The sequence below is a fragment of the Bradyrhizobium sp. AT1 genome (assembly GCF_001590795.1).
Classification (GTDB): Bacteria; Pseudomonadota; Alphaproteobacteria; order Rhizobiales; family Xanthobacteraceae; genus Bradyrhizobium.
In genome coordinates this window covers 1,157,505-1,199,547 of sequence record NZ_JXDL01000001.1, presented here as the reverse complement: position 1 = coordinate 1,199,547, position 42,043 = coordinate 1,157,505, and the positions used below count along the sequence as shown (strand labels likewise).

At 64.8% G+C, this 42,043-nt stretch carries 44 protein-coding genes and 1 tRNA gene; 27 read left to right on the top strand and 18 right to left on the bottom strand.

All coding sequences use genetic code 11. The features are described 5' to 3' along the window. From SE92_RS05635 to SE92_RS05605, 7 genes are all read left to right on the top strand, one after another. Positions 1–481: YceD family protein (locus SE92_RS05635; protein ID WP_063194844.1), on the top strand; the 481-nt coding region annotated here is incomplete at its 5' end. A gap of 299 nt (positions 482–780) precedes the next feature. After that, complete coding sequence (gene plsX / locus SE92_RS05630; protein ID WP_063194843.1) at positions 781–1,842, top strand: phosphate acyltransferase PlsX; 1,062 nt, start codon at positions 781–783, stop codon at positions 1,840–1,842. After that, on the top strand, positions 1,839–2,819 hold the full coding sequence (locus tag SE92_RS05625; RefSeq protein WP_063194842.1) for a beta-ketoacyl-ACP synthase III: 981 nt from the start codon (positions 1,839–1,841) through the stop codon (positions 2,817–2,819). Before plsX ends, SE92_RS05625 begins: the two co-directional genes overlap by 4 nt. A 134-nt stretch (positions 2,820–2,953) precedes the next feature. Beyond that, complete coding sequence (locus SE92_RS05620) at positions 2,954–3,295, top strand: integration host factor subunit alpha (RefSeq protein WP_018456841.1); 342 nt, start codon at positions 2,954–2,956, stop codon at positions 3,293–3,295. Positions 3,296–3,319: 24 nt separating this feature from the next. Continuing rightward, the gene (locus SE92_RS05615; protein ID WP_063194841.1) at positions 3,320–3,898 is read left to right on the top strand and encodes a MerR family transcriptional regulator; all 579 of its coding nucleotides are present in this window, start codon (positions 3,320–3,322) and stop codon (positions 3,896–3,898) included. Positions 3,899–4,004: 106 nt separating this feature from the next. Then, positions 4,005–4,082, top strand: a tRNA-Pro gene (locus SE92_RS05610). A gap of 277 nt (positions 4,083–4,359) precedes the next feature. Further along, a complete protein-coding gene (locus SE92_RS05605) occupies positions 4,360–5,436 on the top strand; it encodes a COG3904 family protein (protein WP_063194840.1) in 1,077 nt (358 codons plus the stop codon). A 108-nt stretch (positions 5,437–5,544) separates the two neighbouring features. Here the strand turns inward: SE92_RS05605 and SE92_RS05600 are convergent, their stop codons facing one another. Further along, positions 5,545–6,168 carry a TetR/AcrR family transcriptional regulator gene (locus SE92_RS05600; protein ID WP_063194839.1) on the bottom strand — a complete coding sequence of 208 codons (624 nt, stop codon included), beginning with the start codon at positions 6,166–6,168 and terminating at the stop codon, positions 5,545–5,547. A gap of 48 nt (positions 6,169–6,216) precedes the next feature. Continuing rightward, positions 6,217–6,645 carry a hypothetical protein gene (locus SE92_RS37045; RefSeq protein WP_245324463.1) on the bottom strand — a complete coding sequence of 143 codons (429 nt, stop codon included), beginning with the start codon at positions 6,643–6,645 and terminating at the stop codon, positions 6,217–6,219. A 46-nt stretch (positions 6,646–6,691) separates the two neighbouring features. Here SE92_RS37045 and SE92_RS37040 point away from each other — a divergent pair, with 46 nt between their 5' ends. After that, on the top strand, positions 6,692–7,255 hold the full coding sequence (locus SE92_RS37040) for an alpha/beta hydrolase fold domain-containing protein (RefSeq protein ID WP_245324461.1): 564 nt from the start codon (positions 6,692–6,694) through the stop codon (positions 7,253–7,255). Between the two features lie 129 nt (positions 7,256–7,384). Here SE92_RS37040 and SE92_RS05590 read toward each other — a convergent pair whose 3' ends face one another. Further along, positions 7,385–7,624 (bottom strand): hypothetical protein, encoded by a 240-nt coding sequence (locus SE92_RS05590; RefSeq protein ID WP_063194838.1) that lies wholly within the window; start codon positions 7,622–7,624, stop codon positions 7,385–7,387. Between the two features lie 384 nt (positions 7,625–8,008). Between SE92_RS05590 and SE92_RS05585 the strand changes: the two genes are divergently transcribed. Next, positions 8,009–8,980, top strand: a complete 972-nt coding sequence (locus SE92_RS05585; protein ID WP_063194837.1) for an SDR family NAD(P)-dependent oxidoreductase — start codon at positions 8,009–8,011, stop codon at positions 8,978–8,980. A 265-nt stretch (positions 8,981–9,245) separates the two neighbouring features. Next, positions 9,246–10,361, top strand: a complete 1,116-nt coding sequence (locus tag SE92_RS05580) for an alpha/beta hydrolase family protein (protein WP_063194836.1) — start codon at positions 9,246–9,248, stop codon at positions 10,359–10,361. A 16-nt stretch (positions 10,362–10,377) separates the two neighbouring features. Here the strand turns inward: SE92_RS05580 and SE92_RS05575 are convergent, their stop codons facing one another. Next, positions 10,378–10,884, bottom strand: a complete 507-nt coding sequence (locus SE92_RS05575) for a MarR family winged helix-turn-helix transcriptional regulator (protein WP_063194835.1) — start codon at positions 10,882–10,884, stop codon at positions 10,378–10,380. A 405-nt stretch (positions 10,885–11,289) separates the two neighbouring features. On the opposite strand from SE92_RS05575, the gene SE92_RS05570 reads away from it, so the two are divergent. Continuing rightward, positions 11,290–12,840, top strand: coding sequence for a porin (locus SE92_RS05570; RefSeq protein ID WP_063194834.1), 1,551 nt, complete (start codon positions 11,290–11,292; stop codon positions 12,838–12,840). Positions 12,841–13,123: 283 nt separating this feature from the next. Here SE92_RS05570 and SE92_RS05565 read toward each other — a convergent pair whose 3' ends face one another. The 3 genes from SE92_RS05565 to SE92_RS05555 all read right to left on the bottom strand — a co-directional run bounded on the left by SE92_RS05565 (position 13,124) and on the right by SE92_RS05555 (position 15,009). Continuing rightward, a complete protein-coding gene (locus SE92_RS05565) occupies positions 13,124–13,597 on the bottom strand; it encodes a GcrA family cell cycle regulator (RefSeq protein ID WP_063194833.1) in 474 nt (157 codons plus the stop codon). Between the two features lie 71 nt (positions 13,598–13,668). Then, entirely contained in the window at positions 13,669–13,866 is a 198-nt protein-coding gene (locus SE92_RS05560) for a hypothetical protein (protein ID WP_007603456.1), read from the bottom strand. Between the two features lie 201 nt (positions 13,867–14,067). Next, positions 14,068–15,009, bottom strand: coding sequence for an acetamidase/formamidase family protein (locus tag SE92_RS05555; RefSeq protein ID WP_063194832.1), 942 nt, complete (start codon positions 15,007–15,009; stop codon positions 14,068–14,070). Between the two features lie 166 nt (positions 15,010–15,175). Between SE92_RS05555 and SE92_RS05550 the strand changes: the two genes are divergently transcribed. Genes SE92_RS05550 through SE92_RS05535 form a run of 4 tightly spaced genes read left to right on the top strand, consistent with a single transcriptional unit; the run spans position 15,176 to position 19,150 of the window. Then, complete coding sequence (locus SE92_RS05550; RefSeq protein WP_063194831.1) at positions 15,176–15,943, top strand: YdcF family protein; 768 nt, start codon at positions 15,176–15,178, stop codon at positions 15,941–15,943. Positions 15,944–15,998: 55 nt separating this feature from the next. Continuing rightward, positions 15,999–16,781, top strand: a complete 783-nt coding sequence (locus SE92_RS05545) for a DUF169 domain-containing protein (RefSeq protein WP_063194830.1) — start codon at positions 15,999–16,001, stop codon at positions 16,779–16,781. Between the two features lie 9 nt (positions 16,782–16,790). Beyond that, positions 16,791–17,969: a saccharopine dehydrogenase family protein gene (locus tag SE92_RS05540; protein WP_063194829.1), complete on the top strand. Its 1,179-nt coding sequence runs from the start codon at positions 16,791–16,793 to the stop codon at positions 17,967–17,969. Positions 17,970–17,974: 5 nt separating this feature from the next. After that, positions 17,975–19,150, top strand: coding sequence for a saccharopine dehydrogenase family protein (locus SE92_RS05535; protein WP_063194828.1), 1,176 nt, complete (start codon positions 17,975–17,977; stop codon positions 19,148–19,150). Between the two features lie 134 nt (positions 19,151–19,284). Here SE92_RS05535 and SE92_RS05530 read toward each other — a convergent pair whose 3' ends face one another. After that, positions 19,285–20,481, bottom strand: coding sequence for an FAD-dependent monooxygenase (locus tag SE92_RS05530; RefSeq protein ID WP_063194827.1), 1,197 nt, complete (start codon positions 20,479–20,481; stop codon positions 19,285–19,287). A gap of 147 nt (positions 20,482–20,628) precedes the next feature. Here SE92_RS05530 and SE92_RS05525 point away from each other — a divergent pair, with 147 nt between their 5' ends. Then, positions 20,629–21,105, top strand: a complete 477-nt coding sequence (locus SE92_RS05525) for a MarR family transcriptional regulator (RefSeq protein WP_063203360.1) — start codon at positions 20,629–20,631, stop codon at positions 21,103–21,105. Here the strand turns inward: SE92_RS05525 and SE92_RS05520 are convergent. The 3 genes from SE92_RS05520 to SE92_RS05510 all read right to left on the bottom strand — a co-directional run bounded on the left by SE92_RS05520 (position 21,074) and on the right by SE92_RS05510 (position 25,283). Continuing rightward, on the bottom strand, positions 21,074–22,330 hold the full coding sequence (locus tag SE92_RS05520; RefSeq protein WP_063194826.1) for an O-antigen ligase family protein: 1,257 nt from the start codon (positions 22,328–22,330) through the stop codon (positions 21,074–21,076). The two genes, SE92_RS05525 and SE92_RS05520, sit on opposite strands and share 32 nt — an antisense overlap. A gap of 154 nt (positions 22,331–22,484) precedes the next feature. Beyond that, positions 22,485–24,032: an undecaprenyl-phosphate glucose phosphotransferase gene (locus tag SE92_RS05515; RefSeq protein WP_063203359.1), complete on the bottom strand. Its 1,548-nt coding sequence runs from the start codon at positions 24,030–24,032 to the stop codon at positions 22,485–22,487. Between the two features lie 117 nt (positions 24,033–24,149). Then, positions 24,150–25,283, bottom strand: coding sequence for a glycosyltransferase family 4 protein (locus SE92_RS05510; protein WP_063194825.1), 1,134 nt, complete (start codon positions 25,281–25,283; stop codon positions 24,150–24,152). Between the two features lie 203 nt (positions 25,284–25,486). On the opposite strand from SE92_RS05510, the gene SE92_RS05505 reads away from it, so the two are divergent. Further along, entirely contained in the window at positions 25,487–27,805 is a 2,319-nt protein-coding gene (locus SE92_RS05505) for a GumC family protein (protein ID WP_063194824.1), read from the top strand. Positions 27,806–27,990: 185 nt separating this feature from the next. On the opposite strand, the gene SE92_RS05500 is transcribed toward SE92_RS05505, so the two are convergent. Next, positions 27,991–29,172, bottom strand: a complete 1,182-nt coding sequence (locus SE92_RS05500) for a GNAT family N-acetyltransferase (protein ID WP_063194823.1) — start codon at positions 29,170–29,172, stop codon at positions 27,991–27,993. Between the two features lie 131 nt (positions 29,173–29,303). Here SE92_RS05500 and SE92_RS05495 point away from each other — a divergent pair, with 131 nt between their 5' ends. Continuing rightward, positions 29,304–30,353, top strand: coding sequence for a polysaccharide deacetylase family protein (locus tag SE92_RS05495; RefSeq protein WP_063194822.1), 1,050 nt, complete (start codon positions 29,304–29,306; stop codon positions 30,351–30,353). Here the strand turns inward: SE92_RS05495 and SE92_RS05490 are convergent. Continuing rightward, a complete protein-coding gene (locus SE92_RS05490) occupies positions 30,337–30,558 on the bottom strand; it encodes a DUF2842 domain-containing protein (RefSeq protein ID WP_063194821.1) in 222 nt (73 codons plus the stop codon). The two genes, SE92_RS05495 and SE92_RS05490, sit on opposite strands and share 17 nt — an antisense overlap. Before the next feature lie 98 nt (positions 30,559–30,656). Here SE92_RS05490 and SE92_RS05485 point away from each other — a divergent pair, with 98 nt between their 5' ends. Continuing rightward, a complete protein-coding gene (locus tag SE92_RS05485) occupies positions 30,657–31,739 on the top strand; it encodes a COX15/CtaA family protein (RefSeq protein ID WP_063194820.1) in 1,083 nt (360 codons plus the stop codon). 3 nt (positions 31,740–31,742) lie between these two features. Here the strand turns inward: SE92_RS05485 and SE92_RS05480 are convergent, their stop codons facing one another. The 4 genes from SE92_RS05480 to SE92_RS05465 all read right to left on the bottom strand — a co-directional run bounded on the left by SE92_RS05480 (position 31,743) and on the right by SE92_RS05465 (position 35,109). Continuing rightward, on the bottom strand, positions 31,743–32,084 hold the full coding sequence (locus SE92_RS05480; protein WP_063194819.1) for a hypothetical protein: 342 nt from the start codon (positions 32,082–32,084) through the stop codon (positions 31,743–31,745). Between the two features lie 166 nt (positions 32,085–32,250). Then, on the bottom strand, positions 32,251–33,531 hold the full coding sequence (locus SE92_RS05475) for an O-acetylhomoserine aminocarboxypropyltransferase (RefSeq protein WP_063194818.1): 1,281 nt from the start codon (positions 33,529–33,531) through the stop codon (positions 32,251–32,253). Positions 33,532–33,680: 149 nt separating this feature from the next. Next, positions 33,681–34,265 (bottom strand): CoA-binding protein, encoded by a 585-nt coding sequence (locus SE92_RS05470; protein ID WP_063194817.1) that lies wholly within the window; start codon positions 34,263–34,265, stop codon positions 33,681–33,683. 19 nt (positions 34,266–34,284) lie between these two features. Next, positions 34,285–35,109, bottom strand: coding sequence for an enoyl-CoA hydratase (locus SE92_RS05465; protein ID WP_063194816.1), 825 nt, complete (start codon positions 35,107–35,109; stop codon positions 34,285–34,287). An 85-nt stretch (positions 35,110–35,194) separates the two neighbouring features. On the opposite strand from SE92_RS05465, the gene SE92_RS05460 reads away from it, so the two are divergent. The 6 genes from SE92_RS05460 (at position 35,195) to SE92_RS05435 (ending at position 38,874) form a co-directional block, all read left to right on the top strand. Beyond that, the gene (locus SE92_RS05460) at positions 35,195–35,623 is read left to right on the top strand and encodes a PaaI family thioesterase (protein WP_063194815.1); all 429 of its coding nucleotides are present in this window, start codon (positions 35,195–35,197) and stop codon (positions 35,621–35,623) included. A 157-nt stretch (positions 35,624–35,780) separates the two neighbouring features. After that, a complete protein-coding gene (gene rplM / locus SE92_RS05455; protein WP_063194814.1) occupies positions 35,781–36,245 on the top strand; it encodes a 50S ribosomal protein L13 in 465 nt (154 codons plus the stop codon). A 1-nt stretch (position 36,246) separates the two neighbouring features. Continuing rightward, on the top strand, positions 36,247–36,726 hold the full coding sequence (gene rpsI, locus SE92_RS05450) for a 30S ribosomal protein S9 (protein ID WP_063194813.1): 480 nt from the start codon (positions 36,247–36,249) through the stop codon (positions 36,724–36,726). Positions 36,727–36,954: 228 nt separating this feature from the next. Continuing rightward, a complete protein-coding gene (locus SE92_RS05445; protein WP_063194812.1) occupies positions 36,955–38,175 on the top strand; it encodes a GGDEF domain-containing protein in 1,221 nt (406 codons plus the stop codon). A gap of 60 nt (positions 38,176–38,235) precedes the next feature. Continuing rightward, positions 38,236–38,475, top strand: a complete 240-nt coding sequence (locus tag SE92_RS05440) for a hypothetical protein (RefSeq protein ID WP_063194811.1) — start codon at positions 38,236–38,238, stop codon at positions 38,473–38,475. Positions 38,476–38,577: 102 nt separating this feature from the next. Then, positions 38,578–38,874: an antibiotic biosynthesis monooxygenase family protein gene (locus tag SE92_RS05435; protein ID WP_035673823.1), complete on the top strand. Its 297-nt coding sequence runs from the start codon at positions 38,578–38,580 to the stop codon at positions 38,872–38,874. 14 nt (positions 38,875–38,888) lie between these two features. Here SE92_RS05435 and SE92_RS05430 read toward each other — a convergent pair whose 3' ends face one another. Continuing rightward, a complete protein-coding gene (locus SE92_RS05430) occupies positions 38,889–40,040 on the bottom strand; it encodes an AI-2E family transporter (RefSeq protein WP_063194810.1) in 1,152 nt (383 codons plus the stop codon). 186 nt (positions 40,041–40,226) lie between these two features. Here SE92_RS05430 and SE92_RS05425 point away from each other — a divergent pair, with 186 nt between their 5' ends. Together SE92_RS05425 and SE92_RS05420 are read left to right on the top strand one after the other, a co-directional pair. Then, on the top strand, positions 40,227–40,886 hold the full coding sequence (locus SE92_RS05425) for a hypothetical protein (RefSeq protein WP_245324458.1): 660 nt from the start codon (positions 40,227–40,229) through the stop codon (positions 40,884–40,886). Positions 40,887–40,976: 90 nt separating this feature from the next. Beyond that, the gene (locus SE92_RS05420) at positions 40,977–41,750 is read left to right on the top strand and encodes a gamma-glutamyl-gamma-aminobutyrate hydrolase family protein (protein WP_063194808.1); all 774 of its coding nucleotides are present in this window, start codon (positions 40,977–40,979) and stop codon (positions 41,748–41,750) included. Positions 41,751–42,043: the final 293 nt, after the last annotated feature.

The window sequence follows — 42,043 nt, the reverse complement described above, 5'->3', positions numbered from 1 at the left end:
GCTCGAGGCCTCGGCCGCCGAGCGGCAGGCCATCGCTGAGGTGGGCGGCCTGCGGGAGGTGCTGTCCGTCCAGGCCGACCTCGACGTCGTGCCCAAGAGCGGCGGCCGGGTCCACGTCACGGGGCGCGTCCGCGCCCGGATTGGCCAGACCTGCGTGGTCACCCTCGATCCCATCGAGACCGAGATCGATGAGGCGGTGGAGCTGGTGTTTGCCCCCGAGGCCGAGGTTCGGAAGATGGCCGACCTGATCGAGGAGGGGCAGGACGACGAGGAGCCGGCGGAGGCGATCGATCCGCCGGAGCCGATCGTCAATGGCATCATCGACCTCGGACGGATCGCCACCGACGCCCTTTTCCTGGCGGTCGATCCCTACCCCCGCAAGGAGGGGGCCGTGTTCGAGGCGGAGGTCACCGCCCCCGATCCGGAGGACCATCCCTTTGCCGCGCTGAAGGCGCTCCAGGACAACAAGAAGGACCGCTAGCCGGCCCTTTCCGCGTCGATCGCCCTGCAAGGGTACGCGAGGCATTTGCCTCGATGGTTTCAAAGAGGTCTCTATCTAGCTGATTTCAGTGTATTTCCGGCAAATTTCCGGGTTCGCGGCCGGATCGCTCTGAAAGCAAAAGGCTGGGGGCAAGAGGTTGTTTCGGAGTAACAAAACGCTATTGTCGCGCCCCGGTCCGGGCGCGGCGTGGCGCCTGACCGGTCGCCATGTCCGTGGCGAACCCATTCTGCGGCCCCGCTCGTTCAAGACCGCACCAGATCAGGTTTTCCAGGACTTTTATGCCAAGCAAGGTTCGCATTGCGCTTGACGCCATGGGGGGCGACGCCGGCGCCGCCGTGGTCATTCCGGGCGCGGCCATCTCGCTTGGCAGGCATCGCGACACCGAATTCCTGCTGGTCGGCGATCGCGCCAAGATCGAGCCCGAGCTCGACCGGCACCCCCAGCTCAAGGCCGCCTCGAAGATCATCCATACCGACGTCGCCGTCAGCGGCTCGGACAAGCCGAGCCAAGCACTGCGGCGCGGCCGCAGGACCTCCTCGATGTGGCTGGCCATCGACGCGGTGAAGAAGGGCGATGCGGATGTCGCAGTTTCCGCCGGCAATACCGGCGCGCTGATGGCGATGTCGCGCTTCCATCTGCGCACGCTGAAGGGGATCGACCGCCCCGCGATCACGGGGATATGGCCGACCAAGCGTGGCGAATCCGTCGTGCTCGATCTCGGCGCCACCATCGGCGGCGATGCGCACCATCTGGTGTCGCTCGCGCTCATGGGGGCGGCCACGGCGAGCGTGCTGTTCGACAAGAAGCGGCCCACGGTCGGGCTCCTCAATATCGGCACCGAGGAGATCAAGGGGCACGAGGAGATTCGCGAGGCCGGCGAAATCCTGCGGGCGCGGAACCTGCCGGAGCTCGATTATATCGGCTTCGTCGAGGGCGACGGCATCGGCAAGGGCGTTGCCGACGTGATCGTGACCGAGGGTTATGCCGGTAACATCGCGCTCAAGGCCGCCGAGGGAACCGCCCGGCAGATGGCCGAATTGCTTCGCAACGAAATGAAACGGAGCTGGCTGTCCAAGCTCGGCTATCTCTTTGCCCGCGGCGCCTTCCAGGCCCTGCGCGACAAGATGGACCCGAACAAGTCCAATGGCGGCGTGTTCCTGGGATTGAACGGGATCGTGGTCAAGAGCCACGGCGGAACCAGCGCCGAAGGCTTTGCCTATGCGATCGATGTTGGCTATGAGATGGCTCACTACGATCTCCTGAACAAGATCAATCAGATGCTCAACCGCGAGGGCGGTGCACTCAATTCCGTGCAGGCCGCGCAGGAGGCTGTTTCGTGACTCAAATTCGTTCGGTCGTGCTCGGCTGCGGCTCCTATCTGCCGGAGCAGGTGGTGACCAACGCCCAATTGGCGGCGCGCATCGATACCTCCGACGAGTGGATCGTTCAGCGCACCGGCATTCGCGAGCGGCACATCGCGGCCGAGGGCGAGTTCACCTCGCATCTGGCGCTGAAGGCGGCGCAGGCCGCGCTCACCGACGCCGGCCTCGACGCGCAGTCGATCGACCTCATCGTGCTGGCGACCTCGACGCCGGACAACACCTTTCCCGCGACCGCCGTAGCCGTGCAGAACGGGCTCGGCATCAACCATGGCGCGGCCTTCGACCTGCAGGCGGTGTGCTCGGGCTTCGTGTTCGCGCTCGCCACCGCCGACAATTTCCTGCGCACCGGCGCCTTCAAGCGCGCGCTGGTGATCGGTGCGGAGACCTTCTCGCGCATCCTCGACTGGAACGACCGCGGCACTTGCGTGCTGTTCGGCGACGGTGCCGGCGCGGTCGTGCTGGAGGCGCAGGCGCAGCCGGGCAATGCCGCGACCGATCGCGGCGTCGTCACCACGCATCTGCGCTCCGACGGCCGCCACAAGGCAAAGCTGTTCGTCGACGGCGGGCCGTCCTCGACCCAGACCGTCGGTCATCTGCGCATGGAGGGCCGCGAGGTCTTCAAGCACGCAGTCGGCATGATCACCGACGTCATCGTCGATGCCTTCGAGGCGACCGGGCTCAATGCCGAGACCATCGACTGGTTCGTGCCGCACCAGGCCAACAAGCGAATCATCGACGCTTCCGCGCACAAGCTGCATATCGCGCCGGAGAAGGTGGTGCTGACGGTGGACCGTCACGGCAATACTTCGGCCGCTTCGATTCCGCTGGCGCTGGCGGTGGCGCGCAAGGACGGTCGCATCAAGCGCGGCGACATGGTTCTCATGGAGGCCATGGGCGGCGGCTTCACCTGGGGCTCGGCGATGGTGCGCTGGTAGAGCCACAGTCGATAAAATTTTGCCGGAATCAGCTGGGATTATCGATGCGCCTGCATTGATGAGCGCTGTTGACCGCCGTAACGTAAGCTCATAATTTCAGACAACAATTGTTCGCCGTGATGTGGGGCAGGGCGATGACCGATCAAAGTAAAACCGTAACGCGTGTCGATCTTTGCGAAGCCGTCTACCAGAAGGTGGGCCTGTCGCGCACGGAATCGTCCGCCTTCGTGGAACTCGTGCTGAAGGAGATCACCGACTGCCTGGAGAAGGGCGAGACGGTGAAATTGTCTTCGTTCGGGTCCTTCATGGTCCGCAAGAAGGGCCAGCGCATCGGTCGCAATCCGAAGACCGGCACCGAGGTGCCGATCTCGCCGCGCCGGGTCATGGTGTTCAAGCCGTCGGCGATCCTGAAGCAGCGGATCAACGCCCAGCACCGCACCAATGGCGATGCCAGCAAGGCTCAACCCGAGGCGTAACGCCTTTCGCGAAGGATTTGGCATTTGGACAAGGCGCCGGATGCGTTCCGAACCATCAGCGAAGTAGCGCAGGAACTCGACATTCCGCAGCACGTGCTGCGATTCTGGGAGACCCGGTTCTCCCAGATCAAGCCGATGAAGCGCAGCGGCGGCCGCCGCTATTACCGCCCCGACGACGTCGACCTGCTCAAGGGCATCCGCCGGCTGCTCTACGGCGAGGGCTACACCATCCGCGGCGTGCAGCGGATCCTCAAGGAGCACGGCGTCAAGTCGGTGCAGGGCCTCGCCGACAACGCGGCCGCGGTCTCCTTCGGCGCCATCGAGGACGCCATCGGTGCCAGCCTGATGGAGCCCGAGGACGAGGCGCCCATCAAGGGCGTCACGGATGCCGACGATGACGACTACCAGGGCGATGAGGAGGAAGGCATCGACTTCCGCTTCACCGAGGTCGACGACGAGGACATCCTCACCACCTTCCGCAAGAGCGGCACCCCCGCCGCACCCGCCCGGCCCAGCGCGCTGGACCGGGAACGCCTCGGGAAGGCGCTCGCCGACCTCGTCGCGTGCCGGGAGATGCTGGATCAGGCGCTGAACGAGGGGTAGGGCGGCTTCCACCGGTATTGCGGCCAGTTCCGGGTTTGGACGGCGCCACCAAAATGGTGTCGCTCGCCTTGCGCAAAGCGACGATCCTAGCTAATGGAACGACGTTCGGAGCGTGGCGCAGCCCGGTTAGCGCACTAGTCTGGGAGACTAGGGGTCGGAGGTTCAAATCCTCTCGCTCCGACCATTTTTTCTAAATCATTTGTCGGGCGGATTGACCGGGGCCGTAGGGCTCGCGCTGGCCAAAGGCCGCGTGCGCGACGGTCGGCAGTGGGTGGCTGCTGCGATGGTCGGCAAACCAAAATACCCGAAAACAACCCCATGCACAGTAGCGATGCCATTGATGGGATGTTGTTTTCCCGAAGCCATTTGCGGTGCGTCGGGACCGGCTTCTGCCAAAAGGTGTAGCGGCAGCATGTGGTCTCACGCTACGTTGAGCCATTCGATGCAGGAAATTGAATTCGATGGCGCAGCTTGCGAAAGCCATGGTGCGGCGAAAGATTTACGCGCTGGCTCTTTTATTGGCTTTTCAGTCAGGCTCGGCGGGTGCGCAATCGAACATGACTGTAAAGGGATTTCCGCCGGAGTTGCCCATTGAGATAGCGGGCAATCGTTGGTTCGTCTTTTTGGACGGAGACATCGATCCCGACGCACCCCAGCGGTTTGAGCGATATGTAACGCAGAATCGTATTCCCGACCGATCTATCGTCTACCTGAACTCACCCGGTGGAAGCTTGGCTGCGGGAATAGAACTTGGCCGCCTGTTCCGAAAATATGGTTTCTCCACCGACATCGGTCGGAAATCGCCATTCTCTCCAAAGCCCTTCGATATTGATGAGGGCGGCTGTTACAGCGCGTGCGCGTACGCCTATTTGGGCGGTCAGTTTAGGTATTTGAAGCAGGGGTCCCGATACGGCGTTCACCAATTCAAGTCGGTGCGAGCTGATGAGCGCATTGAAGGGACTGCTCAAGTCGTCTCCGCGCTGGCAGTAGAGTACATACGCTCCATGGATGTTGATCCAGATCTATTCACGTTTGGAGCCGCCGCGAGCCCTGACGGGATGCATGAAATCGACAAAGCGACTCTGGAACGGTTGAATGTCGTCAATAACGGGCGGACCCGACCTGTCTGGACGATCGAAAGTACGGATGGACAGCTCTATCTGAAAGGACAGCGAGAAACCGAGGAATCAGGAATAAACAAGTTCATCCTCTACTGCGAAAAACGCCGAGCAGTCTTGCTCGCAATCTTCGATGCTCTTCGCAGGGACAATGAGCTCATGAATATGGCAGCCCATTCTCTTCTGATCGATGGGCAAGTGTATCCACTGAGGCCCAATTCCAAGCGGATTCAAAACGGACTCTTCAACGTCGCATACACTCTATCACAAAAGGAGATTGTCGCCCTTCGAAAGGGAGAGAATGTCGGTGTGGCGATTCAGGCCGCGTCTGAGGCACCAATTTTCTTCGGGTTCGAGGGAATGAGCATGGGGAGCGGCAAGCCGAAGCTTATCGGCATACTCCATCAGTGCGCTCAGTAAGGTCTTCCCATTTTGCAGCCACCGCGGCGCTAGCTTCTCAGCGCGCTATGGAGCGCAGCCTATCCTTCCATTTTAGCAAGCTTGTCCAGGATTAGGGCATCGTTCCTCCTACCTCAAATACCCCACCACCAGCCTTGTCGTCTCGTCCACCAGCACCTTCACCACCTTCTCCGACAGCATCTCCGCCCCGTTCAGCACCGTGTTGTGCGCGACTGCCTCGATCGCGCTGACGCAGATGAAGGTCGCGACATCGAGGTCGACCTTGCGCATCTCCTTGCGGCGGCTTTCGAGATAGCTGCGCACTAAGGTGTGGACCTCACGGTTGAAGGCTTCGACGTCGGCGAGTTGGCCGGTGCGGGGGATCTGCTCGGCGAGCACGCGGTGCAGTTTCGGGTTGACGCGATGGGCTTCGATCGCGACGGTGACGAGTTTTCGCACCGCTTTGTCGATCGGGAGGTCGGCGACTTCCACGAGGGCGGCGCGGACGATGCCCATGATCTCCTCGTTGTGACGCTCGATCACGGCGGCGACGAGCGCCTCCTTGCTCGGGAAGTACTGGTAGAGCGAGCCGACGCTGACGCCGGCCACTTCCGCGATGCGGTTGGTGCTGGTCTTCTCGAAACCTTCGCGGACCAGAATGCGAGCGGTCGCCTCCAGCAGCGCGTCCACGGTGGCGCGCGATCGCGCCTGCAGGGCATTTTTCCGCGGCTTTGTCGGCGGCGTGCGCGCCATGGGCGTTACGATCCGAATGCGAGTAGGAAAAGCGAGCGAATGCTCGCATTATATCCGCCCATGGCGGCCTTTCGGCAAGCCTTCTGGTCGCCATATGATGCCGAGCCAGGTGGAGAACTGACCATGAGCGTCGCGAGGCTTGTGTCGGCCCTGCAGTTTTGTCCTGAGATGTGCGGATCGCGGAGCCGCGATCCCGCGCCGAGCCTGCAAAGCCGCGCCTTCAACCTGTTGCTGCGACAGCTTCCGTACAAGCAGCAGCTCGCCTCTGCCGAAGCCGTGCAGGCGCATGTGCAGAAGCTCGCCTTGCAGCCGGCCTCGTTCGAGCCGGCCGGGCTCGGTCGCGGCGTCGAGGCGATCCTGACCAGGATGGGCGGCTGGCCGGTCTATTACACCGCGCCGTCGTCGGGCCATGAAGGCTGCAACTACGTCATGTTCCTGCATGGCGGCGGTTTCATCAACGAGATCGTGCCGGCGCATTGGCGCTTCATCGGCGAGATGACGCGCAAGGCGCGCATCGTGCGTCGTGCCGATCTATCCGCTGGCGCCGCGCGCGACCGCTGGGGATGTCGTGCCGAGGACGGCCGAACTGCTGCGGATGCTGTTGGAAGACGCCGGCACCGCAAAGGTCACGGTGGTCGGCAATTCCGCCGGCGCCGGCCTCGCGCTCGCCGCGTGCCAATGGCTGCGCGATCGCGGCCATCGGCAGCCGGCCCGGCTGGTGCTGATCTCGCCGGCGGCCGATGCCTCTGTCAGCCGTCCGGAGCAAATGGAGATCGCCAAGCGCGATCCGATCCAGGACATTCCGGGCATCGTCGAGGCGGGACGGCTCTATGCCGGCGAGCTCGATGTCGGCCATCCCTTCGTCAGTCCGCTCAACGGCGCGTTCCGCTTCCTCGCGCCGATGACGATCTTCTCCGGCACGCGCGATCTGCTCTATCCCGACAGCGTCGATCTCGCGGCGCGGGCGAGGGCGGTGGGCGTGCCGGTGGAGCTGCATCTTCTGCGTGACCAGCCGCACAATTATGCGCTGATGCCGACGCCGGAGGGGCGGCAGGCGCGTGCGCTCATCATGCGCGCGGTGGCGTGATTGGAGAGGCGCGTGAGCATTGTCACAGAACGCGCCGTCATCATCGGACTGGCGCTACACGGCCCGTCGGAGGCGGCCTCCGGGGCGTTTCCTCGATCCGTAGTGTCGGATCAGTAGTTTTGCGGGGCCTTAGGCGTGGCCCTTGATCTCGTAATGGCCGGGCACGCATTTGTACCGATCCAGGCGCCAATTGGCGTGATAGATCGGATGCTCGCCCATCCATTTCGCAAGCGGTGCCTGTGCGCCGACCGCACATTGCATCATCGAAATCTCGGGCGTCATGTTGCTGTCGGTCACGATTTCCTCGACGCAACTGCCTGAGCTTGCTGCGCTAAGCCGGCAGAGCACGGCAACGACGGTCACGAACATTCCTGTCACCTCATCGGTAGTTTCAGACCACGACAAGGATGCAAGCGGAGTGCCAGAGCCTGTGACACGCAAACCACACGCTGGCCTGGCCGACTCGACCCAGCGTCCGGAGTCCATTTGACGATTCGGATTGTAAAAAATTTACCCATAAACCGAAGCCGGACAAATACGGGAACCGGAGGGCTATGTCCGATTGCGGGGTGTGGCTCGGAGGGGCAGCGGCGCGACGAAGCATCGGAATAGTCCATCCGCCGAAATAAGCGATGTCTGACACCGCGGCGTCCTGCTTTTACCTGCCGATGCAGCGCTGCTACATTTCGCGCGCGCGTCCCAAGCGGCGATGCGACGAAGAAACATACCGACAAGGGGAGGGACCGAAGTCCCATGAAGGATTTTGCTGGAAAGATCGCGGTCATCACCGGCGGCGGCACGGGAATGGGGCGCGAGCTCGCACGGCAGCTCGTGGCCGAGGGCTGCAATGTCGCGATGTGCGACGTCTCGGAGGCCGCGATGGCCGAGACCAAGCGGCTGTGCGAGGCCGAGAAGCTGCCGCAGGGCTTGCGCGTCACGACGCACGTCGCCGACGTCGCGATCGAGGATCATCTGAAGCGTTTTCGCGACGAGCTCGCCGAGCAGCAGAAGACGGACAAGATCCATCTGCTGTTCAACAATGCAGGCATCGGCGGCGGCGGCAGCTTGTTCACCAACACACGCGAGCAGTGGGAGCGCACCTTCAACATCTGCTGGGGCGGCGTCTATCTCGGCGTGCGCACCTTCCTGCCGATGCTGGTCGCCGCCGACGAGGCGCACATCGTCAACACCGCGAGCGTCAACGGCTTCTGGGCGTCGATCGGCATGGGCCAGGCTCACACCGCCTACAGCTCGGCCAAGTTCGCGGTGAAGGGATTCACCGAAGCGCTGATCAACGACCTCCGCCTGCACGCGCCGCACGTCAAATGCTCGGTGGTGATGCCCGGTCACATCGGCACCTCGATCGTCTCGAATTCGCGCAAGGTGCAGAGCGCCGATGGATCGGAGCGGCTGAGCCCCGACGAGGTCGCGCTGACGCGCAAACGCATGGTCGCGGCCGGCGTGCCGGGTGCTGACAAGATGTCGGACGAGGACATCCAGGCGGCATTCGCCGAGCGCGCCCGCAGCTTCCTCGAGGATGCGCCGACCACGGCGGCAGAGGCCGCGAAGATCATCCTCGACGGGGTCAAGGCGGAGCGCTGGCGCGTTCTGGTCGGCGAGGACGCCAAGCGGCTCGACGCTCGCGTGCGCGCGACGCCCGAGCAGGCCTATGACCGCGCCTTCTACGAAAGTTTTACGCAGGAGGTCGGCTGGCGACTCGGTTGAGACCGCCCGGCCGAGACCGGCGTCGAACCCGCGCGGATGTAGGTATGATGGTCATCATTTCAAGAGGTGAGCGTGTGATTTTCCGTGCCACCTCTTGCCAATCCCTCGGCTCCCCATGCCGGATTGGAATGCCATGCATGCGTCTCGGATCGTCGTTCAAGCGATGTTGATCTCGAACGCCTGTAACGCCGCGCGCGGCGTCTTGGTCGGGGGACTGAAATGGTTTAGTCAGTCAGGGGTAACGCGAGATAGAGCGTAGCACCCGATGATACCCGCATGCCTCTCCGACGACTGGATCCTTTGCCCGGAGCGAGAGGACATCTCCGCTGAATTCACGCGGCTGCTCACCGCGGCTCAGGAGGGCGGCGCCACGATCGCCGAATGCCTGATGATCGCGCGGCAGCTGAAGCGGGGCGACGACCGCTCCTGGCATCGCGAGTGGAAGCGGCTGGCGCAGGCCAACCGGCAGCGCGCCGAGGCCGCGTTCGCGGAAGGTCACATGGCGAGCGCACAGCGCAACTGGCTGCGCGCGATGAACTACTATGGTGCGGCGGCGATGCCGCTCGAGCCGGACGACGAGCGCCGCTGGGTTGCGGTGCTCGCGATGCAGGATTGCGCCCGCCGCTATCTTTCGGCGCGCAGCCCGGCAGGCGAGGTCGTGACGATCCCCTGGCTCGACGGGCACGCGTTGCAGGGCTACTTCCTCCCCGCGCCGTCGGGAAGTGGCCAGGCGCCGACCGTGATCTGCATCGGTGAGCCCGGCCACCGCAAGGAGGAGTTCCTGTTCAAGCTCGTGCCGCATGCGCGCGAGCGCGGGTTCTCGATGCTGGCGCTCGACCTGTTCGGCGACCAGCGCGACGACTTCATGGATGCGCTGGTGCGGCGGAGCGATCTCGAGAGCGCGATTCCCTGCGTGATGGACTATCTGGAAACGCGCGGCGACGTCGATTTCGCGCGAGTCGGAATCATCGCCGACGGTTGGGGCTCTTCGTTCGTGGCGCGTGCGGTGATGCAGGAGCCGCGGCTCGCCGCCGCCGTTTGCGACGGCGGCCTGTGGGACCTGCACGAGCGTGCCTTCTTTGCCAGCCGGTTCGCGATGAGCGACCTCAGTATCGTGCCGGTGCCGCATGCGCCGCTGATGGCCTCCAGCGCCGACTGTCCGGTGCTGATCACGCTCGGCGAGGACGGTTGGCTCAAGGCCGACCGGGCGCGTCAGATCGTCCAGAGCTCCCGGCTCGGCAGCTCGAATGTCATGTTGAAGGTGTTCACTGCGGCCGAGACCGGCGCGGCACAGTCCCATGCGGACAATCCGAGCCTTGCCAACGAATACATCTTCGACTGGCTCGAATCGCGGCTCGGCGCCGCCGCCCGGCGGATCTGAGCGCGGCGACCAAGCCCTAGAAGTCGAGCGAGATCCGGACGCAGGCCTTCTCGAGGCGATTCTTCAGCGTCGCGAGCTTGGCGGTGAATTCGGCCAACTCGTTCTCGTCGAACTCCTGGAACACGAATTCGCGGATCGTCTTGTACTGCTCGTTGAGGCTGGCGATGTGCTTCTGCGTCTTCTCGGCCAGCGACAACCGCACCACACGGGCGTCGGTCGGCGAGGGGCGGCGGCGCAACAGGCCCTTCTTCTCGAGCAGCTTGGACTGCGTGGTGATGAAGGACGGATCCACGTGAAGCAGCTTGGAGACGACGTTGACCGGGACGCCGTCGTCCTTGTCGAGGTCCGAGATCGCCATCAGAATCAGCCATTGCGGGCCGCTGATGCCGAGCGTCTTCGCCCAGAACTGACGCAATTCCTCCAGATGCATGTTGATCGACGATATCTCCCAGGTGAAGCGCCTGATGATATCCAGGTTGCCGATCGAGCGCATTCGCGCTCCTTCTTTCCTCGTCGCGGACACAGCGTCACTCCCGTGAACGATAGTTCAGGCCGGTGTTCGTGGAGGGCCATAGTCCACGCAAGCCTGCTCTGACGCAAGTGCAGAGCAGGGTAATTTCGTCATTAAAATTACAAAGATGATTTGCTCAGCGATTGTCCCGTGGACCTACGGTGTGGCGCGCGGAGCACACGTCGGGTGAAACCATAAAGCTGATCTAATAAACTATTTTGATTAGCGAACGGCGCACTGCATATTGTTCCCCGACGGTGGGGGGTACTCGATCGTCCCGTTGCAGGTGGTTCGCTCACGTTCCTCGCGTCGACAAGCGGGGGTGTCCGAAAGCGGCCGAGCGGATTGATAGAGACGGGGATCTTGGGGGGCCTCACGGTCCGATCTCCGTAAAATGAGCAACTTGGAGGTTTTAAGATGAAAGTGGTGAAGAGCCTTTTGCTCGGCACTGCGGCGGGTCTGATCGCCGTCGGTGGAGCCCAGGCGGCCGATCTTCCGGTCAAGGCCAAGGCGGTCGAGTACGTCAAGATCTGTTCGCTGTACGGCGCGGGCTTCTACTACATCCCGGGCAGCGACACCTGCATCAAGCTCGGCGGCTATGTGCGTGCCGAAGTGGCGCTCAACGCCGGCGGCAATTACAGCGCCCAGTACAACGGCGTGTTCGCGGCCAACAACCGCCTGACCAACTACTACTCGATGCGCGCTCGTGAAGACCTCAACATCGACACGCGCACCGCGACCGAGTACGGCGTGGTCCGCACCTATTTCGATGCGGTCTTCACCTGGACCACGGGCAACTACGGCGGAACCGGTTCGGGCACCGGTGCGACCCAGTACAGCGGCACGGTCGGCATCAACGCGGCCGGCACCGGCCTCACCGGCTCGACCAACATCAACGGCACCGACGGCAACCTCTCCGGCGGTGCGCTCGGCGTCTACTACGCCTTCATCCAGTTCGCCGGCTTCACCATGGGTAAGGCCGTGTCGCAGTTCGACGCGCCCTGGATCAACTATCCCGGCAACAATTTCGACCAACTCGTCGGCGGCAGCGGCACCACCAACGGCGTGACGCAGTTCACCTACACCGCCGATTTCGGCCAGGGCATCACGGCTGCATTCTCGGCGCAGGACCAGACGCAGGTGTTCCAGACCAACGTCTGGAACACGGCCGGCATGTCCACCACCGGCGTTCTCGGCGGTGCCTATGGCTCGAACGACCTCGGCGGGACTCGCGCGCCCGATCTCGTTGCCATGGTTCGTGTCGACCAGGCCTGGGGCGTGTTCCAGGCGTCGGTCGCAGCTCACGACAACCATGTCGCCTATTACGGTGCGACCGAAACCACCGGTCATCCCGAAGACAAGTGGGGCTGGGCCGTTCAGCTCGCGCTCGGCATCAAGAACATTCCGACCGGCGCAGGCGACGTGATCAACATCTCGGGCGTCTACACCGAGGGCGCGAGCCGCTACAACTTCCAGGAGCTGGCCGCGACCAGCTACTCGATGTTCGGCAGCTCGAACGCCGCCTATCAGAGCATCGGCTTCGCCGGCGTGTCTGACGCGGTGTTCGCGCCGGGCGGCAGCCTCGAGCTGACCAAGACCTACGGCTTCCGGGGTGCCTACACCCACAACTGGAGCCCGTACTGGAACACGGCGCTCTACGGCGCCTGGGCTGCGGTCAACTACAACGGCACCGCGAAGGGCTTGATCTGCGGCAGCGCGGCGTTCGCCACCCTGACCGGCACCTGCAACCCGGACTTCAACATCGGCCAGGTCGGCGTCATCACCCGCTGGACCCCCGTGAAGAACCTGACCTTCTCGGCTGACTTCACCTACAGCCACCTCGATCAGAAGTATTCCGGTACGATGACGACCGGAGCGCTGACGGGCGTCGCCAAGCCGGCGGCGACCTACGAGCTGAAGGACCAGGACACCTACAGCCTGCTGCTGCGCGCCCAGCGCAACTGGTAAGCTCTCGGGTTCTTCGATGCGACACAGCCCCGGCGGGATACCGCCGGGGCTTTTTTTGCGAGGGCGTTCGGACATCCCGATGGCCCGTGCAGTGGACGAAGACGAGCCATGCGATTCAATCGCCTCAAATTAATTTACTTACATGAGTTACTAAGCTATATAGCTCCAAGCCAAATACGAAAGTTGCGGCTCTTAGCTTCACGCTAAGCCTCCAGAAACCTCCGGCGATGCCCCGCCGGAGGTTTTTCGTTTTGGAATGCTGCCCGGCTCGTCGCGCAACGATCTAGCCGCGCATCACGCGGGCGCGCGCGTTCGGCCGGTAGGCGAGGCGGCTGTGGCCGGCGCAATAGGACTGGCCGTCGGGCGCGGAGTTGCCGCAGAAGCAGAAATCCTCGGCGCCCGGCGTCGAGATCGGCCAGCGGCAGCGGTTCTCGGCAAGCTCCAGCAGCGAGCAGCGATTGGCGTCGTCGATCGGACCCGTCACCGCGGGGACGTCGGCATCGCCGTAGATCGTGGCGAGCATCTCGTATTGCAGCCGCGGCACGGCCCGCGCCGCGCGCGCCAGGCTCCGGTCCTGAACCTTGCGATCGTCGTTCGTCCTGCCGCGCGTCAGATTGAGACGAGACAGCTTGCCGATCACGGCGTTGCGGCTGACGCCGATGTCGGCGGCGATCTCGCGGCAGGAGAGGCCGGCCTCGAAGTGCTGCTTCAGAAGTTCAATTCGCTCGTCGGTCCAGGTGGGTGAGAGAACAGGCATGTGTAACGGTCCCAGGTTGCAGATGTCGGCCATCCGCATCGAGATCCGTCCGCATCACGCACCGCGTGCGTTCACGTCCTGCCATTGTCGCGGATCGACAAAAGCCCGTCCTTGATGGCGAGACGGATGCCTTCCTCGATCAGGGTGCGTGCAACGCCGGGAACGCTGGTGCCGTGGGTGCCCTGTCTCACCAACTTCTCCAGGTAGGTGATGGTCGAGAGCGCCAAGGTTACGGGAATGCGGTCAGTCTCGGCTTTTTCGGTGGCCATGGTCCGAACGCTAGCCTCATACTCAGGTACATAAAAGTAACGATTAAGACTCTATTTAGGTTCAGGGGTGGAAGTCAAATGGAGCCTGAGCTTGACGCTCAGCGTGTTGGAATCGCACGGAAAATTGGACACGACGGAGCCCGCCGCGCGGCAGACCGGGCGGCATCGGGGCGTCAGCAGGTCGGGAAGGGGCGGCCGAGTTCAGCCGTGCACGATGGCCTTTTCGATCATGCAATGGATGCCCTTGGAGCCGTTGACGGTCTGGGTCACCCTGAGATCAGCGGCGAGGCTGCACAGCGTGTAGGCATCCTCGCGCGACAGGTTTCGCGTCTCGCCGAGCAACGCGATCATGTCGCGCAACGCGCGCACCACGCATTGGTCGAGATCGGGGTCCATCGCCATGGTCATGTAGTGGGTCGCCGTCTCGGCGCGGGGATAGTCGAACTTGAGGTCCTTGCGCAGCGTCAGGCGGAAGCGGCCCTGCAGCGCGGTCTCGATCGCGGTGACGCAGACCTCGCCATCGCCTTGCACGCCATGGCCGTCGCCGCAGGAGAACATCGCGCCCGGCACGAAGACCGGCAAATACAGTGTCGCGCCGGCGCCCAGCTCCTTGTTGTCGAGATTGCCGCCCATCGCGCGCGGAATCAGCGAGGAGATGCGGCCCCAGCTCGGGGGCGGCGATACGCCCATCACGCCGAAGAACGGCTTGAGCGGCAGGTCGAGGCCCCACGGCATCCGGCCGACCATCCGGGTCCGGTCGAGCGGGATGTTGAGGATGCGCGTCTCGTGGAAATCTTCGGGCAGGGTGCCGGACAGCGGCTTGATCATGTTCCAGCCCCAATCCTGCCGGAGCTGAACGTCGAGGATCTCGACCGCGAGCACGTCGCCGGGCTCGGCGCCTTCGACGGCGATCGGGCCGGTGAGGATGTGGCCGGGCAGCATGCGCTCGTTCTTGGCATGAACCTCGTGCATCTCGGGCGGAATGTGAAACTTGTCGCGGTCGGGCAGCATGTCCGGGCCGCCGCTGATGGTGTCGACCGTCACCTCATCGCCGCTGGCAATGGTGAGGACGGGCTTGAGCGCGGCTTCGAAGAAGCCCCAATGGCAGGTTTTGGGGCTGGAATGCAGGTGGTGATGGGCCATGTGACGCGTCCGGTCGCTTTCATCAGGCCGGGCTTGACCCGGCGATCGATCCTCTTTCAAGAAGATTTCGAGGATCGCCGGGCAGGTCAAGCCCCGCGCGGACTGGCAAGATCATTCCAGCGAGGCTCCCCTGTTCTTCTTTCTGTCCAAGACCATCGGCACCGCGCTGCTGCCGATCAACCTTCTGGTCGAGCTCGGCATCCTGTCGCTGGTGCTGATGGCGACGCGCTTTGCCGCGCTCGGCCGCAAGCTGGCCGCGACCACGCTGGTGCTGCTGGCGCTGGCGGCGTTCTCGCCGCTCGGCAATCTCCTGATCTATCCCTTGGAATCGCGCTTTCCGGCGTGGGACGCCGCGCGCGGCGCGCCCGACGGCATCATCGTGCTCGGCGGTTCGGTCGACACTGATCTGTCGGCGGCGCATCGCACGCCCGTCGTCGCGCACGCCGCCGATCGCCTGTTCGCGCCGGCCGAGCTCGCGCGCCGCTATCCGAATGCGCGCATCGTGTTCACCGGGGGCAGCGCCAACATCGTCTCCAACGACGCCAGGGAAGCCGACTACTCCGCGCCGATCCTGGAAAATCTCGGCATACCGAAGGACCGCCTGATCCTCGAACGCAATTCCCGCAACACCTGGGAGAATGCAATCTTCACCAAGGAGCTGGTGACGCCGAAGCCGGGCGAGCGCTGGCTGCTGGTGACGTCGGCCTTCCACATGCCGCGCTCGATGGGAATCTTCCGCAAGGCCGGATTCGACGTCGAGGCCTATCCGGTGGACTGGCGAATGGGCGGACGGGACGATCTGTTTTCCTTCACCAACATGGGGGCGGACGGTCTCGGCCGAACCGAAGTTGCGGTGCGCGAGTGGATCGGCCTCGTCGCCTACCGTTTGATGGGCCGGACCGGCGAGTTGCTTCCAGGCCCCACCAAGGACTAGAACGAGGACGCAAAACAAGAACACGCGGCGCGCGATCGCCGGGCTGGAGGACGCCATGCAACAGCAGAATGCAGACAGCATCGATCTCGCCGGCCTCGTCGCCGATCTCAACAGCCTGTTGCGGCTGAAGACGAATGTGATCGGCATGAAGCTGTTCGCGCAAGCGGCCGAGATGGAGGCGATCCCGAAGATCCGGCGGCCAAATGCGATCCACACCACTGATCAGATCGTTTCGATGGCCGCGCGTCTCGGCTGGACCGTCGGCATCACCGCGGACGATCTCGTTGGCGCGCAATGCCGCGCGGTGATCGGCCTTGCGCCGCAGGACGAGACATGGCTCGCCGGCGAAAATTACGTCGGGGTCTGGCACGGCACGGCGGAGGACGCGCGCAAGCGCCAGGAGGCGCTGGACGTGGTTCCGTTCGGACACTATCAGGCGCTCGCTGTCAGCCCGCTCGCGAGCGGCCGGCTCGATCCGCCCGACATCTGCCTCGTCTATGCGACGCCCGGGCAGATGATCATCCTGATCAACGGGCTGCAATATACCGGCTACAAGAAGTTCGAATGGGGCGTGGTCGGCGAGACCGCCTGCGCGGATTCCTGGGGGCGGGCGCTCAAGACCGGCGAGCCCAGCCTGTCCTTGCCATGCTATGCCGAACGGCGCTATGGCGGCGTGCCGGACGAGGAGATGCTGATGGCCTTGAAGCCTTCGCATCTCGCCAAGGCGGTTCTGGGCATGAAGGCGCTGGCCAAGAACGGTCTGCGCTATCCCATTCCGCCCTATGGCATTCAAAGCGACGTCCGTGCCGGCATGGGCGTGAGTTACGCAAAGAAGTAAAGGCCCACCATGAGCTCTGCGAAATTCGATATCGTCGTCTATGGCGCGACCGGTTTTACCGGCCAGCTCGTCGCCGAGTATCTGACGAGGCAATACAAGACCGACAATTCGCTCAAATGGGCGATGGCAGGCCGCAGCCTCGGCAAGCTCAAATCGGTCCGCGATGCGATCGGCGCGCCCGGGAATACGCCGCTGATCGTTGCGGATGCGTCGGACGCAGCCTCGCTGAAGGCGATGGCGGAGCAGACCATGTCGGTGATCACGACGGTCGGTCCGTATCAGCTCTACGGCGAGGAATTGTTGGCTGCCTGCGTCGCCACCGGCACGGATTATTTCGATCTCTGCGGTGAGCCGATCTGGATGCGGCAGATGATCGAGAAGTACGAGGTGGCCGCGAAAGAGAGCGGCGCGCGCATCGTGTTCTCCTGCGGCTTCGATTCCGTGCCGTTCGAGCTCGGGACCTTCTTCGTGCAGGAAGAGGCCAAGCGCGTGTTCGGCGCGCCCGCCGCGCGCGTGAAGGGCCGCGTGCGCGACATGCGCGGCACGCTCTCGGGCGGCACCGCGGCGAGCGCGAAGGCGACCTTCGACGCCGTCGCCAAGGACATCAGCCTGATCGCGATCCTGAACGATCCGTTCGCGCTGACGCCGGGCTTCACCGGCCCGAAACAGCCTAAGGGCAACAGGCCGGTTCTCGAGGAGGACCTGCAATCCTGGGCAGCGCCGTTCATGATGGCGCTGATCAACACGCGCAACGTCCATCGCTCCAACATGCTGATGGGCTTTCCGTACGGCCAGGACTTCGTCTACGACGAGATGGTTCTGACCGGTCCCGGAGAGAAGGGGGAGGCCAACGCCAAGCGCGTGATGGCCGCCAATTCCGAGAAGACCGGCCCGAACGCGCCGAAGCCGGGCGAGGGGCCGTCGAAGGAAGAGCGGGAGAACGGCCGCTTCGACCTGCTCTATGTCGCGATCGCGCCCGATGGCCGCATGGTCCGCGCCGGCGTCACCGGGGACCGCGATCCCGGCTACGGCTCGACGTCGAAGATGATCTCCGAATGCGCGATGTGCATGCTGCGCGACACCACGGACGTCGCCGCCGGCTTCTGGACGCCGGGCGCAGCGATGCAACACAAGCTCATCAAGCGGCTGCGGGACAATGCGGGGCTGACGTTCAACGTGGAAGCGTAAGGTCGGTGTCCACGAAGATCGACATCGTCGTCTACGGCGCGACCGGCTACACCGGCCAACTCGTTGCCGAATATCTCGCGGCGAACTACGTCGGTGACGGCGCGCCGATTTGGGCGATGGCGGGGCGCAACAGGGACAAGCTCGCCTCGGTTCGCGATGCTATCGGTGCGCCCAAGGATACGCGGCTCATCGTCGCAGACGCATCCGATCCCGCCTCGCTGCGCGCGATGGTCGATCAGGCGAGACTGGTCGTCACCACCGTCGGTCCGTACCAGCTTTACGGGTCCGACCTGCTTGCCGCCTGCGTCGCATCGGGGACCGATTACATGGATCTCTGCGGCGAGCCGCTCTGGCTGAAGCAGATGATCGACCGGCACGAGGCGGCAGCCAAGGCGAGCGGCGCGCGCATCCTGTTCTCGTGCGGGTTCGATTCCATTCCGTTCGAGCTCGGCGCGTTCTTCGTGCAGGAGGAAGCAAGGCGCGTGTTCGGCGCCCCGGTGTCCCGCGTCAAGGGGCGCGTCCGCGATCTCAGCTGGAAGTTCTCCGGCGGCACCTCGGCGAGCGCAAGGCTCACTTTCGCGGCGGTGGCGCAGGATCTCAGCCTGGTCTCGATCCTCAGGGATCCCTTTGCGTTCACTCCGGGATTCGAGGGGCTGAAGCAGCCGCGCGGCAATAAGCCTGTTTTCGAGGAGGACCTGCAATCCTGGTCGGCGCCGTTCGCGATGGCGACGCTCAACACGCGCAACGTCCATCGCTCCAACATGCTGATGGGATTCCCGTATGGCCGCGACTTCGTCTATGACGAGATGGTGCTGACGGGCGCAGGCGAGCAAGGGCAGGCCAATGCCAAGCTCGTCATGGCCGCCAACAGCGAGAAGACCGGCCCCGAAGCGCTGAGGCCCGGCGAGGGACCATCGAAAGAGGAGCGCGACAACGGTCGTTACGACCTGCTCTATGTCGCGATCGCGCCCGACGGCCGTCAGGTTCGCGCTTCGGTGAAGGGCGATCTCGATCCCGGTTATGCCTCGACGGCGAAGATCATCTCCGAATGCGCGATTTGCCTGCTGCGCGACACGCCGGACGTTCCACCCGGTCTCTGGACCCCGGGCGCAGCGATGCAGCACAGATTGATCAAGCGGCTGGTCGAGAACGCCGGGCTGAGGTTCGAGGTGGAGGGGTAGGTGGCCGCTTCACAGACGCTGTCATGCCCCGCGAAGGCGGGGCATCCAGTACGCTGCGGCCTCTCAGTTCAATCACTGCCGTCTCTGGAATACTGGATCGCCCGCCTTCGCGGGCGATGACACCGAGGTTGCCGCTACACCGCCCGCGCATCATACGCGTACATGAAATCCATGCCCTTGGCGCCGAGCGGCAGCAGCCATTTCAGCATCTGATTTCTGACCCACGCGCCGGCGGCGTTGAACTCGCGCTTGTTGTTGCCGTTGCGGCGGGCGATGGCGACGATCTTTTCCGTGCGCGGACGACGCTCGGTCTCGAAGGCCTGGAAGGTGGCGCCGAGCTCCTGGCCTTCCTGCATCAGGCGCGCGAGCCGCATCGCATCTTCGAGCGCGAGCGAGGCGCCCTGGCCGGCATGGGGGCTGGTCGCATGCGCGGCATCGCCGATCAGCAGCGAGCGCTTGCGCGACCAGACCGGCAAGGTCGCGACGTCGAGCGTGTCGGTGACGACGATGTTCTCGGCGGCGTCGATGATGGCGGGGATCGGATCGTGCCAGCCGCGGTGGAAGCCGCGCAGATGCTGTTTCAGCGTCGCCGGATCGAGCGCGCGAAACATCGCCGCGTCCATGCCGTGCGCGGGCTGGGTGCTCCACCACATCACGCCGTCGTTCGGGTCCGGGCTGCAATAACCGTAGCCGAAGAAGCCGCTCCGGCCGAAGGTGGTCTCGACGTTGCGGCCGATGGATCTGCCGTCGAGGATGGCGTGCGGCACGAAGCCGCCGAAGCCGATCAGGCCGGTGTCGAACGGCTGCGGACCGTCCAGCACCACTTGGCGGCGCGTCACGGAATGCACGCCGTCGGCACCGATCAGGAAGTCGCCTTCGGCGGTGCTGCCGTCGGAGAAGTACGCGATGATCGGCTGGTCGCCGCGGTCCTCGATCTTGATCAGGCGTTTCTCGAAATACAGCGAGACGCAGGCGCACCAGGCCTTGTCGATCAGGATTTCGTTCAGCGTGGCGCGGGAAATGTTCACCGCGGGCTGGCCGAACCGCCGCGCCATGTCGCGGTTGATCGAGCCGAGCTTCTGGCCGCCCTGCGAATAGAAGTCGAAGGACTCCGCGACCGAGCCACGGCTGATCACCTCGTTCGCCAGCCCGATCTCGTCCATCACCTGCATGCCGTTCGGCGCGATCTGAAGGCCGCCGCCGATGCCCTTCGCATAGGGCCAGGCCTCGTAGATCGCAGACTCGATGCCGGCGCGGCGCAGCAGGATCGCGGCCACGGGCCCGGCAATGCCGGCGCCGATGATCAGGGCCTTGCGGGGACGGTAGGACATGGCTTGCTCCCGACGTTTCCGTGGTGCTAGGAGAAATTACGGTCGCTAAATCTCTTAGTGACTAAGATATACATCGCCTAAGATATGAGGCCGACCTTGTCAAGGACGAAGGCGCGCGCCGCGCTGTTGCAGGAGCTCGAGGAAGCCATGCGCCGGTCGTCCGCGCAGGGCGTGCTCTACGGGCAAACCGTTGCCAATGTTGCCGGAATTGCCAATTCCGACCTCGAATGCATGGACATCCTGTATCTCGAAGGCCGCGTCACCGCAGGCAGGCTCGCCGAGGTCACGGGACTGACGACGGGCGCCATCACCGGTGTGGTCGACCGGCTCGAAAAGGCCGGACTGGTGCGCCGCGAGCGCGACGAGAAGGACCGCCGCAAGGTCTTCATCGCGGTGGTGCCGGAGGCGGCGATGAAGATCGGCCAGTTCTACGTGCCGATGCAGCAGGCGATGGAGAAGGTCTTCGTTGGTTATTCCGACGAGGAATTGCGGCTGCTGCTGCGTTTCGCCAATGAGGGCTACAAGGGCGTCCTCGCGGCGACGGAAGCCCTGAAGGGCCTCCTCGATACGCCGCCGGAGAAGCGTCCCGCTCTCAAGCTGAAGACGCGTCCTCGCCAGTCCTGATCTTGTAGATCTGTGCGGCGGCGATCATGCCCCACATCACGCCCAGCATCATCCAGAAGTGCCGCCAGTGGTCGGTGTCGATCACGAAGCTTTCGCCGACGGTGCCGATGAAGGCGGCGAACACGGCCAGATAAGCGCGCTGCCAGGGCACACGGACGAAGACGTGCCGGAAGCCCATGATGACGGTGGTGAAGACCAGCGCGGGATAGCACACGCCAGCCAGCCAGCCGCCGGACATGAAGGCGTTGAGGTAGGAGTTGTGGGTGTCCTCGGGGAAGAAACGGTGGAATTGCAAGGGGCCGATGCCGAACGGCAGGTCGAGCGCCATTTCCGCGCCGAGGATGTGGCGGCCGAACCGGCCGAAGCGGCCTTCGTCGTAGCTCTGGTCGAAGCTCGCGCGCTGCTTGAACATCTCGGCGGTGGCATCGAACGACAGCAGCACCGCGATCAGTGCGAGGCCCAGCACGGCGGCGACGATCGCCATGATGATGATGCGCGAGCGCTGCGCGTTGGTGCGGCTGGTCAGCACCATCAGCGCCAGCATGAAGGCGGAGGTGAGTACCAGCCCGCCCCAGGCGGCGCGCGAGAAAGCGAGCAGGATCGCGAGCGACATGATGGCGAAGGCGAAGACGTTGCGGAACGCCTTGCCGAGCTTGTCCGAAACCACGCTCTGCAGCGCGAACAGCGCCGGCAGGATCAGGAAGGCGCCGAGCACGTTCGGGTCCTTGAACGTGCCGCGCGCGCGGCCGTAGAGCGTGAGGAGGTCGTTGCCGCCGGGCACGAGATGGAAATAGCCGGCGACCGCCAGCACCGAGGCGACCATCGCGCCGACCACGAGGCCGCGGCGGAGCATGTCGAGGCGGGCCTGCGTATCCTCCGACATGACCATGGCGAAGAACACCACCGTCACCGCCATGTACCATGAGGTCGCGATCCAGCTCACCACCTCGGACTTGTCGAACAGCGGGATCGCGCTGATGGTGTAGCCGATATTGAGCAGGACCAGCATCAGCACCAGCGGCATCAGCGCGAGCCGCAGCCGCAGGCCGGTGGCGAAGAACGTGACCGCCGCGAGCAGCGTCATGACCTCGTAGGGGCTCGGCTCGATGAAGACGACCGCGCCGGAGGCGCCGACCAGCCACACCAGCGCGCGCTGCAGCGCCAGCACGCCGGGCGCGGCACGGACCGCTGCATTCATCTCCCCGGCTGTCGCCGCATACGCCATCACACGCTCATACGCTTACGCAACTCGTCGTTACAAACACCGCCGTCATCGCCCGGCTCGACCGGGCGATCCAGTACTCCGTGACGCGCGTTGTAAGGAAACGACTGGCGCCATGGCTTACTGGATGCCCCGCCTTCGCGGGGCATGACAAAACTCAATACGCGTTCTCGTTCTTGGTCAGCAGCGAGATCGGCGTCTTCAGGAGAATGTAGAGGTCGAACAGCACCGACCAGTTCTCGATGTAATAGAGGTCGAACTCGACGCGCTTCTGGATCTTCTCTTCGTTGTCGATCTCGCCGCGCCAGCCGTTGATCTGGGCCCAGCCGGTGATGCCAGGCTTGACCCGGTGGCGGGCGAAATAGCCGTCGACGGCCTCGTCGAACAGCCGGCTCTGCAGCTTGCCCTGCACCGCATGCGGGCGCGGGCCGACCAGGGAGAGGTTGCCGGCGAAGACCACGTTGAACAGCTGCGGCAGCTCGTCGAGGCTGGACTTGCGGATGAAGCGGCCGACGGGTGTGACGCGCGGATCGTTCTTGGTCACGACCTTCGACGCGGTCGGATCGGCCTGATGATGGTACATCGAGCGGAACTTGTAGACGTCGATACGCTCGTTGTTGAAGCCGAAACGCTTCTGGCGGAACAGCACCGGGCCGGGGCTGGTCAACTTGACGGCCAGCGCCACCAGTCCCATCACCGGCAGCGCGGCGAGCAAGGCGAGGCTGCCGACGACGCGGTCGAACAGCCATTTCATCACCAGATCCCAGTCGGTGATCGGCGCCTCGAACACGTCGAGCGTCGGCACCTCGCCGAGATAGGAATAGGAGCGGGGCCGAAAGCGCAGCTTGTTGGTGTGCGCGGAGAGACGGATGTCCACCGGCAGCACCCATAGCTTCTTCAGCATCTCCAGGATGCGCGTCTCCGCCGAGATCGGCAGCGCGAACAGCACGAGATCGACGCGGGTGCGGCGGGCGAATTCGACGATGTCGTCGACCTTGCCGAGCTTGCGCGCGCCGGCGCAGGTGTCGAGCGCGCGGCTGTCGTTGCGGTCGTCGAACACGCCGAGCACGTGGATGTCGGAATCCTCCTGCGCTTTCAGCGCCTCGACCAGCTGCTCGCCATTGCTGTCCGAGCCGACGATGATGGTGCGGCGGTCGAGCCGGCCCTGGCGCGCCCAGCCGCGGACCAGCGAGCGCAACACCAGGCGCTCGGCGAGCAGGGCGGCGAGCCCGAGGACATAGAAGGCGGCCAGCCACAGCCGCGAGATCTCGCTGCCGTATTTGGCGAAGAAGGAGATGCCGATGAACAGCAGGAAGACGAACGACCAGGACGAGACCATCCGGGTCATCTGCCGCAGCTGCCCGCGGAACAGCTGCACCTGATAGATGTCGGCGGCCTGGAAGCAGACCACCGCGGCGATCGCCACCGCGACGACTTCCGCCGGATAGAACCAGTTGAAGCCGGAGTTCGGCACGACGTAGCCGGCATAGAGCGCGATGCCGACGAGGGTCAGCAGCACGAAGTCGGCCACGCGCACGAAGCCGGCGATCACGATCGGCGAATAGGCGCGAGCGACCTTCTGGTTGACGACGTCGAGCGCAGCGGGCGACAGCCGGCGGCGGCGCTCCACGAAAGGTTGGTCAGCGGGCTTCGCCGCAGCGCTGGTCGCGGCGTCGAGCATCGAGCGTGCGTTGAGCGGTTCCACGGGCGTCCACGTCCATTCCAAAGCCCGCGGCACGGCCTTGCGCGCCCGGACAAGCATCCCCTGGACCTTCGATTATCGAACAAATCGGAAGATTCTCTAAAGCGGGCTTAAGGATGGTTAATGATTGGCAAATGCGTCGCGATAGCCGGCGATCACGCCGTCGACCATCGCGGCCTGCGAGAAATGCGCCGAGATGCGTTCGCGCAAGGTCAGTGCGCGCTGCGCTGTGACTTGCGGATCGTCGAGGGCGGCTGCGATCGCCTCGGCCATGGCCTCGGAATTGCTCGGCGCGAACAGGGCCGGGCTGTCGGATCCGAAGATCTCGGGAATGCCGCCGATGCGCGACGCGATCATGGGAATGCCGGCCGCGCCGGCCTCGATCACCACATAGGGCATGGAATCGCCGCGCGAGGGAACGACGAGCAGCCGCCCCTTGGAGAAGCCGTAGCGCGCCTTGACGTGGCCGATGAAGCGGATCGCGCCTGACAGGCCGAGCCTTTCGACCTGCGCCTTCAGCGACGCCGTTTCCTCGCCGTCGCCGCCGAGCGTCAACGTGACCTTCTTGCCGCCCTCGTGCAGGCGCGCCACGGCATCGACCAGGAGATCCGCGCCCTTGATGTGCCTAAACTCGCCGACATAGCAGATGTCGGTGGCATCGTCGGCGGTCACGACAGGCTCGAATTCCTCGGGCGTGACGCCGTTGAAGACGCAATGCACCACGCCCTTGGGCGTGCCGACGATGCGTTGATAGGTGTCGCGGGCAAACGCGCTCTCGAACAGGAACAGGTCGGTCGAATCCATCAGCGAGCGCTCGAGCCGCGCATAGAATTCGCCCTTCAGCGTGTTGAGGGGATAGTGCAGCGAGCCGCCGTGCGGCGTGTAGATGCGGATGGTGTCGTCGGAGCGCCGTCGCATGCGGATGAAGGCGCCGGCCTTGGCGCCGTGGCCGTGCATGACGTCGGGCTTGAGCTTGGCGATCAGGCGCCGCATGCGAAACCAGACCAGCACGTCGTCCGGCGAGGGCTCGCGGCGGATCGCCAGCCGGTGCACGCCGAGTGTCAGGCGCGGTGCGAGCTCGGCAAGTGCCTTGTCGGCACGCTCGCCGCCGGTGAGGCTGTCGGCGAGAATGCCGACATGATGGCCGCGATCGACCTGGCCGTTGGCGACGTCGAGGATGTGGCGGAAGATGCCGCCGACCGGAGCGCGCACGGCGTGCAGGATGCGAAGCGGCCGGTCGGGAGAGGGGGGCATGAATGAAAACCAGCGCTCGACGGCGGATGCCGAACAATTCCACGAAAATATCGAGACGGATTAAGGGGCCTCGTGGTTAACAAACGGTGACGAGCGCGCACGAGACGATCGCCGCATGCCGCGATTAACCCAGCGGCAACCTTAATGGAGTGTAATCGCCACGGTTGAGGTAGCTTGTGGCGTTGCCCCTGCGGGAGTGTACGATGCGTTTAGCGTTCTGGCGTGCCGGCAAGGACAAGGCGGTGATTGCGCGGGCCGTTGCAAAGCCCAAAGCAGAAGCCGCGCCCAAGGCTGAAGCCAAGGTTGAAGCCGAGGTTGAGGCCAAAGGTGAGACGAGGCCCGTAGCCGTTCCCGCCAAGCAGCCGCAAGTCGAATCCGGTGACATCGATCTGCACGCGCTCGGCGCGGCATTGGCGCGCAGGCGCGGCTGGATCATCGTTCCGACCGTGCTGGCGCTCGCCGCATCCGTCGCCATCGTCAATCTCGTCACGCCCCGCTACAAGTCCGAATCGCGCATTCTCATCGACGGTCGCGAGAACGTGTTCCTGCGCCCCAGCAGCGACCGCGCCGAGGAGCGCCAGGCGCTCGACGCCGAGGCCGTCACCAGTCAGGTGCAGCTGGTTCTGTCGCGCGATCTCGCGCGCGAGATCATCAGGAAGAACAGGCTCGCCGAGCGCCCCGAATTCGATCCGGTGCTGCAGGGCATCTCGCCGTTGAAGTCGCTGGCGGCGATGATCGGCATCGGCCGCGATCCGTTCTCGATGACGCCGGAAGAGCGCGTGCTCGATGCCTATTACGATCGCCTGCAGGCTTACGCCGTCGACAAGTCGCGCGTCATCGTGGTCGAATTCCAGTCCGCCGATCCCGACCTTGCGGCCCGCGTCGCCAATTCGATCGCCGACGGCTATCTCGTGCTGCAGCAGGGCGTGCGCCAGGAGCAGGCCAAGAACGCAAGCCAGTGGCTCGCGGGCGAGATCGAGAGCCTGCGCAAGAAGGTTTCCGAGGCCGAGGCCAAGGTCGAGGATTTTCGCTCCAAGTCGAGCCTGTTCGTCGGCACCAACAACACCACGCTCTCGAACCAGCAGATGGGCGAGGTCAACACCCAGCTCAACAATGCGCGCTCGATGAAGGCGGATGCGGAATCCAAGGCGCGGCTGATCAAGGAGATGCTCCAGAGCGGCAAGCCGATCGAGGCATCCGAGGTCGTGAACTCCGAATTGATGCGGCGGCTGTCGGAGCAACGGGTGACGTTGCGCGCGCAGCTCGCCGAACAATCATCCACGCTGCTCGGAAATCACCCGCGGATCAAGGAGCTGAAGGCCCAGCTCGGCGACCTCGACAACCAGATTCGCGACGAAGCGGCCAAGATCTCGCGCTCGCTGGAAAGCGACGCGCGGATCGCCAGCGGGCGGGTCGACGGCTTGATCACGAGCCTCGAGCAGCTCAAGAAGCAGGCGGCATCGACCAACGGTCAGGACGTCCAGCTCCGCGCACTGGAGCGCGAGGCCAAGGCGCAGCGCGATCTGCTCGAGACTTATCTCGCCAAATACCGCGAGGCCAACACCCGCGAAACCATCGACACCGCACCGACGGATGGGCGCATCATTTCGCGCGCCATCGTCTCGAACACGCCGGCCTATCCCAAGAAGCTGCCGATCGTGCTGATCGCGACCATCGCGACGCTGCTGCTGTCGTCCGGTCTCGTCGTCACCGGCGAGCTGCTGCGCCAGACCGCGCCGCGCGCGGTGGCAGCGGTGTCCCCGGCACAAGCGCCGGTGCGTCAAAAGGCTTCCGTTCAGCCGGTCGTCGAGCCGATCGTCCATCCTCGGATTGATTCCCGCATCGATCCTCGTGTCGATCCTGCTTTGGCGGAGCCCGCGCCGCTGCAGCCGGAGATGATTGATGATGCGGACGTCACCGAATTCACGGAGATCGAGCAGCTGGCCGACAGATTGCGCGCCGCTGGCGCTGCGGCGAAGAAGGTCACGGTGCTCGGCACCGCTTCCGGCGAAGCCATCACGCTGTCGACACTGACACTCGCCCGGCATCTGGCGCGCGAGACCCGCGTCGTCGTGGTCGATCTGGCCGCGTCCTCGCCGACGATCGCCGCGGTGTCGGTCGATGCTTCGGCGCCCGGCCTTGCCGAGCTGATGCAGGGCGAGGCGTCGTTCGCGCAAGTCATCACCCGGGACAAGCTGTCGCGGCTGCATCTGGTCATGGCGGGCCGTCCCGGCTTCGACCGCAGCCTGCTGCAATCGCCGCGGGTGACGCTCGCCATCGACGCGCTGCTGCGCGCCTATGATCACGTCCTGATCGATGCCGGCAGCGCCTCCGACCTTCCGGCCGAGCTGCTGACGGCGCATGCTCGCGCGGTCGTGGTGCCCGATGCGTCGATGGCGCCGGACGCACGCACGCTGATGTGCGAGCAGCTGAGAGCCGTCGGCTTCAGCGAGGTGACGATGCTGAGCAAGCCGGTGCAGCCGTCGAATGCGACGGAAGCGCCGCGTGTGGTCGCGGCGTAGTTTCCTTTGCCCTCTCCCCTTGCGGGAGAGGGAGTCTCGCCGCGCAAGCGGCGAGACGGGTGAGGGGTGTCTCTCCCCGAGTCCAATTGCCAGTTAAGGTCGCGGATCGATACCCCTCATCCGGCGCTTCGCGCCACCTTCTCCCGCAAGGGGAGAAGGGAAGGGGGTTGCTGAAGCGCAAGGAACTACCCGAACGCCTGCCGCACGCGCCGCGCCAAATCGAACAGCATCTGGTTCTGCTTCACCAGCCGCTTGCCGTGGCTGAGCGAGGACATCGCCATCGCCGCGAGTCGTCCGCGCGAGGTCAGCGGAACGAAGCTGTCAAAGATCTCTTCGTCGTCCTTGCAGAACATCCGCTTGTAATCGTCCGTGCCGATGCCGAGGTCGAGCGAGCGGTAGCCGCGCTCGCCGTAGCGATCGATGATGTAGCGCATCAGGATCAGGCCGGGGCTGTAGCGGGCGTGCTCGGACATCGTGTAGGTGTTGAACATCATCGAAAAGCGCTGGCCGTCGGCGACGCCGGCGAAGATCGCGATCACCTCCTCGTCGCATTCGAGCGCATGGATGTCGATGACGCGGCCTTCGCCGCGCGACGCCAGGCAGGCGCTGCGGACGAACTGCTCGACGCCGGGCTCGGCGAAGACGTTCGGCAGCTTCTGCTCCGCCATCCGCGCCGGCTTGACGCGGAAGAACCAGTCGAGCAGGCGGGTGATGTCTGCGTCGGACGTGGCCAGGTGATAGCGATAGCCGGCAAGGCCCTGGAGCTTCTTTTCCTTGCTCTTGAGGCGGCGGCGAAAGGAATTGCTGATCCGCGATGCCGGCGGCCCGCCCGGCTCCATCACCAGTTGCGGGCAGCCGTTGATGGCGCTCTGTCGCGGCAGCAGCGCGAACGGGTTCTGCTGGTCGTGCCAGCGCAGCGGCTGCTGCGTCAGCGCGAGCACGTCGATGTGCTCGCGGAGCGGCGCAAGCAGCGCCTCGAGATCGGCGGCGTTGGTCTGGGTGGCGCACGCGACGTCCCACAGGCCCATGTTGAACGTCGTATGCTTGCCGCCCATGAAAGCGGCCGTGCGTACGCCGTGGCTCTGGCGGAGCGAGAGCGGCAGCAGCAGCAGCGGCCGGTGATCTGCAGCGCGGCCGATCACGACGCAGGGGCGCGCGCCCTCGCGCTCGCCGACCAGTCGTTGCCAGGGGCTCAGCAGGTCGAACCGTTGATAGGGCGTGAAGAGATGGCCGGGCTCCTCGAAGCCGCGCCAGACCGCCTCAGTGGCGTCGAGGTCGGTGACGATGTCGACATGCGCGATACGGCTCGCTTTCGACCGCGCTGGCGCTTCTGCCGTCCGGCTTTGCATCGCCGCAGCCATGGTCATCCGCGAAACCTGTCGAGAAATCAGAAAGTGGCGCCAATCGGCCTGTGGCCGACCTTTGCAAAGAAATGTCAACAAAGGGTAAGGACAATGGGAGCGGGAACGGGCACCTTCGGGGCGTGAGGGGTGGAATCTTGGCATCCGACGACAGATGGCTGGAACGGTTGCGCCTCGAGCTTGCCTGGTTCACCGGCCGGGCCGCATTGGGCAGTCGCGGTGCCGGCGCCATCCTGCGCTTTGAACATGTGCGGCCGCGGCGGCGCGGCGGGTTTCAGCCGCTGCGCGCGCAGGAGATCACGCCGCAATTCCTCGATCGCGCCATTCGTGCGCTGAAGCGCTGGAGTTACGATTTTCTCGGCATGGACGAGGTCTGCCGGCGCGCGGTGACGTTGCCGGAGCAGCGGCGTTTCGTGGCGCTCACCTTCGACGGCGCTGCCAAGGATCTCATCGAGTTCGCCTATCCGGTGCTGGCGCGCCACGCCGTTCCGTTCACGGTCTACGTGCCCACCGCGTTTCCCGACGGCGTCGGCGAGGCCTGGTGGCTCGGCCTCGAGCAGGTGATCGCGCGCGAGAGCCGCATCAGCCTGATGATGGGCGACAAGGAGCAGCGCTTCGTCGTCACGGATACCGCCGAGAAGCAGGCGCTGTTTTCGCATCTCGAAGGCTGGCTGCGCTCGCTGGCGCCGGCGGATCTGGCGGCGGCGATCGCCGATCTCTGCACGCGTTACCGCATCGATCTGGCCGCACTCTCGCGACAGGCGTCGATGGACTGGGAGGACCTGGCGAAGCTTGCCGCCGATCCGCTCGTCACGATCGGCAGCGCGACCGTGAACTATCCCGTGCTCGCCAACATGAAGGATGGTGCGGCGCTGCGCGAGATGACGATGGGCAAGGCCGTTGCGGAATCGGCGTTCCGCCGCGATGTCACGCATTTCGCCTTCCCGTTCGGCGACCGCACCTCGTTCCGGCGCAGCCACGTCGTGATGGCGGAGGAGGCGGGGTTTACCGGCGCGGTGTCGACGATCCCGGGCATTGTGGATGCCGAGGGGCGCACCAATCTGCGCGCGCTGCCGCGGATCTCGTGGGACGGCCGCGTGCGCTCGCTCCGCATCTTGCGCGTGCTGGTGTCGGGCGTTTCCTTTGCGCCGGTGAAACCGACCGGCGGCGCTAGCGGCCAGACTTGACGCGATCGGGACGCTGCATCCAGCTCACGATCGGCATCGCCGGCAGCACCCAGCCCATGCCGACGACGACGTAATAGATCGCCTGCCGCCAGCCGGATTCGGCAATCCAGGGCATCTGCGCCGCGGCCATGCCGAGCAGGGCCCAGACCGTGGCCAGCACCAGGAGCAGGATGGCGCCGAGGAACTTGCGGGTGCGGATATTCATGGCGGACTGTGGGCGGCTTTCGCGTAACTTGCGCTGCAGGAGCGGGGGACTATAAGGGGCACACAATCCGGTTCAAGCCCTGGTTTTTAGCCTCTTAAATGACGACGAAATCCGTTCCAATCAATCCGCATCGCGCCGTGCGCTGGTGGCTGATCTCCGTCGCCGCGCTGATTGCGTTGATGGTGCTGGTGGGCGGCGCGACGCGGCTGACGGAATCCGGCCTGTCCATCGTCGAATGGAAGCCCGTCACGGGCAGTGTGCCGCCGCTGTCGGAGGCGCAGTGGACCGAGGCGTTCGAGGCCTACAAGAAGATCCCGCAATATCGCGAGCTCAATGCCGGCATGAGCCTGTCGGAGTTCAAGGAGATCTTCTGGTGGGAATGGAGCCACCGTTTGCTCGGCCGCTTCATCGGCGTCGCCTATCTCCTGCCGTTCCTGTTCTTCCTCTGGCGTGGCGGTCTCTCCGGTGAGTTGAAGCGCAGGCTCTGGCTGCTGTTCGCGCTTGGCGGCCTGCAGGGCGCAGTGGGCTGGTGGATGGTCGCCTCGGGCCTGACGGAACGGGTCGAGGTGTCGCAATATCGGCTGGCGACGCATCTCTTGCTCGCGCTCCTGATCTTCGCCGGCATCGTCTGGACGGTGCGGCGGCTCAAGGAGCGGCCGCAGATCGCAGCCCCGGCGCGGCTGCGCTTCACGAGCGCGCTGCTGCTGGTCGTGACGCTGGTGCAGATCTATTTCGGCGCGCTGGTCGCGGGCCTGCGCGCTGGTCGCGCCTACAACACCTGGCCGCAGATCGACGGCGCGTTCATTCCTTCGGCCGAGCGGCTGTGGTTCGAGACGCCGTGGTGGCGCAACATGTTCGACAACGTCCTGACGGTGCAGTTCGAGCACCGCATGACCGCCTATGCGCTGTTCGTGCTGGCGCTGCTGCACGCCATCGACGCGGTTCGCTCGCGCGCTGGCGCCGCTGCTAACGGCGCGCTTTGGCTGTTCGCCGCGATCAGCTTGCAGGCGGTGCTCGGCATCCTCACGCTGCTCAACCAGGTGCCGATCGATCTCGCGCTGTCGCATCAGGCGGTCGCGATCGCCGTGCTGACGCTTGCGGTGATGCAGGTGGAACGGCTCGCGTCGCGCCAGTCTGCGCAGGCGCAGCCGCGCGCGGTTCTGGTCAGCCGGGCCGGCTGATCGTCAGCAGTAGCCGTAGATGCCGCAGGCGTACGGAAGCCGCCAGAAATAATCGACCTGCTTCCCGCCGTAATACGCGCCCTGATAGTCGTAGCTCCAGGGCCGGCCGTAATAGCCCGGCAGCGTGTGCGAGCCCGGCAGGAGCGGTGTGCCCGGCAGGTTGCGGATGTAGCTACCGACGCCATAGGCCGGCGAGATCAGCGCATCCGGATCGGTTTCGACCCAAACCTTGGGCGGCTCTTGCTGCGCGGCGGCCCGCCGCTTCGGCGTCGAGGACAAGTCAGCGGCGATCGCGCTCGAGACCGTCAGCATCGCGGCAAGGGCAGGCACCATCCAGCGCAGCATCGTCGGCTCCGAATCAAGGGGCGATCCAACCACGATGTATGCGGCAGATATGGTTAATGATCGTTAACCGACGGGCGCCAATGCGCCCGTCATTCCGCGGCGAGCGTGAGCAACGGACTCCCGTAGCCCGGATTGCGCTTCGCTCCATCCGGGCTACGAGAGGAACCTACGCCCCCAACGCCTGCTCTAGATCCGCGATCAGATCTTCCTTGTCCTCGATGCCGATCGAGAGCCGCACCACGTCGGGGCCGGCACCGGACTTCACCTTGGCGGCGTCGTCGAGCTGGCTGTGCGTGGTCGAGGCCGGGTGGATCACCAGCGAACGGGTGTCGCCGACATTGGCGAGGTGCGAGAACAGCTGCAGCTTCGACACCAGGTTGACGCCGGCGTCATAGCCGCCCTTCAGGCTGAAAGTGAACACGGCGCCCGCGCCCTTCGGCGCGTATTTGCGTGCGAGCTGGTTGTATTTGTCGCTCGCAAGGCCCGCATAGTTCACCGAGGCCACCGCCGGATGGCCGGCGAGGAATTCGGCGACCGCTTTCGCATTGTCGCAGTGCTTCTGCATGCGCAGCGGCAGCGTCTCGATGCCGGTCAGGATCATGAAGGCGTTGAAGGGCGACAGCGCTGGGCCGAGATCGCGCAGGCCCAGCACGCGGCAGGCGATCGCGAAGGCGAAATTGCCAAAGGTCTCCTGCAAGCGGATGCCGTGATATTCGGGGCGCGGCTCCGACAGCATCGGATATTTGCCGCCGGTGGACCAGTCGAAGGTTCCGGCATCGACGATGATGCCGCCGAGCGAATTGCCGTGGCCGCCCAGGAATTTCGTCAGCGAGTGCACGACGATGTCGGCGCCGTGGTCGATCGGGCGGATCAAATAGGGCGAGGCCAGCGTGTTGTCGACGATCAGCGGCACGCCCGCCTTGCGCGCCACCGTCGAGATCGCCTCGATGTCGGTGATGCTGCCGGCAGGGTTGGCGATCGACTCGATGAAGATCGCCTTGGTGCGCGGCGTCACCGCGCGCTCGAAGCTCGCGATGTCATCGGGATCGGCCCACACCACGTTCCAGCCAAAGCTCTTGAACGCATGGGTGAACTGGTTGATCGAGCCGCCATAGAGTTTTCTTGCGGCGATGAACTCGTCGCCGGGCTGGAGCAGCTGCTGCAGCACCACGACCTGCGCGGCATGGCCCGAGGCGACCGCAAGCGCGGCGGTGCCGCCTTCGAGGGCTGCGACGCGTTCCTCCAGCACCGCATTGGTCGGATTGCCGATGCGTGTATAGATGTTGCCGAACGCCTGCAGGCCGAACAGCGAGGCGGCGTGGTCGGCATCGTTGAAGACGAACGAGGTGGTTTGATAAATCGGGGTCGCGCGCGCACCGGTGGTGGGGTCGGGCTGTGCACCGGCATGCACGGCGAGGGTCGAAAATCCCGGAAGGCGATCGCTCATTGAGGGCGTCCTGTTCTCTTGGCCTGAAAATCGCGCGGATGCTGATGGGCGCCGCGCTCGCCGTCAAGGCGCCGCTTCACATCAAGACCATTTGGGAACGATCTTGCTACGCATTGTCGCGTTCGCGAAAAGAATCGTTCGCGATTGCGTCAGCTTTGCTCGCTCTTGTTTTTGGCGGCGCGATCGGAGGCCGCGGTATCGCCGCCGCCGACGCTCATCCGATTGAGGGATAGCCGCATGCCTTGTGTCGGTGCCGGCGCGCGCTTGGAACTGAGCGTGCGCGAATTCACGCCCATCCAGGAGATCTCGGAGGACAGGCGGCCATACTCGATCTTGGGGCAGCGGTTCATCACCACCTTGATGCCGACCGATTCCGCTCTCGCCGCCGCGGCGTCATCGCGCGCGCCGAGCTGCATCCAGATCACCTTCGGCAGCGGATCGAGCGTCAGCGCTTCTTCGACCACGGGCATGATGTGGCTGGAGTTGCGAAAGATGTCGATCATGTCGATGGGACGGTCGATATCCGACAGGGACGCGACGAAAGGCTTGCCGAGCAGCTCCTTGCCGACATGGCCGGGATTGACCGGGATCATGTCGTAGCCGCGCTGCGCCAGATATTTGAACGCGAAATAGCTTGGCCGCACGTTGACCGGCGAAGCGCCGACCATCGCGATCGATTTCACGGAGTTGAGGATGCCGCGGATGTAATTGTCGGGATAGGCGTCGTGGTTCATTTGTCGTCTTTTCTTGTTGTCACTCATCCCGCCATGTCGGCGTGCGCTTCTCGATGAAGGCGCCGATGCCTTCCTCGGCGTCGCGCGCCATCATGTTTTCGGTCATCACCTCTGCGGCATAGCGATAGGCCTCCGCAAGGCTCATCTCGGCCTGGCGGTAGAACGCCTCCTTGCCGAGCTTGACGGTGTAGGCGGATTTCAGCGCGACCTGTTGCGCGAGCTCGATCGCGGCGGAGCGCTCATTGCCGGCGGCAACCACGCGGTTGATGAGCCCGATCTCGCGAGCACGCGTTGCGGGGATCGGCTCGCCCGTCAACAGCATCTCCATGGCCTGCTTGCGCGGGACATTGCGCGACAGCGCCACCATCGGCGTTGAGCAGAACAGGCCGATGTCGACGCCGGGCGTGGCGAAGCTTGCGGCTTCGGATGCGATGGCGAGGTCGCAGCTTGCCACGAGCTGGCAGCCGGCGGCGGTCGCGATGCCCTGAACGGACGCCACCACGGGCTTGGGCAGATGCACGATGGCCTGCATCATCGCGCTGCAGGCGGTCATCATCTCGGCGAAGAAGGCGCGGCCCCGATCCGGGTCAGTGCGGCGCGCGGTGAGTTCCTTCATGTCGTGGCCGGCGGAGAAAGCCGGGCCGTTGGCTGCGATCACGACGCCGCGGACGGCCTTGTCGCTGCCGATGTCGTTGAGCTCGGCATGCAGGCTCGCGATCATCGCTGCCGACAGGCTGTTGCGGGCAGCCGGGCGGTTCAGCGTCAGGACCGCGATGGAGCCTTTGGTCTCGCGCAGCAGGATCGGTGGTTGCGGGGAGGGGGCGCGGGCGGCCTGGGCGGACATCGAAGCGTTTCCGTTGGATTATTGCATTTGAATGACGCAGATAACTTAATGTAACAGGGCAAGCGAAGCGAGGGTGGGGAACAGCATGGCGTTAGCGAAAATGAGCGTGGCGGATGTCGAGCAGTTCCTCCGCGTCGAATTTCCCCAGGCGTTCAGCGGCGACGACATCACGATCGAAAGCGCGGACGGCCAGACCTGCCTCCTGCGGCAGCGTTTCAGCGAGAAGATGCTGCGGCCCGGCGGAACCGTCTCCGGCCCGACGCTGATGGCGTTGGCCGATTTCGCGATGTACGTGGTGCTGCTGTCCGCGATCGGGCCGGTCGGGCTCGCGGTGACCACCAATCTCAACATCAATTTCCTGCGCAAGGGCCAGCCCGGCCAGGACGTGCTGGCGGAGGCGCGGTTGCTCAAGCTCGGCAAGCGCCTGGCGGTGGGGGAGGTCAAGCTGCTGTCCGGCACCTCGCCCGATCCAATCGCTCACGTCACCTCGACCTATTCCATTCCAACTGTTTGAGGTTTTTGCAGGTAATATCGCACCATATTTTTAAGTAATTGATATTTCAGGATTAATTTGTGTCGCCTGGCATTGACCGTTGCGCGTCTCTTCTCTAGAAACCCGCGCAGTCCGGTGCGGTGTTCGCGCCGATGCTCCCGTCCACGGAAACTCTGACATGAAAACCTTTTCGGCAAAGCCGGCTGAGGTGACGAAGAAGTGGGTGCTGATCGACGCCAAGGGTCTGGTCGTCGGCCGCCTCGCCACCATCGTTGCCATGCGCCTGCGCGGCAAGCACCTCCCGACCTACACTCCGCACGTTGATTGCGGCGACAACGTCATCATCATCAACGCGCAGCATGCGGTCCTCACCGGTCGCAAGCGCGAGCAGAAGACCTATTACAAGCACACCGGCTATGTCGGCCACGTCAAGGAGCGCACCGCGCGCCAGATCCTCGAGGGCAAGCATCCCGAGCGCGTGCTCGAGAAGGCCGTCGAGCGCATGATCCCGCGTGGCCCGCTCGGTCGCGTGCAGATGGGCAACCTCCGTGTCTACGGCGGCGCCGATCATCCGCACGAGGCGCAGCAGCCCGAGAAGGTCGATATCGCCAAGTTGAACCGCAAGAACACGAGGGCCGCATAACATGGCCGAATCCATCCAGTCGCTCGACCAGCTCTCGCAGCTCAAGACGGCGGCCTCGCCCGACGCGCCCAAGCACGAGAAGAAGGTCGACAAGTTCAACCGCGCCTATGCCACCGGCAAGCGCAAGGACGCGGTCGCCCGCGTGTGGATCAAGCCGGGCGCCGGCAAGGTCACCGTCAATTCGCGCGAGGTCGAGGTCTATTTCGCCCGTCCCGTGCTGCGCATGATGATCGAGCAGCCGTTCTCGGTGGCCGCGCGTTCCGGCCAGTACGACGTGATCTGCACGGTCGCCGGCGGCGGTCTGTCCGGCCAGGCCGGTGCGGTTCGTCACGGCATCTCCAAGGCGCTCACTTACTTCGAGCCGGAGCTGCGCTCCGTGCTGAAGAAGGGCGGCTTCCTGACCCGCGACTCGCGCGTGGTCGAGCGCAAGAAGTACGGCAAGGCCAAGGCCCGCCGGTCCTTCCAGTTCTCGAAGCGTTAATCGCTTTTGTCGCATTCGCCGCGAAAGCGGCTTCAATGAGATGCAAAAGGGCGCTGATTTCAGCGCCCTTTTTGCTGTTCGTTTGTACGCAAATTGATGGCGTGTTTCCGGAAAAATTGGGCTCGCGCGAAAACCTGAATGGAACCCGCCGGACATAGCGTCGCCTTCGGAAGGGCGCGCAAATCGGATGTACCGATCGCGTAACTGCTATGGCTTAAGGGGGCCGACATGATGTCGCTCGATAGCATCACGCTCTATTTGGTCGCCACCATGGTTGCCGCACTGCTCGGCGCCATGATGGTGTTTTTCGGCAGGCAGGAAGACAGTCCTGCATTGAAATGGTGGGGGACCGCCTATCTGCTCGGTGCCGCCTCCGTCGCGCTGTGGACCGCGGCCGGCGACAGGCTGGGGCCGCATCTCTATCTGGCGTTAAATGCCGTCGGCTTCGTCGCCTGCGGCATGGTGTGGAACGCGGCGCGCGTTTTCCACGGCCGCAAGCCGAACTGGCCCGGTCTCGTGCTCGGCGCGATTGCCTGGGTCGCCGCCGTCACGCTGCTCGATCCCGAGGCGTCCATGCTGCGCATGATCGCCGGGGCCGGCATCGTCTCGGTCTATGCGGCGCTGACCGCCAGCGAACTCTGGACCGAACGGCGCAAGAGCCTGCAACGGCGCTGGCCGGCCTTCGTGATGCCGGTGATGCATGGCTGCGTGCTGATGCTGCCGATCCTGATCGGCAGCTTCCTGCGTCCTCACGATGCCGGATTCTCGTCGAGCATCTGGGTCACCGTGTTCGCCGTCGAGCTCATCCTCTATGCCGTCGGCACCGTGTTCGTGATCTTCATGCTGGTGTCCGAGCGCACGGTGACCGCGCACCGGACCGCCGCGTCGACCGATCCGCTGACCGGCATGCTGAACCGGCGCGGTTTCTCCGAGGCCTGTTCGCGCGTGATCGATCGCGAGGCTAAGGCGGGGCGTCCCGTCACCGTGATGATCTTCGACATCGACCACTTCAAGTCGATCAACGACCGCTTCGGCCATCCCGCCGGCGACGAGATGCTGAAGCTGTTCTCGACCGTCGTCGTCAGCAATTTGCGCATCACCGACCTGTCGGGCCGCATCGGCGGCGAGGAATTCGCAGCGCTCCTGCCGTGTTCGCTGGAGGAGGGCGTCCTGGTCGCCGAGCGTGTACGCGAGGCGTTCGAGACCTCCGGCGTCGTGGTCGACGAGGGCCCGGTCGACACCACCGTCAGCATCGGCGTCGCCGGCGGTCCGGCCGGCACCGAGCTCGAGGTGCTGCTGGCCTCGGCAGATACCGCGCTCTACCAGGCCAAGCGCGGCGGCCGTAACCGCGTCGAGGCCGCGGAGGAGCTGCCGTTGTCGCTGGAGAACTGGCGCCGACAGAGCGCCGCGCGGATCGGCGCGCAGCAGGTGCGGCCGGCCACCGCCTGAGACGCAAGGCGGCATCCGCGGTAATGCTCTGTTTACCATTCGATCCCTACCATTGCGGTCATGGAATCGATCCGTCGACAGAACCCGCAAGCCGCCCTGATGTCGCTCGAAGCCGCCGCGGCCTCGGCCCGCAGCGGTTTCGCCTGTCTGTTCTCGACTGCGGACGAATATGAGAGCGCTCTGATCAACGAACGCCGCGCGCAGGGGCGCTACACGCAAAGCCGCCGCAGTACCTGGCCGCTCGCGCTGTTCGTCGGCTGCGCCCTCATCGTGGCGGGCACGGTCCTGCTGCTGGTCTGAGAGACCTGCATTTTTGAGCCGACCAGGGCGCCGTTTCGGCGCCTTTTTCTTTGCCGTTGGCTGCGCTAGACAGGCCCATCGAACAAAAACGGGTGGAAACCGATGATCACCGAGATTGCGCAAATCGACGTCAAGCCGGGCAGCGAGAAGGACTTTGAAGCCGCCGTCGCCAAGGCCAAGGCCGCTTTCGGCCGCTCCAAGGGCTTTCACGGCTTCGAGCTGCACAAATCGATCGAGAAGCCGCAGCGCTACCGGCTGATGGTGAAATGGGCGACGCTGGAGAACCACACCGTCGATTTCCGCGGCTCGGAGAATTTCACCGAATGGCGCGGTCTCGTCGGCCAGTATTTTGCCTCGCCTCCGGAGGTCGAGCACACCGAGACCGTGCTGACGACCTGATCGGCATCAGGCCGCTAGGCCGCCTCCGCCAGAGCCGGCGTCTCATACGTCTTGAAATGGTCGATCATCACCTTGGCGATGGCGACCAGGGGCAGCGCCAGCGCCAAGCCCCAGATTCCGAACACGACGCCGAGCACGATCTGGAACGCGAACAGCGTGGCCGGCGGGATGTCCAGCGCCTGCCGCTGCAGGATCGGCGTCAGCACGTAGCTCTCCATGGCGTGCACGCCCATGAAGAGCAGGAAGGCCGACAGCGCCGGGATCCAGCCCGAGGCGAGGCTCGCCAGCACCACGATGACGCCGGCGATGATGGCCCCGACCGTTGGAATGAAGGCGAGCAGGCCGGCCTGAATCCCCAGGATGAACGCGCCGGGAATGCCGATGAGGGCGAGCCCGATCCAGGTCACCATACCGACCGCGAGCATCACGATGATCTGGGCGATCAGCCAGCGCTCCAGCGTCTCGCTGATGCGGTCGATGATGAGAGTGACGCGGGTGCGATGCCTGGCCGGCGCCAGGTACAGCAGGCCGTCATGATAGGCGGCGGGCTGAGCGGCGAAGGCGAAGCCCAGGAACAGCACGATGAAGATGTTGCCGACACCGTGGATGGTGCCGAGCAGCACCTTGAAGGTCTGGCTCACGATCGCGCCGCCGCTGGAGGCCAGCGCGCCGGCGCTCGGCAAGGGGCCGCGCGAGGGCGCTGCCGGTGCGGGCGCCGCCTCCGAGGACGCCGTGCTCGCGGTGTCGGCGGCACCGTTGCCGAGATCGAAGAAGCTGGTGTCGATGCCGTGGCTGTCGAGGAAGGACCTGACATTGGCGAGCTGCGACTTCAGGGTCTTGCTCAGCAACGACGCCTGCTCGGCAATGGTGGCGCCGCCGAGATAGGCGATGCCGACGAGCATCAAAGCGAGCGTGATGCAGACGATCGCGAGCCGCACCGCATGCGGCAGGGGCACGCGGCGGCCGAGCGCGATCGTCAGCGCGTTGAGGCCGAGACCGAGCAGCATGCCGGTGAAGATCAGCAGCACCGTGGCGGCAAAATACCAGGTGAAGGCGAGCAGCGCGGTGAACAGCACCACACCGATGCCGCCGACCGAGATCGCCCAAGCCTGATCTCGAGCGAGGTCGCCACGGGTGGGGGAGCGTTCATCTTTGGGAATGGTCACATCGGGTCCTTTTCAGCGCGGTGCGCGCCGCACTCTCTCGACAAACGCGCCCGTGATCAAGACCGCGTCTACGCGCTGGTTTGACGCCGGCGCGGCGGCGGTGCAGAGCGGTGAGGACAGAACAATGGGGGCGGTTTGAGCTTCATCAGCAAATGGGCCGGTCTGCTCGGGCTGCTGGCCGTGCTCGTGGTCGGCGACCAGATCCGGATCAACCGGCCGGGCCACAAATTTCGCCTCACGGTCGAGGTGACGACCCCCGACGGGATCAAGACCGGGTCCGGCATTCTGGCGGTCGTGCCCGACCGCAACTATAACCGCGGCGGCCGCACCACGACGCGCGGGGAGGCGGTGTTCGTCGATCTCGGCCAAAATCGCGGCAAAGGCGGGAATCTGGTGGCGTTGCTGGCGCACCGGCAGGACGCCAAGCTGGACTTCGACGACATCAACTATGTCGCGCTCCGCGCCTATGGCGCCGCGCGCGGCAACCGCGTCTCGTTCAACGATATCCAGCGTCAGACCGGCGTCGTCCCGGTGCAGGCAGACCTCATTCCCGTGCTCGTAAGCCTTGGCGATCCCAATGATCCCAAGACCGCACGGCTTGTCGCTGCCGACCATGCCGAGGCGGTTCTAGGCGAGGGCTACGCGCTCCGGGGGCTCACGGTCGAAATCGTGCCCAACGGGTTTTGGCCGATTGATTTCGGCGGGGTGCTGGGAAACCCCGTGACGCGCGGAATCGAGGCGAAACTGCCCTGGCTGGCCGCGCCGGGCGATGCGGCGGCGACCGCATTGGAGGCCGCCGGCCTGCCTGCCGGAGGCGAGGCCCGGGAGGCATTTGCGCGAAAATAGCATTGCCGTCCCGCGTACCCTTCTGTTGAATTTGTTCCATTCGAGAGGCATGTTTGGGGAATCTTCTTTCGGAGAGGCGCGGAACGGCAGATGAGAAAGCCGGTCGTCGGCGTGATCGGGAATTCCCATCGCGTCGAAAATCGATTTCAGGTCCAGATGGTCGGCGAGCGCAATTTGCGCGCGGTGGCCGAGGTTTCCGGCGGCTTGCCGGTGATGTTCGCGGGCTCCCCCGACATCACCGATATCGGCGCGCTGCTCGACGTGGTCGACGGGATCGTGCTCACCGGCGCCCGCGCCAATGTCCATCCGACCCGCTTCAATGTCGACCCGTGCGAGCGGCACGAGCCGTACGACATCCATCGCGACGAGGTCGCGCTGGCGCTTTCGGTCGCCTGTGTCGCCCGCGGGGTGCCGCTGTTCGGCATCTGCCGCGGCCTCCAGGAGATGAACGTCGCCTTCGGTGGCTCGCTGCATCCTGAAATCCGCGAGATTCCCGGTCGCATGAACCATCGCATGCCCCGGCTCGAGAACGGCGAGATCCACCCCGATCCGACGGTGGTGTTCGCCGACCGTCATGACGTCGACCTGACGCCGGGCGGGGCGTTCGCACGACTGCTCGGCTGCGAGAAGATCCGGGTCAATTCGCTGCACGGGCAGGGCATATTGGAGCCCGGCAAGCGCGTGCTGATCGAGGGCGTCGCCGAGGACGGTACCATCGAGGCGATCCGCATCGCGGAAGCTCCGGCCTTTGCGCTCGGCGTGCAATGGCACGCCGAATACGATCCCCAGCACAATCCCATCAACCGCAAGCTGTTCGAAGCCTTTGGCGAGGCCATGGTCGCGCGGCAGAAGGCGGCTGCGTAACTCGCGCTCGTGTCCCGGACGCGCTGCAGCGCTCTTGCGCTGCTGCGCAGAGCCGGGACCCAGCAGGCCGCACTCTCTGAAGGATGGGCCCCGGCTCTGCAGCGCACCACCCCGGACGATGCTTCGCATCGGCCGGGCCGCTGCGCTGCGTCCGGGGCACGAGAGCGCGGGTGTGGCGCTCGCAATGACGGAGCAAGGTGCACAGTCGGCGTTCTCCAATTCCCACTTCAACTCGCAGACACGCCTTCGCGATCTCGCGGCGCGTTTCGCCCGAGGCTTGCTGTCGCTCGGCG

Coding starts and splice junctions, on each gene's coding strand:
- plsX (WP_063194843.1), top strand. CDS start 781: ATGCCAAGCAAGGTTCGCATTGCGCTTGACGCCATGGGGGGCGACGCC.
- SE92_RS05620 (WP_018456841.1), top strand. CDS start 2,954: ATGACCGATCAAAGTAAAACCGTAACGCGTGTCGATCTTTGCGAAGCC.
- SE92_RS05605 (WP_063194840.1), top strand. CDS start 4,360: ATGGCGCAGCTTGCGAAAGCCATGGTGCGGCGAAAGATTTACGCGCTG.
- SE92_RS05600 (WP_063194839.1), bottom strand. CDS start 6,168: ATGGCGCGCACGCCGCCGACAAAGCCGCGGAAAAATGCCCTGCAGGCG.
- SE92_RS37045 (WP_245324463.1), bottom strand. CDS start 6,645: ATGCGCCGGCACGATCTCGTTGATGAAACCGCCGCCATGCAGGAACAT.
- SE92_RS05590 (WP_063194838.1), bottom strand. CDS start 7,624: ATGTTCGTGACCGTCGTTGCCGTGCTCTGCCGGCTTAGCGCAGCAAGC.
- SE92_RS05585 (WP_063194837.1), top strand. CDS start 8,009: ATGAAGGATTTTGCTGGAAAGATCGCGGTCATCACCGGCGGCGGCACG.
- SE92_RS05580 (WP_063194836.1), top strand. CDS start 9,246: ATGATACCCGCATGCCTCTCCGACGACTGGATCCTTTGCCCGGAGCGA.
- SE92_RS05570 (WP_063194834.1), top strand. CDS start 11,290: ATGAAAGTGGTGAAGAGCCTTTTGCTCGGCACTGCGGCGGGTCTGATC.
- SE92_RS05565 (WP_063194833.1), bottom strand. CDS start 13,597: ATGCCTGTTCTCTCACCCACCTGGACCGACGAGCGAATTGAACTTCTG.
- SE92_RS05560 (WP_007603456.1), bottom strand. CDS start 13,866: ATGGCCACCGAAAAAGCCGAGACTGACCGCATTCCCGTAACCTTGGCG.
- SE92_RS05555 (WP_063194832.1), bottom strand. CDS start 15,009: ATGGCCCATCACCACCTGCATTCCAGCCCCAAAACCTGCCATTGGGGC.
- SE92_RS05545 (WP_063194830.1), top strand. CDS start 15,999: ATGCAACAGCAGAATGCAGACAGCATCGATCTCGCCGGCCTCGTCGCC.
- SE92_RS05540 (WP_063194829.1), top strand. CDS start 16,791: ATGAGCTCTGCGAAATTCGATATCGTCGTCTATGGCGCGACCGGTTTT.
- SE92_RS05530 (WP_063194827.1), bottom strand. CDS start 20,481: ATGTCCTACCGTCCCCGCAAGGCCCTGATCATCGGCGCCGGCATTGCC.
- SE92_RS05525 (WP_063203360.1), top strand. CDS start 20,629: ATGCGCCGGTCGTCCGCGCAGGGCGTGCTCTACGGGCAAACCGTTGCC.
- SE92_RS05520 (WP_063194826.1), bottom strand. CDS start 22,330: ATGGCGTATGCGGCGACAGCCGGGGAGATGAATGCAGCGGTCCGTGCC.
- SE92_RS05510 (WP_063194825.1), bottom strand. CDS start 25,283: ATGCCCCCCTCTCCCGACCGGCCGCTTCGCATCCTGCACGCCGTGCGC.
- SE92_RS05505 (WP_063194824.1), top strand. CDS start 25,487: ATGCGTTTAGCGTTCTGGCGTGCCGGCAAGGACAAGGCGGTGATTGCG.
- SE92_RS05500 (WP_063194823.1), bottom strand. CDS start 29,172: ATGACCATGGCTGCGGCGATGCAAAGCCGGACGGCAGAAGCGCCAGCG.
- SE92_RS05490 (WP_063194821.1), bottom strand. CDS start 30,558: ATGAATATCCGCACCCGCAAGTTCCTCGGCGCCATCCTGCTCCTGGTG.
- SE92_RS05485 (WP_063194820.1), top strand. CDS start 30,657: ATGACGACGAAATCCGTTCCAATCAATCCGCATCGCGCCGTGCGCTGG.
- SE92_RS05480 (WP_063194819.1), bottom strand. CDS start 32,084: ATGCTGCGCTGGATGGTGCCTGCCCTTGCCGCGATGCTGACGGTCTCG.
- SE92_RS05475 (WP_063194818.1), bottom strand. CDS start 33,531: ATGAGCGATCGCCTTCCGGGATTTTCGACCCTCGCCGTGCATGCCGGT.
- SE92_RS05470 (WP_063194817.1), bottom strand. CDS start 34,265: ATGAACCACGACGCCTATCCCGACAATTACATCCGCGGCATCCTCAAC.
- SE92_RS05465 (WP_063194816.1), bottom strand. CDS start 35,109: ATGTCCGCCCAGGCCGCCCGCGCCCCCTCCCCGCAACCACCGATCCTG.
- SE92_RS05460 (WP_063194815.1), top strand. CDS start 35,195: ATGGCGTTAGCGAAAATGAGCGTGGCGGATGTCGAGCAGTTCCTCCGC.
- rplM (WP_063194814.1), top strand. CDS start 35,781: ATGAAAACCTTTTCGGCAAAGCCGGCTGAGGTGACGAAGAAGTGGGTG.
- rpsI (WP_063194813.1), top strand. CDS start 36,247: ATGGCCGAATCCATCCAGTCGCTCGACCAGCTCTCGCAGCTCAAGACG.
- SE92_RS05445 (WP_063194812.1), top strand. CDS start 36,955: ATGATGTCGCTCGATAGCATCACGCTCTATTTGGTCGCCACCATGGTT.
- SE92_RS05440 (WP_063194811.1), top strand. CDS start 38,236: ATGGAATCGATCCGTCGACAGAACCCGCAAGCCGCCCTGATGTCGCTC.
- SE92_RS05435 (WP_035673823.1), top strand. CDS start 38,578: ATGATCACCGAGATTGCGCAAATCGACGTCAAGCCGGGCAGCGAGAAG.
- SE92_RS05420 (WP_063194808.1), top strand. CDS start 40,977: ATGAGAAAGCCGGTCGTCGGCGTGATCGGGAATTCCCATCGCGTCGAA.